This window comes from Pantoea sp. S-LA4 (assembly GCF_054482835.1).
In genome coordinates, this window is record NZ_JBTLRC010000001.1 from 112,909 (window position 1) to 170,579 (window position 57,671).

Genomic DNA, 57,671 nt, shown 5'->3' on the forward strand with positions numbered 1-57,671 from the left:
ATCCCTTTGTTTATTAACCTTTTAGTCTGGTCATCATTTTTACGAATCCCATATGCCGACCCCGCACTGAATAGATTATCGTCGGTCACCTCTGGTCCTTTAAGTTCAAAATCCTGACCTTCCTGCGTTTTTAAAAAACCAAACGTAATTCCTACTGACGGACTCAGCGCGCCGTCGACACGACCTGCATATAAATCCTGGTAGATGGCATCCTGATCAGGATAACTCTTAATGTTAACACCAGCAGGAAGCCAGTATTTGTTGGCATAGGCCTCTTGAATCGATCCCTGTTGGACGGCAATATTTTTCCCCCTCAGCTTATCTGCTTGAGGATAAAGGGAAAGATCTTTCCGGGCTACGAGTTGTGTCGGCACATGGAATACATAATCGCTAAAATCAATGGCTTTCATCCTTTTTAGTGTGACGCCTAATGGGGAAATAACATCAATTTTTTTTGCCAGAAGCGCCGGTATCTGAGCGTCGAACGTATTGACTACGTAGTCACATTTTGCATTGATCGATTTGCAAATGGCATTGGTCACGTCAATATCGAATCCTTCTGGATGCCCTGTTTTTTCGGCACTTTGAAAGGGAGGATAAGTCAAATCAACCCCAACACGTAATGTCAGCCGATCTGCTAAAACTGCTGGTGACAGAGTCAGAAGAACAATAATTCGCAGCCAATTATTTTTACTTAACACGATAATCATTCCTATTAAATTTTAAAATCGCTCTGGATTAAGAGCAGTAGCCTTAGTTCGCCAAACTTATGTCTGAGCATGTGCTACTTCACTGACGACACTGCTCGATGTCCTTCCCTTCATCCGGTTTACCAAGAATTTAATCTACATAAACAATTATAACTTTAAGTGACTATTTCCTTACAAAATGTAAAAAAATTATTTTTTTTCGAGGTACCTGATGACTAAATTACCGTAAAATTATGCCTAAATTTTTGATGGGGTAGTATACTTCCCTGCCTGCAGGAATGATTAAAGAATAAATATTTTTTCCTTTTAATACATATATATAAATAAAATTTTAGAGTGTACTGGTGTGGTCACACTATCGTGTATATACCTAGTGTATATGGTCTTAGCAAGATACATTACGGGCCACGTTTAAGGCAAAAGAGGGGGGCTTTTTTCGAATTCTGAAGTGTTCAGAAAAATCAGCGAATGAGAACGATCATGATAAAGAGTGGTCTCTAAGAAGGATTTGTGGCTTGCGTCACGAAATTTCCTTCAACTCAGAAACACTGGAGTGTTGGCCAATATGAACCCTGCGCTGAAACAACTTCACCCCTACCCGTTTGAAAAACTTCGAGCTTTGCTGGCTGAGGTTCAACCTGATGAAAATCACACGCCTATATCATTGTCGATCGGAGAGCCTAAACATCCGGCCCCTGACCTGGTCAAACAAATGCTTATCGCCAGTATTGATAAGATGTCGGTGTATCCCGCTACCTTGGGTATTCCTGCATTGCGCGAGGCAATCATAAACTGGTGTGAACAGAGGTTTGACGTTCCGACAGGATGGCTTGATGCCAGCCGTCACGTTCTTCCGGTAAACGGGACACGTGAAGCATTGTTTGCTTTTACCCAGGCCGTTGTTGAACCGAATGTCGATGGCCTGGTGGTCAGCCCAAACCCTTTCTATCAGATATATGAAGGTGCTGCCATCCTTGCTGGCGCTGTTCCGCATTACCTGCCATGCCTTGAGAGTAATGGTTTTATTCCTGACTTTGAGGCTGTTTCAGCAGATATCTGGACACGTTGTCAAATTGTCTTTCTGTGTTCCCCCGGCAACCCTACCGGTGCACTTATTCCTCTCGAAACACTGAAATCACTCATTAGCCTTGCGGATAAATACGATTTTATTATTGCAGCTGATGAATGCTACAGCGAATTGTACTTTGACGAACTGACGCCTCCTCCGGGCTTAATGACTGCGTGTGCTGAACTTGGCCGAAGCGATTTTAAGCGCTGTGTTGTTTTCCACAGTCTTTCAAAACGTTCGAACCTTCCGGGTCTTAGGTCTGGATTTGTGGCTGGCGATGCAGAAATTCTCAAAGCATTTTTGCTTTACCGCACATACCACGGCTGCGCGATGCCGGTGCACAGCCAGCTAGCAAGCGCCACTGCCTGGCGGGATGAGACACACGTTCGCGACAACCGTTCTCTTTACCGGGAAAAGTTTGACGCGGTTCTGGAAATTCTGACCCCCGTTCTTAAAGTGAACAAGCCTGACGGAGGCTTTTATCTTTGGGCAAAAGTTCCTGGCGACGATACAGACTTTTGCCGTCAACTCTTTCGCCATGCACACGTTACGGTTATTCCAGGTTCCTATCTCTCGCGGGAGGTTGACGGAATCAATCCGGGCTCAGGCTGGGTTCGAATGGCATTGGTTGCATCTGTTGCAGAATGTGTGGAAGCGGCAATACGTATACGGGATTTTATGTCTATCTATCGTATTTAAGTACTTATAACAAACGTAAACTAGCCAGTGGTATCAAATTTAGATACCACTGGCTATCCTTAATTCTCTCTGGTCAGGTTTCAAGCATATGAAGCTCATATAAAAATTTAAAAAAATCTCATTTTTAACATTTGCGCCTCACTCCGACCAACTTTTGGTCAACATGCCTCTCGGGATTTGTATATTTTCCGTGTTGCTCTAATTCTGTCTGCTCTTTTATAGCTAATACCGGTTGTATTACAAGCCAGGGATGTCCCAGATGGCTTTGCTAAAGGTGCCTGAGGATGAGGCAGAGCCTCCCTGTTAAGTTCTATCTCGTTATGTGGCTCATCATGTAACATTCTTTTTTTATGATGTTGCCTGCCCATGTGTCTGTTTGCACTGAGCCTGCATAACCTCGAGGAGATGATGGCAGAGCGTGGCGTGATGGTTGACCATTTCCTTTCTTTAGCGCTGAGCAGATCCTTACTGAGAACACCGACGTTTTTTTCACAGGCTCATGGCGTCCCTCAGACCCAGAAAATGGACACCATTATGTATCTGTCCACATACCATTGTTTCCTGCCACTATAAATTCGTTATGCATAATACTTTAATGTTTATGCTTTGTGACCGGAACACCCGAACCGGCCAGTCCATAATCAGTAACCAGCTGCCGTGACTTTTTTTCATCAACCACCATCTTACGAGTACACCCCGTTTTGATAGCTTTTCAAGCGCTTCTGCTACTGGCACATTTGTAAATCCGTACAGAGACACGTCGGCAGAACCGGCACCTGGGCGTATAAAATATATGATTAGTACCAGAGCGGTGCAGTCCTGTGAAAGCCCGCCTGCAGGTCAGAGCTGGCATAAGGGAAAAATGACAAAAACAGATTGGTTGATGCGATTCAGACGTTGTCGTTCTATTGATACGCTGGAGACTGTATATGAGCACCTGAAATACAAAGGTGACTCGAAAGAAGAGTTCGCAATTAACTCAGCATATGATCATCGTAAGGCTGAATTGACAATGGGAAAGTTGTTTGATCGCGTTCCGCCACACGTATGGAAATTCGTTAAATGAGAGACTGCATGGAGTAGCAGCAAGATTTTACCGGTAACTGACGGCGCACACACAAATTCTTTGTGTGCGCGCCGTCAGTTGAACAAGCCGCAGGCGCGTTAGCAAAGAAGATCGTTTATCCACATTTGCACAGGCTCGATCCAATAACTTACCAATTTAGATCCTTATAGCTCCTAAAAGATCCCGCTGTCTCTCAGGCCCTGCCACATAAGGCCTGAAGCACTTTTATGATGTGTGGTGGCGGGATAAACATGTGTTCTGACGGGAAAATCGTGTGTGCTGGTGGGCTGGTAATGTGTGCTGTTGGGATGTAGTGTGTGTGCTGTTGGGATATAAGCCATTTTTAATAACAGGAAGATCCTGTGACGCAGAGTTGAGATAACTATATGACAGATAAGTCATTCATTGGCGATGCACTTTATAGTGACATGGTCAGTAAAGAAAAACAGCTCACAGTTAATTCTAACAATACTGTTCAGCCCGTGGCATTGATGCGCCTTGGTGTTTTTGTTCCTAAACCCACGAAATCACAGGGTGAAAACAATATTGTTGATGCTTCGGAATTGTTTTCACAGCTGGAGATTGCCCGGGCTGAAGGTTACGATCATATCAACATTTCAGGTCCGCGACTGGATATGGATAGTGACTTCAAAGTGTGGATAGGAGTTATCTATGCTTTCAGCCGACACGGACTGACATCGAATAAAATTGAACTGAAATTCACTGAGTTTGCTAAAGGGTGTGGTTTTTCTGCTAAACGTATAGACGGCAGGCTGCGCCTTTCGATCCATGAGTCTTTGGGGAAATTACGTAATAAATCAATCTCTTTCAAACGTGGACGTGATGCTAAGGGAAGTTATCAGACAGGGCTTTTGAAAACAGGCTACTTTGATGCTGAAAAAGATATCGTCCAGCTTGAAGCGGATGAAAAACTCTGGGAACTGTTTCAGCTGGATTACAGAGTCCTTCTTCAGCAACATGCAATCAAAGCACTACCTAAGAAGGAAGCGGCTCAGGCTATTTACACTTTCATTGAAAGCCTTCCAGCCAATCCTATTCCGGTAAGCTTTTCACGTTTACGTGAACGTCTCTCTCTTAGCAGTTCTGTAAGCGAACAAAACCGCACAATCAAAAAAGCGCTTGAGCAGTTACAAAAGATAGGTTACCTGGAATTCTCACTGGTTCGTAAAGCGCGGGAAAATTTCGTTATTATTCATAAACGTAACCCAAAACTTAAACCGGCTGACATCTGAATGTGTGCTATCGGGGGCCTTAGACAGCCCTCCACTTCAGAACAGCAATTATTCTATCCCGCCAGCGCACATGCTCAGGCAATGCATTGTTCCGGAAACCTGTCAGGGCACATATTAAGGGCTTTGACTCTTAACAGCAGCCCGTCAGCACACACAATCGGGTATTTTAAGCACATCTGATCCCCTCCAGCACACATTAATCTCCCGCTAACGCACATAATTATGAGTCATTCAGGAAAACCTATCCTGCCAGCACACACTTTCTGAAGTCTCTGAAGCTCAGTTTCCCGCCAGCACACATGATCGTGACTTTCGGACGGGCTTAACCGGCCATGACACATTTTTAGTTTCACTTGAACTCGTATCCCTCCAGCACACATTTCTGTATCCAAAATGAAGAAAATAGCCTGTCAGCCTGCATTTCTTTGCTTCTGCAAAGTAAATGGGCGTCCACCTTATCAGTCAGTTGCTTCATATAGCCCGTTATAGACGGCTTTTAGAGGAACTGCCTGTAAGCAGAACCGCCAGCACATATGTTGAAGTCCTGTGCTTTTTAATACCCGCCAGCACACATTTTCCTTTGGGAAATGACATTCCGCCAGCGCACATTCTCTTTCATGACAACGGTATCCCGCCAGCACACACGATCTATTGCTTAGTTCAAGATGCTTTAGGTTGCAAGTCTCCTATTTCAGACGTGTATTGTCTAAAAGGTTGAGTAAATGAGACTTTTCATCTTTTCTACCGAAATAACCGCACTCAGTTTTAATTAAAATTGTGCCTCCGCCAAACTTATTGAAGCACGCATGAATGACCTTCGAAACTTCTGAAACTATACAGGCATCACCTGCAGAGTAACTGAAAGACATTACTGATTATCGCTGAAGTAGAGGGAATTTCAACCTGAAATAAATTAATAAAATCAAATAAAAACATATACTTGAATGCTTTATGATGTAGGGTAAACCCATCTGAATTTCAGTGCATTTCTTATGCTGAGACTGTGATTCACTCATTAACAGGACATCACTTTTGCCGGTAAAGACAGTGATACTGTGAGCAATATTTTTTTCTCATGTACAAGAAATTCATGTCTTTTCGAAAAATATTGCTCTGACATTTTAGACATGTACAATCAACATAAAAATTGACAACGGAACCGTTAAATGAAAAGTCATTATGGTGGCGTGGACGAGACTGCACGCAGAGCCAGCGCAATGTTGCGCAGTATGAGCGACGATATATCCCTCAGAAGAAATGAGTTTGGTCTGGATCAGTACTACCAGACATTCACACGTAACTCTGTGGCGAACCTGCCTAAACTCAGCCGGCGTGCAGTTGAGCAGGCGATCGATGAAATGGAAGCGCAGGGGCATGTCTTCGGCAGAAAAGACGCCGGTAATACCCGACACTATGCGCTGACCATTAAAGACGTAGTTGATATTTACGCTCACCGCAAAGTGCCTAAATACCGTGATTTGCACGCCGGGGAAGGCCCCTTTGTTATCTTTGTTGTGAATCTAAAGGGCGGCGTGTCGAAAACCGTAAGCACGGTGACGCTTGCACATGGTTTACGTGTTCATCAGGACCTCCTGCAGCACGATCTTCGTGTCCTTGTGGTTGACCTTGATCCCCAGGCCTCCAGCACCATGTTTCTCAGCCAGCAAAACAGCATTGGCTCCATAATGGAGACGGCTGCACAGGCAATGCTTAACGATCTTGGCGCTGAGCAGCTCCGTGAAGACATTATTAAACCCACAATCATTCCTGGTGTGGATGTGATCCCCGCCTCCATAGACGATGGTTTCATTGCCAGTCAGTGGAATGATCTCGTCAGAGAACACCTGCCGGACAAGTTACCCTCAGAAGTTCTGCGCCGCACTATCATTGACCGTGTTGGCGGGGATTATGATTTTATCTTTATTGATACCGGTCCTCACCTTGATGCCTTCATGCTGAATGCTCTCGCGGCAAGCGATTTACTGCTCACACCCACGCCGCCGGCTCAGGTGGATTTTCACTCCACTCTGAAATATCTCACCCGACTGCCTGAAATGATTGAGCAGCTTGAGGAAGAGGGAATTACGCCACGTATAAAAGGGAATATCGGCTTTATGTCGAAAATGACCTCAAAACGTGACCATGAGATGACACATGGTCTGGCCCGCGATGTCTTCACGTCTTACATTCTTGATGCGGCACTGCCACGGCTGGATGGCTTTGAACGTTGTGGAGAGAGCTTTGATACCATCATCAGCGCCGATCCCGGTTCTTATCCGGGCAGTGCTGAGGCGCTGAAAAAGGCAAAACGGGAAGCAGAACGTTTTACTCAGGCTGTATTTAAAAGGATTGAGTTTATCAGGGGTGTGAAATGAAGAAAGAAATGGTGAAACTGGGCCGGCAGCTGGGTAACTCAAGTTTTTCGAAAATGATGAGTGAGTCTGACAGCGAGCGGGTTTTCACCCTGAAGTCTGGCGCTCAGGCCCGTTTTGTTCTGACAAAGTTTCTGCATGATGACATTGAAGCACAGACTTTTGTAGACGCAGCCGTTAATGGCCGAGACCAGGCCTTTCTGACGCGCGAATCGGTCAGTGATATTTCCCGTACCATAAGACTGCAGCAGTTCTTTCCCGCTATTGGCCGGGAGGTAGACGGACGCACAGAGATTCTCGATGGTTCACGCCGTCGGGCCGCCTGTCTTTACAACGGGACCGCCTTTGAAGTGCTGGTGACGCGTGATGCGTTGTCCATCTCTGATGCCAGACAACTGGCCGCTGATATTCAGACTGCCAGAGAACATACGCTGCGTGAACTCGGTAAAAGATTAAAGCTGATGTATCCTGCAGATATGAATCAGTCAGATATTGCCGCCGCAGAAGGACTTTCTGCGGCCAAGGTCACCCGGGCGTTTCAGGCGGCTGCAGTTCCTGAAGAGATCATTGCGGTGTTTCCTTCGGTCAGTGAACTCTCCATCAGTGACTATCAGATTCTGCTTGAGATGACTGAGAGAGCCCGGACGAGAGGCATCAGCACGGAGGAGTTAACCGGCCACGTTCGTGCACGTATCGAAAGTGACGCGCATTACGACAGGGGTGATCCCACCTATAAGGCAAAAATAATCAGTTATTTTCGCGCTGAAAGCGCAGAGCCTAAAAAAGGGTCGGCCGGCAAAAAAGTCGTGACTGAAAAACTGGCTGAATTTGCTGATAAAAAGCAGTTTGCCAGAAAGAAAACGGATTCAGATAAACGGGTGGTTACTTATGAATTCTCGCGCCTTTCTGCAGCCTGTCAGGCTGAACTTGATGCCGCTGTCAGAAGCGTCATTGAGCGTATGGTTGTGAATGAAAAAGACGCATGACTTACTGCCAGTTGCGGGAAATCCAGGAGAGTATTCCCGCAAAAAAAATGCTTTAACCTTATGTTTTTTTTGAATAAAGAAAGAAAATTTCAATCTGAAATTCCCCGAATAGCATTTTCTTTAATTGCTAGCAGGTGACAGGGCCGGTTCTGCTCAAAGCAACAGAGCTATCAAAGCTGGCCGGCCTTAAGCATGATAAAAGAACAGGGGGCCTGGCGTAACAAAACTCATTTTTTTAAAACAGCACTTTTCTGCGAGCCTCGACAGGAATGATTGTGTGGGTGGCTCACCCGTGCTGATTCAACATTTTCCCCATCCTGGATGCTTATTCATTTCCCATACATAACCTGATACGGAACCGGCTGTACGTCACAAAATTCTGTTCCCTGCCTTCAGGCGTGGCATCATGTTTTGAACACTTCACAGACAGCAGGCATATTGATTACTGATATTTCCCGTATCCTCTGCGGTCCTGTTAATGAGGCAGGAGTAAGCCAGGACCTGGATAGCTTTTCCCGGTTGCTGAAATCAATTGCGGTACGACAAATTAGTACCCGACTGGCATATCCTCAGTAAAATTTGGCGCAGTTCGTCGTCGGTGTGCAGTTTTATCAGCGAGCATCCTGGCATCAGAATTGAGTCGTACCGTATGGATGAGACGCAGATTGAGCTGATTACCTGCCAGAATGAGGCGGCGACGCTTCACGCAGATGATGAAGTCATCAAGCTCTTTTATCAGGAACATCACCGGTATGGCTGGCATTCCCTGAACAGGGGAGCTAGTAAAAAACCCGGTCAGTTTACCGACGTATGTATTGTGCCGGGTGCAAAGCACCGGACGCTGCTCGCAGTCCGGCGGTGAAATGAGTTGCCACCTACTACCCGTAACAGACTCTGCGTGGCCTGTTCGCGCGCCCGGGGGCACATCTGGTTTTTACCGGAAAACCTTTTCCGTCAATTCATACAGTAAGCGTTATCAAGGCGAAGATCAGCGGGGCAGCAGCAGCTAGCTGGCCTCATGTGGATCCATGGAGAACCGCACCCCGAGCTGGCGGGTGACGTCCAGCGCAAACACCCGCGTATACCACTCGGTGGACTTTGCGTCCTTATGGCCCATCAGGGTCTGAATGACCTTCTGCGGCACCTGATGCTGCACGAGATGCATCGCAAACGAATCCCTGAATGTCTTGGGCGTCACCGGCCGGATGGAAAACGTCACACCGTCACGCGCCGCCGCCGCCACTGCCTGACTTATCCAGCTGCGCGCCGTGTCCTTACTCTTTATGTCCCAGAGCCGCGCCCCTCTGCAGCCAAGCCTGCCGTCGCAAAAAACTCCGTGAGCCGCTACACAAATCCCGGATCGGTAAGCGGCACCGCGCGCGGCGGGTTGTCACGAATTTCCGCTTCAGTTTCCCGTTCGGCCAGCTTTTCTTCTTTCGTCGGCCGGCCGCGCCGGCGGCTGCGCGCGGCCTCTTCCAGTTTCTGCTGCTTAAGCGTGCGCAGCACCACGAACGGTGACCAAAGCGGCGCGCCGGTCAGCGGGTCGTCCAGCACGAAACCCTGCCAGCAGCAGAATTTCGTTCAGCCGGCCGCCTAAGTTCCAAAGCGCATCGATGAACAGACGCTTGCGGAGATCGGGCACCCTGAACAGCAGGACGGCCACTTAGGGGGTCAGCAGGTAGCGCGACATGTCGGTGCCGTAGGCGACGGCCAGGTTTCGCAGCGCCACGGCGCTTTCGTAGTCAAAGTAGTGCGAGGCATCCAAAATGGTCACATTGTGACCGATAGTGTCGCTGCGTGAATTCTGTGTCAGTTCGCGGGGCAATGTACCCAAACTTTCAATCTCCGTTGCCTGGCGGTATGGAACGTATTTTCTTTAGTCTGTCCAGCGAAAACCACGGGAATAAATCTATCCGGAGGGGATACGATCTGGATCTGTTTTTCGGCTTTTCTCCCGAATACGAAGAATAACCTGATCAGCCTGGAATAAGCAGCGGGGTATTTGCCTCTGATCCAGGCTGCGGCCGCCGTGTAACCCTATGACGGTAAAAGGGAAGAGCGGAAACCGGCCGGGGCAGGGGGCGAACCAGGCACTCTAGGCTGTTTCCCTGGGCAGACCTTGTTATATACATGCTCATGCCTGTGATTACATCCGCGGGGCTGGCCGGTGTGAGAAGGTGCAGAAAACGTCACGTAATATGCTTGGCAAGCACAAGTTGCGAAAAGGAAGCAAAAACCCGGCTGGAGGGACGTACGAAAAGGCCGCTGTTGCTGACAATAAATTATTTTTTCGAACGTTAATAACGGCGATCATGTTAGCATCGGAAAACATTACCGATTCCGGACAATGAAATCTTCCTGGAAAAAGTTAGAATACATCATGCCTGTTTTTTTAAGGGCTGGACGTAACTGAATTTTTTATCTTTCAACCTAGGATTATCTGTGAAGCAACTAAACAAAGCACAGCTGGTTTTTGAATATCTTCCCTCATTGACCTGTCTGGCACTTCTCGCATATCTGGATTTTTACTTAATAAAGGGTTTTTTAAACGGTGAACATCTGGATGAAAAAAATAAATTCCTGTACGCTTTTCTTAATATCACATTATGTATGGTGATATTTTTACCATTTATTAGTCATCTTATAGGCAAGGTTGACAGTAAATCGGTAGATGACTTTCTTAGTTTGCCAGACAGAGATGCAAATATAACCTATTTACATTTTTATGATTTCCTGAGTGGTCTTGCGCTCTCAGCATTTTATATCACAGTGATGATGTTTACTTTCAAAGGTGTCCTGAAGGATTTCGGCTGGTTTATTGCAGCTTTCTACCTTGCAATTATGTTTTTCTTTTCAGTTTTATTAGGTGCGATTTCACTAGTGCGGTTTATATACCCATTCACAAGGTACAATACGATCGCGTACTGGATATGCGCTGTTACGTCATGTGCCGTTATGTTAGCAGTGACTCAGGTTTCAATGAAAATGATAAGTTGATATACTATGACAAGGACATTGCTTTAAAAACACGGGCTCTTGAAGACGTTAAAAATGAAACAGTACTTTTTTCCGCATTGGATTATTACCGGATAATACTTATTATGTAAAGTATTATCAAGGAGTTTTTCAAAAATACAATTTTCTTGAAATGCTTTCTATGATCGATTTATCGACTCCACGGTCTTCGCATAATAATTTAGTATTATTCCAGTAAAGTTATATGAAATACGTTAAAAAATAGCGTGCTCAATATAAATTTAGCACGCAGATTTTTATTTAGCTCAAATAAATTTACTTATGTGCCGCATAATGATTTTATTAACCCGGAAATTGCACCTTGTGCATGACCCTCTTCACATAGAGCGATTGCATCCAGTTCAGCAGCTTTAACAACTGAAAAAAGTTCTCTGTGTAATTCCAATACTTTAGATTCGCACATTATTCTTAAAAATTCCTCATAGGATTTTCCTGAAACTAAATTACTTTGTGATTTTATTTTGTTGATGCTTGTAGGTAAAAATCCTAAACCCTGACGCATAGATTTTAATACTTGCTTAACATCCGATTTAAATTTGACAGATGTTTCAATTCTTTTGTCATCACCAGCATAAAGCAAATGCCTCATGCCATCATCTAATTTACACTCTATAAATGTTTCAGATCTGATGTTTTCGCGTTTAAAATTTCCGCTACAATCCATGAACTCACAATTAATAAATCTCGTGCCTTCGTTTATTTTACAGTTGAATAATCCTCTAAAATGCCTAAAAATACTGTTGCTAACTACGCAATCAGAAAAGTCTATGGCAGGGCAGTCGGACAAAATACACATACCTTCGATACTATTTTTATTATGTAATTTTTCAAGCAACTTCCGGCGTTCTACTGATGATTTTGGATTCCAGTAATCGAATGCTAATAAATGTAATTCATGTACAGCCCTTTGTGTAGTTATGTCAGCACCATTTCTTTTTACACCATTCAATGCTTCTTTCAAGATTTTTTCGAATGACAATTCAGGAAAGTCTTTACCTACTAATCTTGAGCTTAATCTCCCTCTTAAACCGTAACTTTCACTTTTGGGGCCACCTAATAGTGATCTGATAATTCTTATATGTGATTCATCAATATGCCCATTATTTGTAAAGATACCATATAATTTATTTAACATGATGTGCGCAACATATTCCATATGCGAAACCGAAGTAAATCCATCTTCTTCTCGTAGTAAGAAAAATTTTAAATAAGGCTCTCTCCTTGGTGGAAGAGTCGTTCCATTTCTTTGTAAGTAAAACTCAATATAATATTCAAATTCCTCCTCACCCATTCTATTATTCGACTCTATAACAATTTCATTTAGCAAGTCGTAATAGTCATCAATGCTGATATGCAAAGATTGTTTCTCAATTTCTCGCATAAAAGCCCTTGCTAAGCAATAGTCAAATGGGATGTTTATATCCAGTCTTGTTGTTGCTATTTCTTGACTTTCCCAGTTCTCTTTGCTGTCGTTAAAATGAAATTGCCTTACGACATGCAATAAATATGGATTGACTAACTCATCATTGTTTTTTATTTTGTGAGAAAATTCAATTATTCTTTTTTTAACTTGAGGTGTATCATGCATTGTATAATGCTTTAATGTCAGATGCAGAAAAACCCTTAATGTATAATACTTCGGAGTTTTCTATACCAAGATAGCGAGAGGAATATGAATCACGTGACGTAATCAATACGCGACAAGACTCTAAAGATTCATTTAAATCTTGAATGGATGCTAAGAACGGTTCCATCTTAAACTTATCACCTAGGGCAGATTCAATTTCATCAATACCATCAATCATTAATATTATAGAACCACAACTAAGTGATAAAGAGAAGGTTTCATGGGAAATTGGTCTACTTTGTCCAGACCTATTCCTAGTATATTCCATATAAAGTTTTGAAATTGAGTCAATGGTTTCGCCACTAAAATTATTTAATATATCAGTCTTTGTAATTAAAAACATGCGTTTGTCTGTTCTTGCTACATTGTTTATCATATTTGCAAGACTGAGACAGAACGTGGTTTTGCCTATGCCGCCTTGGCCCAATATTATGGATATTGGTTTAACATTGCTTGAGTTTTTATCTGATCCATAAATAAAAGTCCTTGCATACTTGCTCCCTTCGGTGGAACTATCATCTTGTCTATATACTATCTGGTCTACGTAATTTACCGGAGGCGAAATCAATGATGCGGCCGTGTTCTTTTCAACTATACGTTTAAATATAAACTTGCCAATATCTGCAATAAAGAAGTTATTAATGCCAAGATTTGAAGCTAAAGAAATATACTGTTTAATATAATATGGTGTTATCTCATTTTTTGTAGCTATACATACATCTATTCTAGAAAGGCTGGAACCATTTCGAATGACTGCACGTATAATGTCAGGTATGCTATGAGCTTTAGATATATATACTATTACCCACGCACCGCTCATCTCTGGATGTTTATGTATTTGATATGAACTTCTGGAGTTATTAACATGTTGTATTTCAAGTATATTATTATTGAATATCTCTTTAGAAATCAAATCGAAGTTTATGCTTCTCTTAAAATTAACTTCAAATTCGTTGTCAAAATAACCTTCAATATTACTTGATTTTGTTATGAAGCTCTCAAAAAAAATCGTTGCGTTTTCAGCTGCTTTTAATTGATATTCATCTCCTTTATTTACACCATCATCTGATGAGCCTTTAATTACGGTCCATGGGATTTTTTCCGATTCACAGCATACACCTAAAATATATGATTCCATGTCCCCACATATAGCATCAGGGATGAAATTTTTTAGTTCATTTTTAAATTCTTGGCTATTTACTATCTTATCTCCACATGCATAGATAGCATTATGAACCTTAAAAGGAAACTCTGTGTTTAGTGAAAAATTTATAAGTTTTGCATGGATAGAAGCGTCTGATTGTGTCGTTCTCGTTCTATGCTCATTTGTTTTTTCGTTTATTTTAGCTAGCTCATAATCAACGGAGTAACTACAAATGGCAACGTCTTGAATTTTAAAATCATCTTTTAGCCCAAAACAAATTCCGAGCTCTACGACTAATGAAGGTTTTAAATATTTTAGTAATAAAGGTAATTTATGCGATATAGAATCTCTTCCTCTAGAACCCATTTCTGAGAGCCGAGATAAAGAAAATGGTTTGTTACTTAAAAATCCGTGCTCTATGATAATTGAATCGTATTCTTCAGAGTTGGTTACAGTAAATCTTCTTTTTATCGCTTTATATTCATTATCTGTTATGCACAATATAAGCGGTTTTTTGTCTTTTTTTAAATTCATGGACACCTACTTTAAATTAATTTTAGACTATGTTTTATCGTATATTAAATACAGGAGAGATGAATATTATCACCCCTATATTAAAAATCAAAAAAAAAGAAATCCTGAAGCATTTCCCATACGTCCAAGGAGATAACAATGAACTATTGAGGGTTACATCATCTAAATCATGGGTAAAAATACAATAAGATGGTTTATTTAGCTCTCCCTCGATTTTGACAAGCACTTTTTCAGATCGTTTTATCAATAATGAAACTCTCTCATCTAATTTATAAAATATCAAAGAAATCAGCGAGATAGATAAGCCCATTGGAGATGTCAAATATTTATAATCTCCTCCCTGTTGTATACATATACCGCTTGCTGCACCTAGTAATCCAATAATGGCTATGTAAAAATTAAATACTGTCATTCTCTGACTCGTATGAATCTCAAAATACTTCCATGCATTTTCGAATAAAATTTTAGTATCATCATTCATTTTAATAATAATCTTGCGTTAAAGTTTTTAGCTTAAATTTTGCCAGCATCTTCAATAAAGCATCTGAAATGCTTTTAATTTGATAAAAAACGGTCAGTATCATAGCCTTTTAAATTTCTAACAATTTATGTAATATTGCTAAGTCATTAGAAATTAACAAAGCTCTAATATTTATTGGGATACCAACATGATATGCACTTCTACGAAAATTTTTAGTGCTATTCATTTTACTCCACTCCTGAGTAGCTTGGCTTTCAGTGTTCCAGTCCCGCCACTTAACATAAAATTCATTAATGTATCAATTACAGAATACTCCTAGATTAAGTACATTTAAACTGTTTATTTTCATTGGACTAAACTTTTTAGCAATGATGTCCCAGTTTGATATTGAGTTCATATCATGGGGTTTTATATGCTCTTATTCACATAGGCCCTAGTGACGGTAACAAACTAAAGCACTATTCAAACCTTATATAATAATATTTATATAAGGCCAGACAGAGTCTCTGAAACCTTGTATCATGCGGATCGGGGCTGGATCCTGAACTTTACGGCCATTTATATGAAACGGCGCAGTTCTGAACGGTATGTGGCTGAACGACGGTGTTTAAAAAAGAGGCGTCGCTACGTAAAATCTGACGGGCATTACCCTTGCTACTTTCTCAGAATTCACGTAGCGCTGCCTTTCAGCCAAGAGTTGTAAATGGAGCAAACATGAACGATATCTCCGCTTTTACCGGTGTGACTCTTAGCGGCAGCGCCGGTGATGATCTCACTGCTAAACTGGCCGCGTTCGTCCGCCATCGAGAGGCCTTTTCGGCCAACACGTGGCGTCAGCTACTGAGCGTCATGCGGATCTGCTGGCGCTGGTCACAGGAGAATCGTCGGTCCTTTCTGCCTATGTCACCGGATGACATGCAGGACTACCTTTTTCACCTGCAGACCATTGGCCGTTCAACTTCAACCATTTCGGTGCACGCGGCGCTTATGTCGATGTTACACCGTAACGCCGGACTGGTGCCGCCAACAATTGCGTCGGACGTCGTTCGCGCCAGGAAAAAGATAAACCGTATAGCGGTCATGTCGGGTGAGCGTACAGGACAGGCCGTCCCATTCTGCCGGCCGGATCTGAACCGTCTTGATGCTGAATGGGCTCATTCTCCGCGCCTGCAGCAGTTGCGCGACCTCGCGTTTATGCACGTTGCTTACAGCACACTTCTGCGCATGAGCGAGCTTTCCCGTCTGCGGATCAGAGATATCTCTCGTGCAGCAGACGGGCGTATCATTCTGGACGTTGGCTGGACTAAAACCATCCTGCAGTCAGGTGGGATCGTTAAGTCCCTCAGTGCGAAGTCATCCCGCAGGCTGAGCGAGTGGGTCACCGCGGCGGGTCTCGCCAGCGAACCTGACGCTGTTATTTTCTGTCCTGTTCATCGATCTAACCGTATTGGCAGGGTGTCGGAAGTCCCCATGAGCGCGCCCTGCCTGGAAGATATTTATCGTCGTGCCCGTCAGGCTGCGGGTGAGACGAAAGCTCTTGAAACCAACAAAGGGCGCTATGCAAGCTGGAGCGGACATAGCGCCCGCGTCGGCGCCGCACAGGATATGGCCAGAAAAGGAATATCCATTGCTCAGATCATGCAGGAAGGTACCTGGACGCAGACCCAGACTGTCATGCGCTACATTCGTATGGTTGAAGCTCACCGGGGAGCAATGGTCACCCTGATGGAAAACGATGATGATTAGCTGATTAAGCGATCTGCTGCTGAGGTTCAGTACTGTGTTTACCCTGACTGAAATCTGTCTGTGATGCTGAAAAATTACTGTTCTGCGTTGCAGGCTTTAACTGACGATATGATGTATGACATGACGGTGAGCCAATGGCAGTTGATAAGTACGGGTTCATTACCCAGCCTGATTTCAAAGGATTTCAGCCAGCCTTTTCACAGCTGGTTGCGGATGTTGTTCAGACACTGACAACGACATTTCCGGATCTGATTCATAGCGTTTATGTATACGGCAGCATTATCGACGCGACGGCCAATGAAAGGCTGTCTGACCTCGATCTTACTGTGATTTATTATCGCGAACCCGATGCAGATGCCACTGCAAAAATCGATGTTGTTAAGACTACGCTTGAGCAGAATCATCCGGTTGTCAGTAAGATTGACATCGATCCGGGCGTGCTTGAAGAAGTGATGCTACCGGCTAACGGTATTCGATGGGGTTACTGGCTGAAGCATCACTGCGTATGCGTTTACGGTGAAGACCTGCGCGCTCGCTTTGAACCCTTCAGGCCCTCAAGGGACATAGCCGTTGCCGTTAACGGTGATTTTCTCGAGGTACTTAACGGCTACGTTGCTCTGATGAAACCCACTCTGAAACCTGCGCAGCGCCATGTTCTGCAGAGGTCTGCTGCACGTAAGGCCATTCGTTCGACAAACATACTGAGAGAAGATAATGATCAGGATTGGCCGGTTACGCTGAAAGAATTGGGTAAAAAATTTAATGACCGCTATCCGGCTCTGGCCGAGGAGATGGATTATTTGTTGAGCATAAGTCACCGTCCACGCGGCGACATAATGGTGTTCGCCAGCAGGATCACAACTTTTAGCTACTGGCTCAATGCAGAATTTCATACGCGTCAGCGGTAAACATCACTTGAACTACGCTGTTTTTTAGCATCCACCTGCCTGTTTTGCCCCGTAAGTTGCTTGGTCAAGGTCAACGGTATAACTCAGCGGCAAAGGCGTTAGTCGCGTCAGGCATGCTGATCTCACGCAGCCTGATTTCCTTGACCAGCCGGTCCAGCAACGTGAGATGCGCATGCTCCACGCGACCCTTGGCAGAGCTGGTGTTGGCGCAGATGCCGGTGATGTGCAGCTCGTTCATCGCGCGTGTTGATGCGGAACACGCTGGCCTTGTCGCTGTAAAACGCCAGCGGCTTGCCGTGCTGCTCCAGATATCCGCGCGTGGCTTCATAATAGTTGAACGTGGACTCGGAGCGGACGAAATGAAGCTGCATCAGGCGGTTGGTTGCATCATCCATACAAACCAGCAGCGTGCGGGCCGGGCGGCGTTCCTCGAACCAGCGGTGATCGCAGCCGTCGATCTGTATCAGCTCACCAACGCATGCGCGCCGGTAACGAGGTTGCTGAATTTTAGGGGCGCGATGCCTGCGCGGGATCCAGAGGCCTGACTGCATCATCAGCTTACGTACGGTCTCTTTAGACAGCGTCACGCCGTGCAGCTCTGCCAGCTTCTCGCAGGCGAGGGTCGGACCAAAGCCTGAGTAGCGCCCGCAGATAATCTGAACCGCACGTTAAGTTAGGCCTGCAAGCAGCTGATAGTTTCTTGGCTTGCCACGGCGGCGGTCAGCCATACCCAGCGGACCGTCTGTACGATAGCGCTGAAGCAGGCGACGACAGTGCCTGTACGAAATACCGAGACGCTCAGCAGAGCGATGAGTTGTCAGTCGCCAGTCGACGACGTCCTGAGTAACTCTAAGCCGGTTAACTTAGTTCATCGTGAAAAACTCCGTACCAGAACCCGTCATATCAAGATCCTCAGCAGGTAGCCTGAAGCGGCCAGGTAAGCTTAGCCTCCGTATGATACATGCGTGAAATGTAATTTATGTTAAATGGTGGCAGAGATAGCCACATCTCCCAGCTGTATTGACGGTGATTTATGATTCCATCACTCATCTGGCTGTGCGAACTGCGACGAAGAATGATTATGCTTCGATTATTAGAGATCGTACGATGAAGCAGTGTATCCGAAAAAATTAAAAATAATCCGAACGGCTACCTGCAGGCATTGCAGATCTGTTCACCATCAATACAGACGGTTTTCTGCCTGTGGTAACATACAGCGGTTATTTTTCAGAGCCGGGACTGATGAAGAAGAAGAAAAACCGCACACCAACTCCTCACGATGCCACGTTCCGGCAGTTTCTGACTCACCCGGATGTCGCCCGTGATTTCATGGAACTGCACTTGCCCGCAGAGCTGCGTGCTATCTGTGACCTCAGTACGCTAAAGCTGGAATCCGGCTCGTTCGTCGAGGATGACCTGAGGCAGTACTTTAGCGACGTGCTCTACAGTCTGAAAACCACAGCCGGTGAGGGTTATGTTCACGTGCTCATTGAGCACCAGTCTTCACCCGATAAACACATGGCTTTTCGCCTGATGCGTTATGCGGTGGCTGCCATGCAGCGCCACCTTGAGGCGGGCCATAAGAAGTTGCCACTGGTGATACCCGTGCTGTTCTATACGGGTAAACGCAGCCCGTATCCTTACTCCACCCGGTGGCTGAATGAGTTTGATGATCCGGCGCTGGCTGGCAAACTCTACAGCAGCGCTTTCCAGCTGGTTGATGTTACCGTCATTCCTGATGATGAAATCGCCGGCCATCGCAGCATGGCCGCCCTGACCCTGCTGCAGAAACATATTCATCAGCGGGACCTGGCAGAACTGACTGACCGGCTGGCGCCCATTCTGCTGGCCGGCTATCTGTCTTCATCACAGGTGATATCGCTGGTACACTATATTGTACAGGCAGGCGAAACAGCCGACGCCGAAGGCTTTGTACGCGAACTGGCACAGCGTGTGCCGCAACACGGAGACGCACTTATGACCATCGCACAACAGCTCGAACAGAAGGGCATCCAGAAGGGCATCCAGAAGGGTATCCAGTTAGGCAGGCAGGAAGGCCGAAATGAGGGCATGCTGGAAGGCAAGCTGGAAGTTGCCCGTACCATGCTGCAGAACGGTATTGACCGTAATACCGTCATGAAAATGACCGGACTGACTGAAGACGACCTGGCGCAGATCCGCCACTGACTTATTTAGCGGCCTCTCCGGCCGCACTGCTGATCCGCCAGGTACAGCCGCCCAGGGTCTCACTGCTCCATCGTTAGTTCATATTTTTCTGCCGTCAGCACATAAAACCCGGAAGGCCCATCAATAGCCATCTGCCATCCACAGCGGTTAAGAAGCGTTGCCAGCCCCTGCACGCGCCCGGTCAGTCGCGCCATCACCGGTGTGAGCTGCTGGCCGTCATCGTCAAACGCAGCATCCAGGCTGCTCCGGGACAGATAAATTCCGTTTACGCCAGCGTTCAGGACAGCGGCATGTCTTCCCGACCACTCCCGATCGCTGAGCAACCGGTAAGCCCAGTGCATATCCTTCGCGGTTTCCAGGGCATATGTCAGCCGGAACAGGTCATTCTGCTGGGACAGCTCGCCTGTGCAGGAGCGCCAGAGATAGTCGAGCTTGCCGGCAAGCTTTGCGGCAACGCCATATTGGCGCCCCTGTTTTAGCAGCCACTCAATGTCGGGAGCCACCTCACGGGAAAAGCGACGCTGTTTCAGGGCGGTCGCCAGCCAGCGTGTCAGAAAGAGATTTTCCTGAGTAGCGGAACAAACGGTACCGTCCTGACGTGCAAGTGCAAGGGCTGCCAGAGCGCACCAGGCCAGATGACCGGATTTTTGTGTGAGCGTCACTGCAGTCTGTCCTCCTGATAAATCATATTTGCCATTCTAACCGTGCTTATCTACGCAATAAATCATGTACGGTAAATTTACTCAGTGACCGACAAACTAATAAAGATTGTGCTCTGTATGACGTGCAGCAGCATGAAGGCGCCAGAGGATTTCCCGAACAGGGTACACTCGTCAGACGGCGTCGATCATGTCATTTATAAGCTTTACTAATGAGCTAAGTCCCCGAAGGCCTGAAGCAATATTGACTGGCAGGAGTATTAAGCTATGAGCAAACATCGTGGTGGTAAAGGTAATTCCGCCCAAGACGCAGTACGCGCATCTGAGGTCGGCAGAAAAGGCGGGAAGGTCAGCGGCGGTAACTGCAGAAATAAGCCTGACAGAGCAGTTGATACCGGTCTTCAAGGTGGCTTAGTCAGCCGCCGTGGTAAAGCGCAGGAAACCAGTGTTTAAACCCGTCATTCTTGAATAGCAAATAAATCAATTCAGGGATGCGCTGTACGATATTTAGCATGGTGGAATCTCCATTTCTTTTCTTTCGTGATTTCCCGGCATCCTCTGCCGGAACCACATCCTGAACAGCTGTTTCAGATCACTGGCCCACCAAATGGGCTATTGCGTTTGAAATTACCCTATGAGGATGAGCAGAGTCTGCCTGACATCAGCTTCCCCAATGATATCCAGGAGTGCAAAATGCAAAACATTAGAATGCTGTGGTCGCAGAGCAGACAATATGAACAGAGTCTCTGGTCTGCTATGACTAAGAAACGGACGCTGGCTATGAAAAGATGTACGGGGCTGAAGCACTCAGAAATAGCGTGACCGGGGCGTGGAGGTATATTCCTGGCATGTCTGTATTCACCCTGGTGAAAATGCCGCCTTCATACCTGGTTGCTTTCAGATCGCCTGCCTCAGGCTCTGTCAGCGAATACCACAACCGCCCTGCTTCGCGCAAATTAGCTCACGACGTTGTCAGCAACTTCTGTTGATGACTTAGAGGCTCCTGACTATCACCGCTGCTGCTGAAAAGAATCTCAGCTGACGACAACCTCACCCTGGGGAGCAGTCTGTCAGGCTTTAAGACCTAAAGCCTGACATGCGTGGCGCAAAATTAACGACGTACGGCCATAATACCTGCATCCACGTCCCAGATAGCACCGGTCACCCAGGCTGCCTTGTCCGACAGCAGGAACAGGATAGTATTTGCCACATCTTCAGGTTTGCCGACGCGGCCCAGCGGATGGAAATCACTCATCGCTTTCATTGCTTCAGCAATATCTTCTTTTGCCATAAATCCTTCGTAGATTGGCGTCTGCACAATACCCGGAGAAACGGCATTCACACGGATACCCGCGCTGGCCAGTTCAATCGCCAGGTTGCGCGTCAGCGCATGCAGACCGGCTTTTGCCATTGAGTAGGCAGAAGCCGGAGAATCACCCAGCGCAGCCTGCGCGCCAATTGAGCCGACGTTCACAATGGCACCTTCGCGTTTGTCGGCCAGCATGTTCTTCACCACGTCCTGCGTGATAAAGAAAGTGGCGCGGTTCAGCGACAGGTAGCTATCGTAGTCTGCGGCATTGTGCTCGGTAAAACTTTTCGGAATAAAGATACCCGCGGCATTTACCATCAGGCTGATGTCGCGATGATGCGCATTGATTTCCTGACGAATGGCATTCATCCCTTCTTCTGTCATCAGGTTTGCCGTAATGACAGACACCGGGCCGAGCGGGCTCAGTTCTTTCTGAACGGCGTCAGCTTTATCTTTTCTGCTGCCCGTCAGGACCACGCTGCCGCCTGCTTTCAGCACCATACGCGCCGTTTCAAGACCCATACCACTGGTGCCGCCTACGACCAGAAGCTTTTTACCATTAAAAAAATCGCTCATATGTGACTCCGTTATTTACAGGTAGTGTTCGCCGGCACGTAAACGGCCGGCAGGTGTCGGGTAATCAGATGCTGCAGCCGTCGGCGCCACAGGCCTGACCTGCAGTCACGGTCATTTCTTCCTGCTTTTCATCCCAGACCTGTCGCAGGGCACTCAGGAAATTTTCCGATGCCTGAGCGCCGCTTATGGCGTATTTCTGATTCAGCAGAAAAAGAGGCACGCCACTCACACCAATCGATCGGGCAGTGCTCTCATCTTCCGTTACCGAAGCACGAAGCGACGGGTCATTCAGCGCCTCAGCAGCGGCTTCTGCTGCCATGCCTGATTCGGCGGCCAGCTTTATCAGCTCATCGCGATCAAAGAGGGAGCGCCCTTCGGTGGTACCCGCAAGATAGAATCGTTCAGTCATCACCTCCCCCAGTCCGGCCAGTCGTGCAGCAGCCAGCAGGGTCAGCGCATCTTCGGTATCCCCGAAAAGCATGGTGTCAAAGTTGTACCGCAGTCCCTCTGACTTCGCGGCCGTATCGACCTGATTCATCATCAGCTCAGCGTTGCTCTGACCGCCGAGCTTTTTGTAGAGCGCATCGCGGAAAGGCATGGCCGGCATGCCTTCGGCAATCCGGAAGCTGTGCTGGCGGATGACCACGCTGTCGCGGTGTTCAAACGCTGCGAGGCCTTTCTCAAAGCGTTTTTTGGCGATCCAGCACCAGGGACAGACCAGATCGGACCAGATATCTATGGTTATGACGGGCTTAAGGGTTTGCATTGCTTACTCCTGAATTTCTGCTGTTCGTGTGACGACTGAAGACTGCCGGAGTCTTAGCGTTTCTGTTCATCCTGCCAAGCCGGATAGTCGGTGTATCCCTTTTCAGGATTGCCACTGACGCCGTAATAGGTACTGCGATCGCTTTCAGCCAGCGGCCAGTCGTTCTGCATTCTTTCGACAAGGTCAGGGTTTGCGATGTAGGGCACGCCAAATGCCACCAGGTCCAGTTCCTCAGCTTCGAGAGCGGCGCTGGCAATGTCCCGTGTAAAGCCGCCGGCGCCGATAAGCGTGCCGCCAAAAGCCTTACGGAAGAAATTCTTAAAGCCCTTAGGTACAGGTGCATTGATATAAGCCGGCTGGTAGTAAAGGTGAACATAGGCAAGTTCACGTTCTCCAAGCGTCATCGCCAGAACCGCCCACGTCTCTTCCTCCCCCTCATACGGGGCCAGATCATAAATACGCCCGAACGGGGAAAGCCGCACGCCCACCTTCTCGCCGCCAATGGCGGAAGAGACCGCATCAATGGTTTCAATCAGAAAGCGCTGACGGTTTTTAACGGTACCGCCGTAAGCATCGGTGCGGTGGTTCAGCGCGGTGCTGAGGAACTGGTCAAAGATGAAGCCGTTGGCCGCCATAATTTCGACGCCGTCAAAGCCCGCTTCCATTGCCAGTTCTGCTGACTTAACAAAGTCAGCCGTAATACGCCTGATTTCAGCGGTTTCCAGTGCTCTTGGCGTGCTGGGGACGACAGGGCCTGGCTCGCCGGATTCTGTCAGGGCAAATACGGTGGTGTTGGTTGCCGGAATGGTGCCCGATGACACCGGGGCGGCATTACCCTGCCGTAATGAAACATGGGACATGCGGCCGACGTGCCACAGCTGGGCGAAGATACGGCCGCCCTTTGCGTGTACCGCATCGGTCACCGTGCGCCAGCCGGCTACGTGCTCACGGGTATAAATGCCCGGCGTGTAGAGATAGCCGCGTGCCTCTTCTGAAACCGGCAGCCCCTCCGTAATCAGCAGACCTGCGGAGGCCCGCTGCGCGTAGTAACGGGCAACCACCTCTCCGGCAACGTCATTCATGGTACGGGTGCGGGTCATGGGGGCCATTACGACGCGATTTTTCAGCTCTGTTCCAGCCAGGTTAAAGGGGGTGAATAATTTGCTCATAGTGCGCCTCTGACGATATCAATGATGGCTATAGGGGCCGGGCTTCGGTTTTTTGCTCCGGACGTTCCGGCCTGCCGGGTTTATGTTCGGCACTATACCAACCTACTAGTTGATAGGTCAACAGCAATTAATTATACTGCAGCTTACGGCTACACCAATATTTTCAGCATTAAGGTTTCAGATGGGCGGCAGACACAACAGATGCCCGGCCATTGAACAGAAACAGGAGGAGTTAACGTGCGTGAAGTAATAGCTTATAACGAAGATAATTTTCGCGATATTGAACAGTATGAAGGCATTTCTGTCGTGCGCTTTTCGGCGCCATGGTGTCCGCCCTGCCAGAGCAGTGAGCCATTCTTTAGCGCGTTTACCGACGGCCTGGAAGAAAGTATTCAGGTCGGCAAAGTGAATGTCGATCAGGCGCCAGTGCTGACGACTAAGTATGAAATATGGGGGCTTCCTTCGGTACTGATTTTCAGGGAAGGCCAGCTGGTACGCCGGATACCTGGCGTTAAATCACCAGCGTTTTATGCTGCAGCGCTGGAAGAAATAAAAAAAGGGCCTTAAGGCCCTTTTCTGAGGAGGCGGTAATGTTCCTTAACCGCGCAGCTGGCTGACTGCATCAAGGGTACGGGCTGAATAAACAGCAGCGGCGCCCGCATTCAGATTGATGGCAACGCCCAGCGCTTCGGCAATTTCTTCATCCGTCGCGCCGGCCTTGATGGCGGCTTCTGCGTGAAACGCAATGCAGCCGTCGCACCGGGTTGTCACCGCACACGCCAGGGCTATCAGTTCCCGGACCTTTGCACCCAGCAGGTCGGTTTTATTGCCTGCAGCGCCCAAAGTAACCACGCCTTTCATCGTATCCGGCGCCAGCTTGCCCAGTTCACCGAGGCGCTGCATTAATTCCTGACGGTAATTGCTCCAGTCATACATAACGTTATTCCTCAGGGGTAGTGTTTAAGGTAAGAAGGATGTGCCGCAGGCTGGTTTTAAAGACTTCAGACCGGCCAGTCGCTCGGGCCACCACGCTGGCGCCTTCGCAGAGGTTTATTATCAGCATAGCCACATCGGCGGGCTGCATGGCAGAAACAAACTCACCTGCATCTGTGCCACGCTTAACCACGCCAGTCAGCCATGTAATCTGCATATCAAAATACCGGGAGGTCTGTTCAATAATCGCCTCGGGGAGGTTTGCCGTTTCAGCTGAAAGCGCGCAGCATAGCGGCAATAGTGATGCCCGGTAGCTCGCCTCAAATAATGCTACATAAGCGGTAATCTGATCTGCCGCTTTGTGATGTACTGCTTCAATCTGATCAAACTGGTTAACCGTATCACTGACAGCCTGCTTCACGACCTCCTGACCGAGGATTTCTTTCGTCGGGAAGTGGTGATGTATACTTGCTTTCGTGATACCAATCAGCTTAGACAGGTCAGCATAACTGAAAGCTGAATAACCCTTTTCCCGCATCAGGTGTTCGGCCTCATTAACCAGCCGTTCACGCGTCATAATCGTCATTTTTAAACTCTTCAATCTACTAGTTGGTAGATTGTATCCTTCATGCCCATTTATGGCAAGCAGTCGGCGTGTTTCCTCAGCTGTTCTGGCGGCGACAATGCGCAGCGGCTTCCTCTGCACGAAACAGTACTGCGGCAATTTCCCGGGTTGTATCCAGGAGCATCTCACCTTTTCGGTACCGGTCGGTCATGTTTCCCTGCGCATCGTTTGCATTACGCGGTCTTTCAATAAACTTACCGAGAAGTTCGAAGTTGCTGTTCAGCACAGCGGCAAAAGGAATGTGAATTTTATCAATGCCAAAGAAAGCTGAAAATTCATTGCCCGCGTCTTCACGCGTAATCAGGCCAAGAGAAACGTGTGGAGCTGCGCGGGCAACGGCCCTGATGGCTGGCAGGTTTCGGTGACAGTCCGGGCACCACATCTCTGCCACGACCAGAATGTAGTAGCCGCCCTGCAAGGCAGACAAACGTTCAGACAGCGTTTTATCCTCTGCCTGTCCTGCCAGCGCTTCAAAATAACGTAACGCCCCGACATCTTTCTCTGCACCGCCCTGCGTAAAAGGCTCGTAATCCATTGCGTGTGTAAACAGTGCCCTGAAGTTCATCATTTTTCTCCTGTCTTAAGTTATCCGGTTCCCGGTAGCGAAACCGCTGCGCGAGATCCGCTATTTAATTTCCGTCTCAGGCTTAAATAAGTTACTTCAGGCCTGTCCGGACAGCCAAAACGTTAGCATGAATATTACCAATCTACTGGTTGGTAGTGTATGTTTTTCTTTTTGGAGTACCCACTTTGACCAAAAAATTTATCGTACTGAAGGTTATTATTGCCATGATTGCCTTTGCGGCCAACTCCGTCATTTGCCGCGTGGCGCTGCGTGGCAACCACATTGATCCGGTGACCTTTACCGATCTCAGACTGTTAAGCGGTGCTGTCGTTCTGCTGCCTTTTTTCCTGCTCCGGAAGGACGGAAAAGGCTCACTGTCCCTGAAAAATGGGTTCAGTCTCGTGGTATATGCCATGTGTTTTGCGATTGCTTATATTCATCTGGATACCGGTGCCGGTGCATTACTGCTGTTTGGTGTTGTCCAGCTGGCCATGGTTATTTACGGCCTTTTTCACGGAGACAGGCTTTCCCCGGGAAGAGCCGCAGGCCTTCTTATAGCGTCCTGCGGATTACTGATGCTGCTGTTACCCGGTGCCACAGCGCCGATGCCGGGCAGTGCGCTGATCATGGCGCTGGCAGGGCTTGCCTGGGCGACCTATACCCTTGCCGGCAAAAAAATGCCTGAAGCCACAGCGTCTACTGCCGGTAACTTCCTGATTGCCGCGTCCCTGGCGCTTCTTGTTTCTCCTTTTATCAGCAGCGGTATGCATGCTGACGGCACTGGCATTGTTCTGGCCGTAATGGCGGGTGCAGTTGCATCAGCCGGCGCCTACGTTCTCTGGTATTCACTTCTGCCGCATCTGGATGCCGTGACCGCGAGTACGGTTCAGCTGAGCGTACCCTGTCTCGCCATGCTCGGCGGCGTGTTATTTACCGGTGAATCACTGAGCCTGAAAATGGTTCTGTCTGCGGGGGCCGTGCTCAGCGGGATTGGTATAGTAATTGGTTTTTCGCGGTCCGAAAGCAGTGGCAGCAGCCCGGCAAAGTAAAAGATCAGAAAGACTTGATTTACCAACTAGTAGGTTGGTAATCTCAATCCGGGTGCTTTGCATTGCCCGGACTCCCTGCAGCTGGTCTGTCTGACGGTCGTCGGGCCGTGATTGTTATTTCGGATATACCGGATATCTTCATGCAATACGATTTTGACGGGCTTATTGAACGATCGGGAACAGACAGTCTGACCGCCGAGGGCTGGCGTGAATATATGTTCGGCGACTGCCAGGGCGACATACCATCAGAGCCGCCCGGTGGCTTTATTAATCTGTGGGTAGCGGATATGGCGTTTTCCACGCCTCCGGAGGTACTGGAGGCTATCCGTGCGCGGCTCAGCCAGAAAATAATTGGTTATACTAAAGCTTACCACCCCGGGTATCTTCTGAGCTTTGAAAACTGGTGCGAAAGGCACTATGGCTATCGTTTTCCGCGCGAGAGTATTGTGCTGTCACCCGGGGTGATACCCGCGCTGTACCGGCTGGTTCCATTACTGACACGTCAGGATGAAAGTATCCTGATCCTCACACCCTCGTATGCCCCCTTTAAGAAAGCCGGGGAATACAGCGACCGTCGTGTGATCAGCTGCCCGCTGAAAAGCAATAGCGGGTATATGACGGTTGATTTTGATGCGATGCAGAATCTTGTGCAGGATAATACGTTGAGGATAAAAGCGTTTTTCCTGTGTAATCCGCATAATCCCACGGGGCGTGTCTGGCATCCTCATGAGCTTCGCAGGATGACCGAAATCTGTCTGGAAAACGACGTCTGGATCATTTCAGATGAAATTCACTGTGACCTGACGCGCATTGGCATTTCACACACGCCTGCGGCTTCCCTTTTTCCCCACAGTCAGAAAATCATTACCTGCATGTCTTCCAGCAAAACGTTTAACCTTGCAGGTAACCTGCTGGCCAACATCATGATCCCTGATCCTGGCGTCAGGACTGCCTGGCTTCGCCTGCACGATGAATTCGTTTCCCCGCTAAGCCTGGCGGCTAACATTGCGGCCTGGTCGCAGTGTGATGAGTGGCTGCTTCAGGTAAAACGCTATATTGACGGAAATTTTCTTTTCCTGAGTGAGTGGCTGAAAAAACATCTTCCCCGCGTCCGCTACAGCATTCCTGAAGGCACCTATCTTGCCTGGATTGACCTGGCGCCGCTTTCTGCTCAGGACGAACCGAAATTCACTTCCCACTTTTTTGCAGAAAAAGCGGGTGTTCTTGTAGAGGACGGATCCATGTTTGTCGGTAACGGTGATAACCACATACGGCTTAATCTTGCCTGCCCTCGCGCCGTTCTGAGCGAAGGGCTGCTTCGTATATATCTGGCATTAACCGCCTCAACCTGAAACCAGGACAGCAGAGCTGTCCGGAGTACAAAAATGACAAACCGACACTTCGATTATCTCACCATCGGCGGCGGCAGCGGCGGTATCGCCTCGATAAACCGTGCGGCTATCTATGGCCAGAAATGCGCCCTGATTGAAGCGAAAGAACTGGGAGGCACCTGCGTGAACGTGGGTTGCGTACCGAAAAAAATCATGTGGCACGCCGCGCAAATCGCCGAAGCTATCCATCTCTACGGACCGGATTATGGCTTCGACACCACAGTGAATCGCTTCGACTGGGCCACGCTTGTAAAAAACCGCAGCGCCTATATCGACCGTATCCACACTTCGTATAAAAACGTGCTGGGTAAAAACAATGTTGAAGTGATCAAAGGATTCGCCCGTTTCGTTGATGCGCACAGCGTTGAAGTCAACGGTGAGATCATCACGGCGGATCATATTCTGATTGCCACCGGCGGTCGCCCCAGCCATCCGTCGATACCGGGCGCAGAGTACGGCATTGATTCCGACGGTTTCTTTGAGCTGGATGCGCTGCCGAAGCGCACCGCAGTTGTTGGCGCGGGCTATATCGCGGTTGAGCTGGCGGGCGTTGTGAATGCGCTGGGTTCAGAAACTCACCTGTTCGTGCGTAAGCAGGCGCCGCTGCGCAGCTTCGATCCGCTACTCACCGAGACGCTGGTCGAAGTGATGAACAGCGAAGGTCCGGCGTTGCACACCGAATCCATTCCAAAAGCGGTGATTAAAAACAGTGATGGCAGCCTGACGCTGCAGCTGGAAAATGGCAGTGACTGTACCGTGGACTGCCTGGTCTGGGCGATTGGCCGTGAGCCCGCCAACGATCACCTCAACATTGAAGCCGCAGGCGTGGCACTCGACGACAGGGGCTATATCAAAGTCGATAAATTCCAGAACACCAGTGTGTCAGGCATCTATGCCGTGGGCGACAACACCGGTGCGGTTGAACTGACGCCGGTTGCGGTTGCCGCAGGCCGTCGTCTCTCTGAGCGTCTGTTTAACAACAAGCCGGACGAGCATCTGGATTACAGCAATGTGCCGACCGTGGTGTTCAGCCATCCGCCGATTGGCACCGTGGGGCTGACCGAACCGCAGGCGCGCGAACAGTATGGCGACGATCAGGTGAAGGTCTACCAATCGTCGTTCACTGCCATGTACACCGCGGTCACTCAGCATCGTCAGCCGTGCCGTATGAAGCTGGTCTGTATGGGTGCCGATGAGAAGATTGTCGGCATTCACGGTATCGGATTTGGTATGGATGAGATTCTGCAGGGCTTTGCCGTGGCGCTGAAAATGGGTGCCACCAAAAAAGACTTCGATAACACCGTAGCGATCCACCCGACGGCTGCAGAAGAGTTTGTGACGATGCGCTGATTGGCGCGATGCGAGGCGCATAACAGGCGACTCCGGTAGTCTGTTATGCGCCTGAAGCTTCATGCAGAACAGTGCTGAGTAAAACAGATAACTGGCTGCACAGAAAAACCCTGCTCCGGGAGGAACAGGGTCATGAAGCTTCACAGGCAGAACAGATGTGACTTATACGAGACGTGTCTCAATCGGCACCGGGTTAGCCAGCGTGTCATGAATAGGTGATGCCTCAGGAAGCAGGCTGACCAGCTCTTCCAGCTGTTCACGGCTCGCCGTATTACTTTCAAGACGTACGTCTACGCGGATACCTTTAGCCCCTTTACGGGCGTTTTTATCCAGTCCCAGGAAACCTTTCATATCAATATCGAAATAGAGATCCAGCTCGATACTTTCCAGATCTACACCTTTTTCAGCAGCCATCAGGGTCAGAGTAGCGGTATAACACCCGGCCAGCGCCTGCAGAATATATTCGGTGGGGCTCATGCCGGTGTCGGCACCAAGCAGCCCAGGTGGTTCGTCCCCGATATTCGAGAATTTGCCTACGCGGCTACGGTCTTCTTTGCCATTCTGAAATGACGATCCGGTTTCCACACGTACGGCCAGACCGCCGTGTGAACGCGCTTTTACCTGGAATGACATGTTACCAAGGCCAGGCTCTGCGCGAACGGCCTCACGAACGTTACTGATGGCGTCAGCGGAAGCCTGAGGTTTTGCTGAATGCGACATACATACTCCTGTAAACGGTTTGTGGGAGAAAGCCAGAATAGGCCAGCTATCTACTAGTAGGTAGATTAGTCATTTGAAATGCCGTTGTCCAGTTTTAAAAAAGTTATTCATCATACTTTCGATTTAACCGCAGAAGCTGATCTGAACCTGACGGGTCACTCAATGACTGGCGGCGTAATGAGCGGGGGGTGTCAGAAACGCTGATACGTACTGGCAGAATATTTACGGCGGCCTCCCTCCGGCAGAGTGCTGACTATCCTGGAGGCATCTGCTTCTTCATCAGCGCCAGACCGGAGGAGCTTACACCGGAGAGATCAGTCCAACGCAGGCAGGACTATCAGGAATAAAAGTGAGAGCTGCTTAACGTTCCCGGATAACGTCAATTGACGGATGATTTCATAGCGGTATTGTCTGCACTTAACAAACGAGCAAACAAAAGTGATCATATGAGCAAAATTGTTGAGCCATGCAGCATCCCGGCTTAGCTGTTTTGAGTCTGATGATACTTTTGTTCAGCTCTGTCATTTCTCAGAAATTGTTCAGGGGTAGTTCAATGAAGCGGGACCTTGTTGCGGGAATAGACTCATCGACTCAGTCTTGTACCGTTATGCTGCGCAGCCTTGAAAGTGGCGACGTGATTGCTCAGGCCCGTAAGCCGCATCCGCCGACGACGCCCCCCTGCAGTGAGCAGGATCCGCAGGCCTGGTGGGACGCGTTAACTTCGGCTCTGGATGAGCTCAAAGCATGGCAGCCCCGTATTGCAGGGCTTGCTGTCGGAGGGCAGGGTCACGGTCTGGTCATGCTTGATAAAGATGACCGGGCACTGCGTCCAGCCAAGCTCTGGAATGACACTGAGTCTGCTACCCAGGCACACGAGTTGTGCCGGAAAGTTGACCCTGAAGAGTGGGCTCGCCTTACAGGATCGGTGCCCGGACCGGCGATGACCATTTCAAAACTGGCGTGGACCGAACATCACTGCCCCGGCCTGCTTGAAAAGTGCCATCGCATTATGCTGCCGTTTGACTATCTGGTTTATCGCCTCAGCGGCAGTTTTGTGTGTGAGCGTGGCGGTGCATCCGGGACCGGCTACTTCAACCCTTTCACCAATAGCTGGGAGCCTGAGCTCGCTGCTGTGGTAAACAACCGAATTGACTGGCTCTCCCTCTGGCCTGCAATCATTCCCTCGCATCAGCCTGCTGGCGTGGTGAAGCTGATCCCCGGTCTGGAAGACCTTGCTGGTGCCGTTGTAGGCGTAGGAACTGGCGATAATATGTCTGCTGCGCTGGGAATGAACCTGAAATCCGGTGATATCGGCATATCGATCGGCACGAGCGGTACGCTGTACGGCATAACCCCGACGGGAATAGCCGACAGCACCGGGATTATCAACGGCTATGCAGATGCGGCCGATCGCTTCATTCCCATGATTACCACGCTGAATTCCGCGAAGGTAACCGATACATTCCGCACCCTGCTGGGTGTTACCACTGACGAATTCGATGCACTCGCACTGAGTTCACCTGCCGGCGCCAACGGTCTGCAGCTTGTCCCATGGCTGGATGGCGAGCGCACGCCTAACCTTCCCGACGCTACGGGGCACATGCGCGGGTTACGCACCACCACAACCAGAGAAGATATGGCCCGCGCTGCCGTGGAAGGCGTGCTGTGCGGCCTGCTGGCAGGCGGACTGATCCTGAAACAGCATGGCTTCAGTGATGACGGGCACATCGTTGTCACCGGCGGCGGGGCGAAGTCACATGCCTACCGCCAGATCCTTGCTGACCTGACTGGCAAACCGGTCTGGGTTTCTCCGGTGGAAGAAACAGCCGCCGCCGGGGCAGCCATTCAGGCAGCCGCTGCTGTACTGGGATGTACGAATGCTGAAATGGCCGAACGCTGGTGCAGGCCATTTGTGAAAGTCGCCGATCCCTGTGAGGATGCGCGCCATGTTCTGAACGCTTACGTTAACTATGCCAATGCTTTATCAGGAGAGCTGCAATGAGTTCAATGAGCACACCCGCTAAAATTAAACCCCCAAGGCAGCCACTTAAAGTGCCTGCTGAAGCGGGGATCGCCGTGGTTTTTTTACTGGTTATGCTGGGCGGCTTTATCGCCACGCCTAATTTTCTGACCGTATCCAACATGATGGTTTTACTTCTTAACGGCGCGGTCATCGGTTTCCTGTGTCTGGGGCAGTCTTTTGTTCTGCTGACAGGCGGGATTGACCTTTCCTGTGGCTCAATTGTGGCCATGACCTGCGTAGTCGCGGCGCTGCTGATGGAAAAATTTGGCATTCCCTGGCAGCTTGCCGTACCCATGGTTCTGGCGGTGGGGGCCCTGAGCGGTCTGGTTAATGGGCTGATCATCGAACGTACCGGCGTTCCACCTTTCATTGTGACGTTTGCAATGATGGGCGTGGCGGCATCCATTCCGCAGATTATCACCGGAGCCGAGTCGATCCGCGTGACGCAAATCGGTTACAGCCTTATCGGTCAGTCAAAACCCCTGGGTATTCCGTTTCCGGTGATAGCCCTGCTGCTGGCCATTATTATTGGCGTCATCTTCCTGCGGCGGACCATCACCGGTACCCATATTTATGCGGTCGGCGGCAACGCAGATGCCGCGCGCCTGTCAGGGATCAGCATTCCGCGTATAACCCTGCTGGTCTATGCCATCTCCGGTCTCTGCTCGGCATGCGGCGGACTGATTTACGGCTCGCGCCTGATGACTGGATATCCGACGGCGGGCCGTGGTGACGAGCTGTTTTTCTCAATCGCGGGTGCGGTAGTGGGCGGCGTCAGCTTGTTTGGCGGCACCGGCAGCCTTATCGGCGCGATGATCGGGGCAATGCTGATTGCCGCCATATCCAATCTGATGAACGTACTGAACGTCAGCGCTTACTGGCAGCCGCTGGTTATCGGACTGATCATCCTGTTTGGCGTGACGTTCGATACTCTGCGCACGTCCAGAAAAATCGTGATCCCCTGGTTCAAAGTCAGGAAATCACCAAAAACACAACAATAAAGCCTCTTAACCTCTGACCTGTACCTTACCAGGAGATAAACATGAAACTGCGTACGACTCTCACTGCAACAGCTACGATCGTTGCGCTGGCCTGCCTGCTTGCCGGCTGTAACCGGGATGATGCGGAAAGCACCGCAGGCGCTGGCAAAAAAACACTCGGTGTAACGCTTCCGAACCTGACCAACCCCTATTATGTGGCCATGAAAAAAAGCTTTGAGGATAATGCTGCTGCTCAGGGGATGAACGTCAAAATCTCGATTTCTGATAATGACGATGCCAAACAGCTGTCGCAGGTGCAGAACTTCATCGAGCAGAAAGTGGATGCGGTTGCGGTGAACTGCGTTTCGTCCGGGCCATGCGTTTCAATTATCAGTCAGCTCAATCAGGCAAAAATCCCGGCATTTGCTATCAATATCCTCCCTGATACAGCGGGACTCAAACAACAGAACGTCACCCTTGTGCAGGGGGTTCAGACCGATCAGCGGGAAGGCGGCAGGCTCATTGGGCAGCAGCTGCTGAAGGACATCGGTGAAAACAGCCCGGCAACGGTCGGGATAGTGGGAGAACCGACTTCAATAGCCGCAAACGCCCGTGATGAGGGGTTCAAAGCCGCCGTCGCGTCCAATAAAAATATTAAGTTTGTTGCGCTGGTTAACGGAAAGGTGGAAGAAACCACGTCTCTGAAAGTGACCACTGAAATGCTGCAGGGCAGGCCGGAGATTGACGTGGTGTATTCAGACACCGAACCTTCCGCACTGGGTTCACTGGCAGCCATCAGGCAGCTGGGCGTCAGTGACAAAGTGAAATTATATGCTTTTGTAGATAAAGAAGGCGTTAAAGCCGTTCAGGACAACAGCATACTCAAAGCCGGTGCGATTCAGGAACCCGTAAAGCTTGCTCAGATACTGGTTGAAAACGTCCGGAAAAGCCTGGGCGGTGAACAGGTCCCGGCCATGATCAACAATCCACCGCTGCTGGTCACTAAAGACAACGCGGCCTCCGTTATGGGTTCAGCGTACTGAGTAAAAGGCAGACAGTTATGAATTATGTGGCGAAGCAGATAAAAATCGGTTTTTCAGGCGTGCAGGTCCTTCATGGTGTGGATTTCAGCGTAAAACCTGGTGAAATTCACGCCCTTCTCGGCCATAACGGCGCGGGTAAATCAACGCTGCTGAAAATACTGGCTGGCGTCAATATGCCGGATAACGGGGAGCTGATGATTGGTGCTACGCCGGTGCGCCTTGCATCGCCACGTGATGCGCTCAGCCACGGTATTGCCTGCGTCTACCAGGAACTCCGGCTTATTCCCGGTATGAGCGTATGGCAGAACCTTTTCCTCGGGCGTGAGCGCCGCAAGCGCAACGGTTTTACCGATGATGTCAGCATGATTGCACATACTGAGAAAGTGCTGAGTGATTACCACCTGGATTTCAGCGCGACCGATCTTGTCAGGGACCTCTCTCATCCGGACAAGCAGATGCTGGAAGTGGTCTCTAATCTCGATCGTGACGCACGTTTTCTTTTTCTCGATGAACCGACGACCGCGCTGGAGGGTGCGCAGGCAGACGCGCTGCTGCAGGCCGTACAGCGCATTGCGCGCGAGAAACAGATTGGCGTGGTGCTGGTATCGCATAAGCTGGACGAGGTGCTGGGCGTCTGCGATGAGGCTACAGTGATGTGCGGCGGCCGCGTGATTTATAACGAAGGTAAAAAAACGCTGAGCAAGAGCGCCATTATCGACGCAATCGTGGGCGACGCAAATGCTTATCAGGCTCCCTCAAACAGCCGCGGCCTGATCCGGGGGGCACTGGGTAAACCCTGGCTGTCGGTGAGTAACCTGCATACGGATCGCCTTAAAGGTGTGAACCTTGAAGCGTACCGCGGGGAGATTCTTGGAGTCTATGGACTGGCCGGTGCAGGCCGTACGCGCCTGTGCCAGACGCTGTTTGGACTGGAAACCGTCACCGGTGGTGAAATCCGGGTGGGACACAGGGAATATCATCCCTCATCACCTGTAAAGGCCATTTCCCGTGGCATTGCCTACCTGACCGAGGAGCGTAAAAAGGACGGGTTTATTCCCCAGATGTCGAGCTATGCTAACGCGACGCTGCCGGTTCTGAAAAAATTCCGCTCCGGTGGTTTTGTGAGTCACGGCGCGGCGCGGCAGGCTGCCTCAGAACTGCTGGGCAAAATGAATACGCGGGGATCGCTGGATGGACCGATTAAGGCCCTCTCTGGCGGGAATCAGCAAAAGGTACTGCTGGCCCGGGTTATTGCGCAAAACGCGGACCTGGTGTTGCTGGATGAACCAACTAAAGGTGTCGATATTGGTGCGAAAGCGGACATCTACCGCATCATCCATCAGCTGGCGGATAAAGGCTGCTGCGTTATCGTGGTATCGAGCGAGGAAGAGGAACTGCTGGACGTCGCGGACAACATCACGGTATTCCGCCACGGTAAATGTGATGGCGTGATTGTCCCGGCAAAGGAGCTTAAACCTGCAGACCTGCGCAAAGCTGCATGGGAACACGCTGAACCTTAAATCATCCCCTCCGGCACCTGATGCCAGTCAGGCTGCCAGTCAGGCTGCCAGCCTGACTGGCAGTTGTGCTTCCCCACCTGTTCTACCCCTGAATATGCGATCCGCAGTAGGTCGCTGAGCAGACGTCGTTTTCGGCAGCAGAAGGCTATCGATATATATCCCTGTAAATGATAAGTGTGATGGTTGAAATTCACCCGTCTGAACAAATATCAGGCTGTGGAACGCGGTTACGCGGTGTAGCCACGAAGGAGAGTCACATGGCAGACTTTTATATCTCGGGTATACGCAGGGACAGTACAGGGCAGCACATTCAGTACGTTAAAATCATCAAAGCTGGCAAGGGAAATAAAGACGCCTCCATCAACTCGCGACAGTTTGTTGCCGAGCTGATAAAGGCCAGTAAGGCGACGTTTAAGACGATCACGCTTGTTAACGGGCAGTGGGTTTATGGCGCGAATGTTCACGTCATAGACGATATTTACCTTACGACTGATCCGAATAGTACGACACGCGATAATCTCGGCAACCTGCCGGTCTTTTAAAAGTGTGCCATGCACAGAGCGCTTCCGGAGAAGCGCTCTGTGACGTCATTCAAGGTCAGCGTGCCGTGCAGCCATGGTTTTGCTGGTTTCTCCCAGCTGAGCCATCAGCTCAAGCACAATGGCATCGTAAGTTATGAAACAGAGCTGCTCAAATGCAGAGCCCATCGGCTGGGAAAATGGTACCGGATTGTGATCGTTTTCCTTTGTCACTGCACCAGGTAAAACCAGTATGCTGCCGGCCAGTCTGGCAATTGACGAGTCTTTCTTCATGGTCACCAGCGCCACACCGACGCCACTTTCAGCAGCCTTTTGCGCGAGACTTTTAAGGCTGCCGGTTTCGCCACTGCCGGAACCAATAATCAACAGGTCACCCGGACGGGCACGTGGAGACGAAATGTCTCCCACCACGCTCACGGAGAATCCCAGATGCATTAACCGGTTAGCAAACCCCCTGATTGCAACTCCGCTGCGTCCGGCTCCCTGCAAAAAAATGTGTCCCGCACTGCGGATCCGGGCAATCAGCTGCATCGCCTGATCCTCATCAATTTTCTGCGCATTTTGCTCTAATTCACTGAGGATGCTTCGTGTGTATTCCTGTACGCTCATTTTCAGCTCCCGGTCAGGCAATGGTACGGCCGCCATCCATAAGGATGGTCTGTCCCTGGATGTAGGAGTTTGATTTATCAGCGAGAAAAATGGCCAGGTTTGCTACGTCATCAATGGTGCCCAGGCGGCGGACCGGAATTTTTTCCAGCACTGCATCCAGATCGGCCTGCGTCGGATAGTTAACACGCATCATTTCGCCGGTATCAATCAGGCGGGGTGCAATAGCGTTAACGTTAACGCCTCTCGGTCCCAGCTCTTTTGCCAGGCCGCGGATAAGCCCCTCCCCGCCTGCTTTGCTCGCCGGATAGCTCACGCCGCCGCCGGTTCCTGACAGCGCTGAACCGGAAGAAATGTATACAATTGATCCCTGATTGGTGAGAAAATCATCGTAAAAAGCCTTAACGGTATTGAACAAGCCGGTCAGATTGATGGAGAGGGTCTTATTCCACTCCTCAAAAGAGATATCACTGACCCGGTTAGCGAAGGCTACACCTGCATTCAGCACCAGAACGTCGATGCGGCCATACGCTGCAAAAACCTTATTACGCGCATCGACCAGAGCCTTCGGGTCAGATACATCCGTTCTGATGAAAAGTGATTTTACATCGGCGGACGTCAGTTCTTCAGCGGTTCTGATACCGTTGGCTTCATTGTAATCAGCGATGACGGTATGGGCACCACGATCCGCGAACTGTTTTGCAATCCCTTTTCCGATACCGTGCGCACCGCCGGTGATAAACACAACCTTTCCTGCAAAATTACCCATCAGCATTTTCTCCTGAATTTTTACGACCAGGAAGGACGTTCCCAGCCGGATGACCTGAATCACGACTGCTTATGCAATCAACTTTTCTTTGATAAAGGCTTAAATCAGTTCATAGCAGCTTTTAATTCCCGGTAGCTCGATTCCGGGTTCGCATTAAACAGCGCGCCGCCGACGACAATTAAATCCGCACCGGCTTCCCGGACTTTTTTTGCTATTGCAAGGTTAATGCCGCCATCGACTTCAATCAGGATATTCCGGTCGGCGATCATTTCCCGTGTATTCCTGATTTTCTCCAGGCTTTTTTCAATAAAGACCTGGCCTGGCTGTCCCGGATTAATGGTCATGATGAGAATGTAATCGATATCGTCCAGCAGATAGGTCAGTACGTTTTCAGGCGTACCCGGATTAATTACCACCCCGGCTTTACGTCCGGCCTGGCGGATCTTCTGTAAAATAAAATGCACGTGCGGAGTTGATTCATAATGTACGGAAATCATTTCTGCACCGGTACTGATAACGTCATCAATATGTCTTTGCGGATCTGCCAGCATCATATGTACATCAAATTTCATTTTGCTGACCTTTTTCATTGCGGATATCTGGTTCGGACCAAATGCGATATTACTGACATAAGAACCGTCCATTAAATCAACGTGCAGTATGTCGGTATTTTCATTTTCCAGAAACCGGATCTCATCCTGCAGTCGCAGGATATTTGCCCCGAAAATTGACGGTAAAATCTGTGCCATGGTAAGTAAACCTCATTGTTCAAATCAGTGGAATACCGTGCTCAGCCAGTACGTCAGTACTTCCCACGGGCCGGTCAGTACAAAGTCAGTGCCCTGCCCCTGTAAACCCACGCCGGCACCGTGCAGGAACTGCGTTGCGCCTGGCGCCACATAGCCGCCTAAATACATAACAACAATGCTGAACAGTAAGGTGGAGATAACGGCGCGGATGACGTTTCCGTTACTGGCCATCACGGTCATAGTTGTCATATAGATGATCGACATCAGCACACCGATGGGAAAAATCATGATGCCCGGAAATACCAGTGCGCAGAGCATGGTCAGCGGAATGGTGATAACGGTAACGGTAACGGTGGCCGGATCGCCCAGCGCCAGCGCACAGTCCATACCAATGTTCAACTCTGCGTCCTTGCCCATTTGCTTCTGCATAATTTCTTTGGCGCTTTTGCCAATCGGAGACAGACCTTCCATCAGCACGCCCACAACTTTGGGCAGCAGTACCATGACTGCGGCAACACCCATTGCCATGGGCACAATAGTTGTCACGGGCTGACGGGTCAGGATCCCGAGCAGGCACCCGACCATGACGCCAATAATGGCTGGCTCACCAAATACTCCCAGTCGTTTCTGCACGCTTTCCAAGTCGAGGTCGAGTCTGTTCAGGCCAGGAATGACGTCGATAATTTTATTGACCAGCAGCGCAAAAGGTAATGTCCAGCCAATGTGGATCATGGTGGTGCAGGTCGTTCCTTCCAGACCGTAGTATTTCTGCCAGCGGGGAGCTATTAAATCACCGATAAACAGCGCGATGACGCTCAGGGCCACGGCTACGCCAAAACCGATAAAGAAACTGTCAAACACGAAGTAAGCCAGCGCACCAGGAACGAGGAAGTGCATATAGTTCCAGATATCCACGTTAAGCGTTCTGGTTAACTTCAGGCGAACAAGGAGCAGGTTAAGAATGATGCCGACAGGCACAACCAGAGCCGCAAATGGTGCAACCCATGCCGCTGCGCCTACTGCGGGCCATCCAATATCAGCAACGGTAAACCCGCTGCCAATTTTCGAATAATAGGCGATAGCAGGCTGCAGGGAGGTGCTCAGCAGGTTAACAACCAGACCCAGTCCGATAAAGCCGATACCGACGGTAATGCCTGATTTGATGGCCGCTCCGACTTTCATGCGGAAAACCAGGCCTAAAATAAAGATGACAAGTGGCAGGATAGCGGTAGCACCCATACCTGTTATCGTCAGCATTATGCTTTTTAACATTTCCATCCTGACACCCTCTTAATCTGTTATTATTTCCGGGTCAGATCAGTTAGTAATTCACCAAGTTTTTTTCGCAACACGCCTTCATTAATGCCGGTGATAAAACCCGCGACACTCATGTGAGGCTTGCCCATATCACCTTTATAATTATTCGTTGTTAAAACAACGTCGGCATGCTGCAATTCTGAAGGCAGTTCTGACATGCTGCATTTATTTATTTTGTACTGAGAGATTCCGTATTCAGCACAAACAGATTTAACCTCATCAGCAGCAAGTGTTGAGGTGGCGACTCCGCTTCCGCAGGCGACAAGAATAGTAATCATAATTTTGCTCCGGTAAGGTTATTGCATGATTTCTGAAATAAATAATGCTTCAGCTTTTTCAGACGGCAGTTCCAGGAGATTCTGATAGAAACCTTTGTCCTGCAGCTTGCTGAACAGGGATTTCAACAGCTGCAACTGATTAGACGGGTTGGTTACCACTAAATTGATGACAAGTCGTACCGGTAATTTATCATCGCCATCAGCCTGACCGACCTCAACGGGCTCAGGCAGACGAATAATGTAAACAGAAGGTGTGTTGGCATGCGTACTGTCACAGTGCGGGATCGCCACAGAATAACCATCAAGCAAAATACCCGTCGGGTACATGGCTTCACGCTCACGTAGTGCCTCCAGATAGGTATCCTTCACTGTCCCCGCAGCATTCTGCCGTTCATTAATATGCTGCAGCACCTCGTCATAGCTTTTGAAGTCGGCGCCATCGGTGACGCTGATAAGTACTGTATTCATAATTTCTCCCGGTAACCTTTTGATGCTCAAATGAGCATTAAAATATGTACACATGAGCATTTATAGCATGCCGGCGTTTAGCGGTAACAAGCAGAGAGCAAAAGTTATAGGTCGATCACAGTAATAAACAATTGAGCTAAATATAAAATGCTCACATGAGCATATGGCTGAATGCTATATGACCATCTATTTGTCTCAACTTGCTGAATTAAAAGGAAATATATCTGTTACGGCTGTTCTGCTGTTTCGTAAGGTCTCTTTGCGGAAGCGCTTGGAATCCTAGAGGGATAATTGAGCGGGAGTCCTGACAACTGCAGGCGTAATGCGCGGAAATCTGACCGTATGGACTTTTCGCGAAGCTGAGCCACTGTTGCTGCGTCGTGAAATTTCAAAAAGAGGGGCGCCTGCAGCGCCCCGTATTGAAAGAGAAACCAGTTTTTTCCTGACTTATCAGGGACTGACCAGCTTTACCGCTGTATCAAAGTCGGTGATCAGCACATCAAGAAGGCCTGATTTAAGAGAGGCTACGATACCTTCATACTTCTGCTCTCCTCCCGCCACGCCAATCACTGTTTTCGCGCTTCGCAGTTGCTCTGTGGAAATACCGAATCCCAGCCGGCTTATCGGGCTGTCAAGGATCTCCCCTTTGCTGTTGACGAGCGTGATGCAAACATCAGCTGCAATGTCGTCACGGAAAAGTGGTGTCTGCCATTCTTCGGGAAAAATGTCGCACAGGCTGGACGAGCCGGTTTTCCACGCGCCAATACCAGTAATAACGACGTCCAGGCATGAATAATACTGCTGGGTGTCAACCACTGCAGGATCGCTGGCCAGCTTTTCTGCCAGACTTTCATCATCAACCCACATGGGGACATACATAGGATGTGCCTTTCCCTGAGAGATAGCTGCCAGCCGGTGTATCAGGTCTATCGGACCCTGACTGAATTCAATACCCGGATGTACGCCTGAAAGCTGTACAATATCTAAAGCAGGGAGGCTGGTCAGCTGACTCACGGTACTGGACAGAACTCGCCCCCAGGCAATACCCACCTTCATACCCCCGGTCAGGTAATTGCCCAGATAGCTGGCTGTGATACCACCCAGCTTCTCATTTAGTTCTTCCTGGCTGTTCCAGGATTCTGATACAGAAAGCACGACGGCTTTTTGCAGGCCGTATTTCTCGCAGATATTATGGGCCACTTCTTCATCAAGCATCTGCTGTTTGGGAAAAAGGAACTTAACGTATTCCTGTTCGATCGCCTCATCGATCAGGCGCGCGGCCTTGAATCGTGAGATCTCAAGCTCTTCGGCAATTTCTGTTTTGGTCTTCATCTCAACAAAATAACGGCGAACGACCAGAGAATAGATATAGCGGGGGTCATAACCTGACCAGCGGCTATTTTTTATACGTTTAGGCATGGCTAATTCCGTTTTAATCGAAAGGAAATATCACAAAGGTTAACCTGTTGCCCCTGATTTTAATCAAAAGAGTACACTTTTTTATGCTCGTTTGGTATTTACTGGAGTGCTTATCTTACTGCTGTGTGATGGGCAACACGTATACTGTATCTGGTTGGTAAAGCTGGCTGGTATTTTACCTGCGCGTCCGGCTGCCACAGGTACACCTTAGAGACGGTATCCATGATAAAGGTTTGAAAACAGGTTGCCCGAAATGACCTTTCTTGAGTAAAGCAGTACCGCACTGGCAGTATGAATGTAACTAATTAAACAAGCTGTTTTTTTACATGTTTCACAGATTAAGGTTAGAAGTGTTTTGCACAGTGTATGTCCGGCAATCAGATACGGCCCATAGCCCGTTCTGTCACCGCCAGGTTACAGAAATCACAGGCGCTAATTTCGGTAAAACGATTAATGAATATCAGCAAAAAGCCTTCCCGTGAACTTCATAAATCATCTGCTACTCCTGAAGGGGAAAAGTCCAGGTCGTTCATCAGATGGCTTCTTTCATCAGCTTTCCTGAGTTTTCCACAGGCTGCAGGCCCCATTGCATTCTCATTGCTTGCACTCAGTATCACAGGCGATAGCAGAGGCGGGGCAGCGATGATCCTTGCCATGACGATTGCTCAGGTTATTGGCGTGATCCCGTTCACACGCCTGGGGAACCGCTTTAACTCGGTCACTTACTTCCAGCTACTGACGCTTACTCGTTCTGTGGCTTTACTCTGCATAGTACTGGCATCATGGTATAAATTGCCTTTTACGGTATTAGTCATACTTGCCAGCCTGGCCGGACTGGTAAATGGTGCAGCTCAGGGATATTTAAGGGTGATACTAAACCACGTGGTTAACGCAAACCGTTTACCACGTGGGCTGGGTATGGCAGCGACTCTGAATGAGATGGTTTTTGTTCTGGCTCCCGTGGCCGCATCAGGACTGGGAAGCATCTCCCCGGTGTTTTCTCTGCTTGTCATTACCGCTCTGGGTATACTTCCCGCTATTCTCATTCCCCGGCTTAATATCCGGAGCTCACCTTCCGTGGTTAAAACCCAACAAAGAGCACTGACAAGACCGGTTGCTTTGGTGCTTATATGCTCTACTGCAGCTGAGGCAACCGTCGCCGCCGTTGAGATAGGTGCCGTGGCGTTAGCCCTGAGCTTTCGGTATGAGCCATTTTATGCCATTTTTTTCACCGTTCCCTTGTGCCTTGCCTCTGTCATGGGAGGAGTCTGGGTCAGTATCCGCAACCGGATGTCTGCACCCGGCACAGTACTTTTACATCTGTGCCTGATGATGCTAGGGGCTTTGATGGTTACTGTTAATTTCTCCGTCATTACAACCATTGTGGGTGTGATGTGTATTGGCTCTGTCATTGCCCCACTTGGAACACATTTTTCGCTTGTACTTGATGAAATGTCTCCTCCGCATTTGAAAGCCGAGGTCTTCGCCTTACTGCGAACCTCCAATGCCATGGGTGTGATATTTGCGAGTGCCCTTCTGACTGTTACATCGCTGTCATTATCACTGTTAATGATTACGATTTTTATTGGGATAGTCGCTTCAGGAATGGCTGTTGCAGTGCTGGGTAAGAAAAGCGTGATTGAGACTGATTGTGAATAACGCCTCAAACAGTAGGGCTCATTGCTTAATCAAAGACATAGCACATTTAAGATAATTATCAGAAGATTAGTAAGAATATAACCGGCAAATGACTGTCATTTATTAAGCCTACAGAAAAGCATTTATCTGCTTCTGGTACGAAACAGACCAGTGTACTTGAAGGTCCGCTATGAGCGAAAAGCGGACGTTGTCCGCTTTGGTACAGAGTTGAATTTACTTACTTCACTTTGGGCCTGTCAGATAAGTCCTGTATTTAACTGTTTATGTCGTCGGGGCTGGCTACCTGAACCCGGGTTGCGACCAGGCTGGCAGCGAGAATGAAGACCAGGCAAATCAGTGCCTGTATTCTGAGAGTGACGTGATGATCAATCAGCACACCCATGATGACCGGGGAAGCGCCGCTGGCAAGCACAGTACCTGCCTCAACGGCAGATCGCACTTTTGCCAGCTGCGCGGAGCCAAACAGCTGCACCCACAGCGCGGTCGCCAGCGTGGACGCAATGGCTGACGATACGCCGGTCATTATGAGATAAAACGGCGTGACCCACTGACTGCTGCTGAGCCACAGCGCCAGCATGCTAGCGCCCTGCGGCAGCAGAAACCACGGCAACAGACGGCGTGGCGTCATCCGGTCTATCAGCGGACCAAATGATAACAGGGAAACCGCCTGCGTTATCGCGTAGGCAATAAACCACCCTGCAACCCACGACAGTGCCCATCCTTTCTCCTCTGCCAGGCGCGCCTGATGGAAAAAGAAGCCCGTAGTGATGAAAGGTGACGCCAGCACTGCGGGCAGAGCAAGAAGCAGATTCCGGTTCTTCCATACTGACGCTTCGCGAACCTTCTCTGCGCCCCGCTTTCTGAACGTCCGCAGCGGCTTTTCGGCAGCGCGCGGAAGGCAGCTGACAGCCAGCGCAACGCCGGCAATCAGAACCACAGCGTTTATCAGCCAGGCAATGCGCCATCCCGTCAGATAGTTAATCTGCACAGCAGCCAACGGAAACAGCGCCTGCGCCAGTGACAGGCCCAGCGCGATGGCGCCCAGCGCCTTGCCGGCATCAAGCGGAAACTGGCGCGCAGTCGCCGTCAGGGCGGTATGCACCATCAGCCCCTGCCCGCCGAGGCGAAGCAGGTAAAAGCCTGCACAAAGCATCCATGCCGCCTGCGCGCCGGAGACCAGCAGGCACGCCGTTATCAGCAGCAGGGTAACGGCCAGGGTGAAGCGACGGGTGGTGGTGTAATCAATCATCCGGCCTGCCCAGGTCAGCGTGACGGCACTCATCACGGTGCCGGCGGCATAAAGGCCGCCCAGCCCGCCGTCGCTGAGCCCGAATGCCTGACGCAGGTCCTGCCCGTAAAGCGATACGAAATAAGTCTGTCCGAAACTCGACATTGCCATCAGTATCGCGGCAAAAGCCAGATGGCTGCCGTGCTGATACATAAAGCGAAACAGCTGACGCATGGTATTCCCTGAGCGCGGCTGACAAAGGAGCCGCACAAATGAACTGCTCTGGGACTGATGTTCCGGAGGCGCGTTATGAAAAGGGCCCGCGATTGCAGGCCCGTAAAGTTTACCGCAGCATCAGCAGCGGATGACGGCTTTCGGCCAGCATCGCCGTGGTGTGACTGCCGATAAAGAACTGGCGCAGCCGGGAGTGTCCCCAGGCCCCCATCACGATCAGGTCCGTGCCGTTCTCCTCCGCGTAACGACACAGGCCGCGCGAGACGGATTCATCCTGAATCAGCCGGGACTCTGCATCGATGCCGGCTGCCTGCAGGATTTGCTGCGCATCATGCAGTGAAGCATCGTCGCCGTTCACCATCACAACATGGCAGGTCAGACCGCGAAGCAGCGGGCTCACGGTCAGCCGGGTCAGGTTTCGGCGGCTGGCCTCGCTGCCGTCCCAGGCAAAGAGCACCCGGGATGGCGTGCTGAACGTTTCAGGCACGACCAGCACGGGCACTTTCTGCAGGCGGATGACGCTTTCCAGCTGGCTGCCCACCGTATGTTCCGCGCCCCGTCGTCCGAGAACCATCAGCCTGACGTCATCAAGTCCGGCAAGTATTTCATCCAGCGCGCCGTGCATCTGTAGCTGACGCACTTCCGGAACCCCCGCACGGGACAGCCGCTCCGCGCAACCGCTCAGAATGGCTTTACCCTGTGCCATGAGCAGGCGGCTGCGCTCACCCTCCACGCGCACAAGCTCTTCGGTCAGCAGCTCTTTGCTGTCGATGCCAATGCTGCCGCTCAGGTCAGATACGGCCGGATGACCATCTTTTTCCAGCACGTGCAGCAGGGACAGTGGCGCCGGGAGGCCGGCGGCGGCCCACGCCGCGTAGTCACAGACCGGCCCGGTTGACGGCGAACCGTCCACGCAGGCCACAACGGTATTGTTCATAGCTGAATCTCCTGTCGGTTAATGACCGCCCATCAGTTTTTCCGCTTCTTCCGGCTTGTCATGCACGCCGAAGCGGTCAACGAGGGTACGGGTGGCGTCGTTCATGCCCAGTATTTCCACCTCAGCGCCTTCCCGGCGGAACTTAATCACCGCCTTATCAAGCGCGCTCACGGAGGTAATGTCCCAGAAGTGAGCGTGTGTGACGTCAATGACCACGCGCTCTGCCGCTTCCCTGAAGTCAAAGTGGCTCATAAAGCGATCGGCGGAGGCAAAAAAGACCTGGCCGGTCACGGTATAGGTCCGGGTATCGCCCTCCAGTGACGATTTGACCGTCATAAAGCGAGCTACCTTGGTGGCAAAATTCAGCGAGGCAATCAGCACCCCGGTCAGCACGCCGAAGGCCAGATTGTCGGTTGCCACCACCACGACCACGGTTGCCAGCATGACCACGCTGGTTGACAGCGGATGGCGGCGCAGGTCGGTGATGGATCGCCAGGAGAAGGTGCCGATGGAAACCATGATCATGACCGCGACCAGCGCCGCCATCGGGATCTGCGATACCTGGTCACGAAGGAAGATAATCAGGCAGAGCAGCACCAGTCCGGCCGTCAGGGTGGAAAGGCGTCCGCGCCCGCCAGACTTCACGTTAATCACCGACTGACCGATCATGGCGCAGCCCGCCATGCCGCCGATAAATGCCGTGCAGACGTTGGCAATACCCTGCGCCTTGCACTCGCGGTTTTTATCGCTCGGGGTGTCGGTCATGTCGTCCACGATAGTGGCAGTCATCATGGATTCCAGCAGTCCCACCACGGCAAGGCCGGCAGAATAAGGCAGGATAATCAGCAGCGTATCCAGGTTCAGCGGAATGTCCGGAATGAGGAATACCGGCAGGCTGTCAGGCAGTTTGCCCATGTCGCCCACGGTGCGAACGTCCAGGTGCAACCACATGGAAATGGCGGTCAGCACCACGATGCAGATCAGCGGGGAGGGAATGGTTTTATTGAGGTACGGAAAGAGGTAGATGATTGCCAGGCCAGCGGCGGTGAGCGCATAAACGTGCCAGGTCACGTTTGTCAGCTCCGGCAGCTGCGCCATGAATATCAGAATGGCCAGCGCGTTGACGAAGCCTGTCACAACAGAGCGCGACACGTAGCGCATCAGGCTGCCAAGCTTCAGGTAGCTGGCAGCCAGCTGCAGCAGGCCGGTTAACACCGATGCCGCCAGCAGATACTGCAGGCCGTGGTCTTTCACCAGGGTTATCATCAGCAGCGCCATGGCGCCGGTGGCCGATGAAATCATGGCGGGACGTCCGCCAAAGATGGCCATAACCACGGGAATACAGAACGCCGAGTAAAGGCCGACCTGCGGGTCAACTCCGGCAATGATGGAAAACGCGATCGCTTCAGGAATAAGCGCGAGCGCGACGACAATACCGGCGAGCACGTCACCACGGACGTTGCCCAGCCAGTCCTTACGCGTCGAGGACAGCAGCATAGTAATTTCTCAGATTTTGAATACAGTCAGCCCGTAAGGGCAAAAATTTCAGGTACGAATAAGCACATCCGCAGACGGGATGTTTTTGAGTACGCGACTGAAACTACTCAGTGCGACAGGGGAGGGTTACGACTCAGGGTGGCGTAAGACGCATGATTTTTTGAGTTCTCCTTTACGGCAACCGATGCCTTCAGGACTGAATTAAGCCAGCTCATCAGGGGATGAACACAGACCACGAAGCCTGCTCTTGCCAGAACAGGCGCTTAACTATAAACGAAAGAAGAAAGAGATCAATGTTTCACTGTGCAGATCATCGTCAGGTAAGTAATCAGAAAGGCACTCCTGCTAACGTCCGCTTTTGGCACAAAGTGGACATGAATCATGTATAAAATTCGTTAAGAGAGAAGTTGATATTAACCATCTTTCCTACCTCTTATGAGGTAATTGCTAACATCAGTATTTTCTAATTACTCGGTAACAGGTTAGACCTTGTTGCGATTCAACCTAAATATTCTCTTTCTTACACCTGCTATAAAGTTAATGAATAGTTAACCGATAATGATGATTAAGATGCTTTTAATCTGCATTATTTTTGTTCTTGTAAAAATTAATTCAGCAGGATGTAAAAATGAGTAATATTCTTAACAATATTAATCTTACCGCTAAGTTTGCAATTCTGGGCTTGTTTTGCCTTGTTCTTTTTTCAGTTCCTACCGTGCTTTTTGTGTCAGAAGGTAATAAATATATTCAGGACAAGCAGAAAGAAGTAACAGGAGTGCCTGCTGAAAACAAAATCCTTGCCCTGTTGAATCTGATACAGCGCCATCGCGCTGAAACAGCCCTCGCTATTGCGCAAAAAAATCCTGCCACCTCATCGCGTCTAAGTGTTAGAGATGACATTGTTACTATCACCGATGCCATCAAGAAAGAGATGGCGCAGACAGAAGGCAGTGCGGGTTTAATCGAAAAAATCAATGGGGTGCGTGCACAGTGGGACGCGCTGCAGCAGGACATTGATGCTTTGAAACTGGATCAAACGACCAGCCTTGACGCACATGCGCAACTCATCCGCAAACTTCTTAACACAAACCGCGACGTGCTGGATTTTTACGGTTTGTCGCTTGATTCAGATATCAGTACGTACCGCCTGATTACCAGCAATTTCTCATCATTGCCTGAGCTTACCGAAAGTCTGGGTAAAATTCGTGCGTTCGGGACTTCACTGCTTGCCAGGAAAGAAGCTGTTAATGAGGCTGACTCTGTCCGTATGGAATCATTAATCAGCACGGGTGCCTATAATCTGGATATGTTTGCTCAGGACTCAGAGAAGCTTTTTTCGTCTGATACAGGGCTGAAGCAGAAATTCAGTGCCGATGCAGACGCGGCCGTACAGGAAGCCAAAAATGCCCTGAAAACTGCAGGGGCGTTATTTATTAGCCGCAGTATGACGAATCAGAATCCTCAGGACTATGCCGCAATTTTTACCAGCGCGATTAACAGATTCAGCACCTACGCGATTGCGGGCGGTAATGAACTGAATGACATGCTGAACCAGCAGATTACGGACCACCGGAATGCACAGTATGGTTTGCTGAGCGTTCTTCTCTTTATGGTCCTGCTTTCTGTCTTTTTCGCATTGATCATTATCCGTTCTGTTACACGACCTATCGGTGCCGCGTCAAAGCTTGCGCTTGAAGTAGCAGAAGGCGATCTGACAGCATCTTTTTCCGTGACAGGACGCAATGAAACAGCCGGTCTGCTTAAGGCATTACTGCAGATGAGTCAGCGCCTGACGGTGACGGTAGAAAACATTAAATCTAATGCCGTCACCATTGCCACCTCATCTGAGGAGATTGCCCGCGGTAACGGCGATCTTTCTGCGAGGACGGAAGAACAGGCTGCATCACTGGCTGAAACAGCCGCCAGTATGGAACAGCTCTCTTCGATCATCGGCAACAATGCTGAAAACACCCGCCATGCTGCAGAAATGGCCAGCTCGGCTACCAGCGCGGCATTGCGTGGCGGTCAGGCAATGGAATCAGTGCTGGGTTCCATGGAGAAAATCAGCAGCAGTGCAGGGCAGATTAAGGAAATCATTTCTGTCATTGATGGGATTGCGTTTCAGACGAATATTCTCGCGTTAAACGCGGCTGTTGAAGCTGCCCGGGCCGGCGAGCACGGTAAAGGCTTTGCCGTTGTTGCGGCGGAAGTCAGGTCGCTGGCACAGCGCTCGGCTGGCGCGGCGAAAGAAATTAAAGGACTGATCGAAAAGTCTGTGGAGAATGCTGAGCAGGGCATTTCGATGGCCCGGGATGCAGGTGAAAAAGTGAAGGAGAGTATGGATGCGATTGAACAGACAGCACAGCTGGTGAGAGAAATTTCATCTTCTTCAGAAGAGCAAAGTGCAGGCGTATCGCAGATAAATATTGCCGTTACTCAGATGGATCAGGTCACACAGCAGAATGCCGTGCTCGTTGAAGAGTCAGCATCGTCTGCTGATGAACTTGCAAGTCGAGCCGCTAATCTGAGGGACGCTGTTAGCGTGTTCCGCACAAACGCTGGTTAAAATTTCCGTTAAGTGCTTCTTTTATATGTCTGTAAACGGCGTGCTGTCGGCGCATTTCTGAGGTCTGTCATCTCAGTAACAGTATCTCATAAGCCATCCTACGGGATGGCTTAATTCCTTCCTTACGTAACTTTGGCACAAAGCGGACATACGTGCTGCAAGGTCCGCTTTGAGCGAAAAGCGGACGCTGCCTTTAGACGACGATCGATGATGTCGAAGCGATAAGCAATTATTTATCATCATGGCTTTGTTATGAGTCGTTTTCCGAGTCTCGTCTCATAAGATATTCGTCATGAAAAATACCATTAGCGTAAAGCGCAGCAGTATCAGTGGCCCAGTTAGCGAAACCGTACGACCGATAAAGTGCATATGCGGCATGATTCGTTGTGACGACGGAAAGCTTTACAGTCCTCACTGAGCTTGCAGCTTCCAGCGCAGCCTCCATTAGCCCTGATGATAGTCCCGATCCCCTCATCCCGGCATGGACATACATCCCCCAGATAGTAGCGACATGACTCAGCTTTGGTGAGGTATTGAAGCTCAAACCAATCAGGCCCTGTAAGGTGTTGTGAAGGTCGAATCCGCCGAAAACATAATTGGTTCGCAATTTTTCAGCAAAAAATGGTGCTGGCTTCTGGATCCAGTCTTCGTAGGACGCGCCAAAAGCGTCCGGATGAAGGAGCAACGCTTCCAGTCTTACTCTTTTGAAATCTTCTAGATCGCTCTCATTAATGCGACGCACCGTAAATGCTTTCAATTAAGGCTCTCTCTGATCATAATTTTTTCACTTCCACAAACAGATCAACTTAACATGAGTTTTGCACCATGTTTTTATAACTGCCTACAAAGCGGTCTGACATGGAGCAAAGGTGCGCTGTGAGCGAGGAGCGGACGTCAAAATCACGGCGACAGGGTTTTACGACCAAATTAACCATAACAACCCGGCGGCGAAGTGGTTATGTGGATCAATTTCTCAGTCCATCAATCACCGTTTCTGGCAGGTTCATAACTGATTTTACGCTGGCTTTTATCCGTTCGATGATTGCCTGTCGAGGTCCCTTCTGCCATGCCTCACTTCCGTAAAATGCTTCCTGCGATGCCTTCATATGCTCAATGTCATCGAATGCCCGAAGCAGGTAGTACGAATCCTCGTCATGCAGGGAGCAGCCGAATGCAACTACGTCGATACCCGCCTGATGATGCAGAGGAGCACTTATTTCGACCATGACCAGATGAAATTCCTGACCGGTACCTGGCTCCAGGGTGTACTGCAATAACTCGACAATTCTCATAATTCCACTCCATTGGTATGCATCCCCGAATTTACCATAGCATCTGTTGGTTGCATCCACCGCTGGCGGTATTAGCACGTTTCTGCCGCGGGCGAGGTATTTCCGACATCTTTACACGAACAGAACCCTGACAAATACCCATGATGTTTCGGTGCGCTTGCATGGTTATGCACTGTGATCTGCTCTCAGTTGGGTAGTACATGATGATGTTATCAACGTCCGCTTTTGGCATAAAGCAGCCGGTTTAGCCTTCCAGACTGAAGGGGTAATTATTTAGGAGCCTTCTCAACTTTTTTAGACTCACGTCCTACAATCGCTTTATCATCTTTTAACTCATCGGGCCGTAAGTTTAGCAACGCTCAGGTGTGGAAAAGCGTAAAACAAGCAAGATACATAAGGAATGAAGATAAGGGACAGGCATGACTTCATATTCAAACTCTGATGCGGCAAGGGACTTACGCCCGGTTTTAGACAAGGCACCCATTGGCGCTGTGAACGGTGAATGGTTCTTTATTACGGAACAGGCTGGAGTTTCCTCGCAATATGGAGGTTACATGTATGCTGACGGGAGTCACGTTACTGCTGGCGACCAAATTTTTCAGAGGGTCTGCAACGTTGTCGATAAACTCGAAGCATCACAGATACAGTCCTTTAATAAGGTTATTGTTCGCTGGACTAAGTCTAAAATACCGTTCATGCGCGGGCGCGTTACGGTTGACACAATTTTCGATGAGACAATAGTGCCGCGCGGTCCTCTGAGTCCGATGTATGAGGCTGCGGCTATCGTAAGGCGAGCATTCTGGGAAAGGTATGGCGACGTGTCAGATAGTTTTATTGCTGAACGAGATGACGCAAACGTACACAACCAGACGAAGTGGTTCGGGCCCCATCGCCGGGTACTCAGTACCAAAAGCAGCACTAAATTAACGCTGGCTACCGATGGTCTCTCGACGCCCTGGGCCGGCGTTGCAAACCCGGAAAACGGCGTAGAATGCGAACTTTTCATGGAGCTGGATGTTTCAGATAATACCAGTCAGCAGATTGATGACTGGGCTCATTTGTTAATTAGCTTGGGGGATCTCGTTGCCGACGGCTATCAGGTCGCTGCCGATGTTGAAAAATATAGAGCCATACTGTTTTGCTCTCTTACCGACGACTATAAACCAATGACCCGCATCATTCTCAGCCATGATGCTCGTCAGATTGAGGGTTTGCCTTTCGGTTCAGTTCCGCTGATCCGTGTAACGCCGATAGCAGAGTCAGAGATTGAAAATCATGACCAGTCCGATGAATGGGCATCAAACGCAGCAAGGCATGCACTCGCGGAACGGCGGATAGAAGCGTAGATAATTATCATATGGTTATTCACGCCCCTTCAGGGCAGAGTGAGCCGGTCACCTTTCTTAAGGGAGATAAGCAATCTTTGTTCTGCTTTGAGCAAGAAGCGGACACTCGTTCAGAAATCTTTTTCATACTCAATAGCCTCTTTAATCGTAGTGAGTGCCTCGCTTAGCTGTGTCATTGTGACTGAGCCAAGAGCGAGGCGTATAGCATGCGGCACGCTATCTGAGGTACTGAACGGTTCTGCAGTAGAAACGGAGATGCTTTGCTGCATCAACCGATAGACAAGTCTGTCAGCCCTTACCTCCTGAGGAAGCAGTAACCAGATAAAGTAAGAGCTTGAATTACTCACCCATTCACTGTTCACCAGTATTTTTCGGGCCAGCGCCTGACGCTGACTGGCGTCCCGTCTTTTCAGCAACTCAAAGCGCTTTATAGTGCCATTTTTAATCCAGCCGCAGACAATAGAAACCATGAGAGAGGGGGTATTCCAGGTCGTTGCCCTGATGGCCCGTTCCAGGGCGATACGCATGCCAGCGGGGCATACTACGGCACCTACACGCAGGCCTGTGGCAATGCTCTTGGCAAAACCGGTTACGTAAACCGTTCTTTCGGGCGCATAAGTGGCAAGTGGCGGAGGGGGACGGCGGATAAGAAAAGCATAGGCCGCATCTTCTATGATGAGCAGATCGAACGTTCTGGCAATCAGGGCCAGCTCCCTGCGCTGGGCATTATTCATAACCCAGCCAAGCGGGTTATGCAGCGTCGGCATCGTATAAACCGCACGGAGGCGCCTGCGCTGGCAGATATGCCTGAGTGCAGTCAGATCCGGTCCACGGGTACTGGCGGGTATCGCCACAAGTTCAAGGTGGTACAGGCTGGCCAAAGCTTTGAAGCCGGGATAGGTCAGCGCGTCAACAGCCACTACATCGCCGGGTTTCAGCAACCCCATCACGGCAACGCTAAGACCGTGTTGCGCGCCATTGACGATTAAAACATCATCGGCTGAAGTATTCAGGCCGGTGCCATGAAGCCATGTCGCGATTGTCTCTCTGTCGCTTTGTCTGCCCGCATGAGGCTGGTATCGCATCAGAGAAGCCAGATCGCCTGATGTGGTCAGCTGTCGCATTGCGTCGCGTAATCGTTCTGCCTGATCCGGCAGGGAAGGATAGTTGAAGTTCAGATCGAGCACATCTGACGCCACTGCGTGCTGATCTAACCCCAGCCCCGCAGGCAGAGAAATCTCTCTGACGAAAGTCCCTCTTCCAGTTTCTCCGCTCACAAGACCCATGGCTTCCAGCTCAGCGTAAACGCGGGTAGCCGTTGCCAGAGACACATGTTTTTCAGTCGACAGCGCTCTGTGAGTAGGCAGACGTGTACCCGGCAGATACGTGCCGGCTCGGATAGCTGATGCGAACTCATCCACGATGACTTTGTATCGCGCTTTCATAAATTGTATCTATGACAATTATTTGATTGTAATGAATGCTGGAACTTAGCATGGGAGATGTCAACTTTATTAAAAACGTTGTATGAACTGAAAGAGGTCTGGTGTGGCAAAATATATGGTAAGTAAAACCAACTCAGGTCTGAAGTCAGGCTGGTTAAGCGGGCTGACGGGAGTGGTCATTTTCAGTGGTTCTTTGCCCGCAACCCGCATAGCAGTACAGGAAATGGATCCCTTTTTCCTGACTTTTTTACGTGCTTCAGTTGCCGGTGTGCTAGCCATTATGCTGATTCTTTTTTTGAGACAGACACGCCCGCAGTGGAGCCAGCTGATTTCCCTGATTATCGTTGCCCTGGGCGTAGTAGTTGGTTTTCCTCTTCTAACAGCAATGGCGCTGCGACATGTTTCCTCGGCTCACTCCATTGTGATTCTAGGGCTTCTGCCCATGGCAACAGCTATTTTTGGCGTTGTCAGAGGAGGCGAAAGGCCCAGGCTGGCTTTCTGGATATTTTCTGGAACTGGCAGCCTGCTGGTGATGGGATTCGCCTTATTCCAGGGTGGGGCTATATCTGCAACCGGCGATCTGCTAATGCTTGCCTCGGTCGTTGTATGTGGCCTCGGCTATGCCGAAGGCGCGAAGCTTTCGCGTGAGCTGGGGGGATGGCAGGTTATCTGCTGGGCGCTAATTATTGCGCTGCCTGTGATGTTGGTTGCCACCATTGAGACGATACCGGAGGGCATTAGTGATATAAGCCTGCCGGTATGGCTCGCGCTGGGATATGTATCGCTGTTCAGTATGCTGATCGGTTTTATTTTCTGGTACAGGGGGTTGGCCGCTGGGGGCATCGCCGCTGTAGGGCAATTACAGTTGCTGCAGCCATTCTTCGGTCTCGGACTTTCGGCAACGCTGCTTTCTGAAACAGTTAGCCCGGTGATGATTATGATAACGCTGGGTGTGATCCTTTGTGTAATCGGCTCACGCAGATTTGCACATTAAGCCATAGCCACCTCTCCTGTCTTTCGGGGTTCCTTAAAATGTCCGCTTCTGGCACGAAGCGGACATTCAGTTCAGTTAGTTTATACAGACATAAAGTAAACGAGGCTGATGAGCAGTGCGCAGCCAGGCTCTGAATGCCGCCAGGCGGCATGGAGGCGCCAGATGATGTCCGGGCAGAGTACAGTGGTCAGACGGCGCCGTACGCCCGGCGCAGCCGGTTACGGCCTGATATATGGCGCTACCCAACCCCTTCCTGCTAAGCCAGACGGCCTCAAAGCGACGATAACGTTAATCTAATCCCGAAGCCCCGGTGAGCGGGCTGGACGGCGCAGAGCGACGTACAGGGCGTGATTTCCGGGGTCTTGGCTTTACTGTTCACTATGAACAGTAAAGCTTAGAGGATTAGTTACACCATCCATTACAGCCACTCCTGTTCCGGCCCGAAGGGCCGGGGCGGGGGCGGCTTGTCAATGGGCACTCGGAGTTTCAGGACGGCTCGGGTTCTGGCTGATACGGGCTCGGGGTTTCAGGTCTGCTCTGATGCAGTTCTATGAAGTCTTTATGAGTGTTGTAACTATTAGTCTCTGCCATGCCCGCCGAAGGCGGGAGCTACTCCAGATTCTGAGCGGCGCGGACGCCTGCGGCCGCTGCAAGCGAAGGCCTCATTATTTATCCTCTGAACGGTCGGACCGAAAACCTTATTTTCTTTTTGATTATTTTTTTACTGACCGAAGGTCAGGAATGTCTTGCGGGTAACCTCAGACTCACTTGCAGGTAAGGTCAATTTTCCAATTGCGGGTAACTGTGAGTAAAAAAAGACAGCCCCCGAAAAGCTGTATTTATGTCAGTTGCGGGGTCGGAATGGCGCGGCTGCGGGGAGAAAAACAGAGCGTCAGTTACGCGGCACAAACGACTTTACCGCCAGTCAAGGCGGTTAAAATCGTGCGGGAAACGTCAGTGAACGACGTCGGGAGGTGCAGGCTCGTAGCCGAGGCCCAGCTCCAGCTGGTTAAGATGCTGCCACACCAGGCGATCAAAACTGTCTGCGTCGAGATTGATCAGTTCGTGGTTCGGCCGTGTGCGAATGAGCCAGCTGGCCATCGTGCTGCGCCGTTCATCGAGGGGGAGCTTGCCCAGCTTATTGCGCCTTTTCCCCCGCACTGCCTTCTCGCGCCGACTCAGCAGCGTCGCTATACGGGCTTTTTCATACCAGCGCCGACGGGCGGCCCTGACGGAGTCACGCGTACCGGGTTCGAGAATACCTTCCTCTTCAGCCTCGATGCGCTGATTTCGCTGCAGAAGCAGCTTATCCATGTTAACGCCGCACAGCTGCCAGAAACGTTCCGTGAGAATGATATGCCGGGGCATCCAGTACTGTTCAATCGGGTCCCATTCCAGATCAGGCATTTCGATAAGACCAAATCGGGCCAGCTCCGGAAACAGACGCGACAGCCGGCAGGGTTCTGCCCGGGTTTCGGGGATGACATTGCCTTCACTGTCTTTCGGGCTGAGTTCACTGGCCAGCCGGTTAACATTGGCGGTCACAACCCAGGTGGCCATGTCGGCACGCTGAACAAGCAGAGGGAATAATGCATCAATAAGCGCACGCCGTTCCGGACGGAAATGCCGATCGCGACCTGCAGCTTTACGGTACTGCGTGAAGTAAGGATGAAGTGACGGCCGGAAACGCAGCTTCCATTTACCGCTGCTCTTCTCTTTGACGACCAGACGACGCATGGCGTGGCCAAACTCACCCGGAAGCGGGCGATAGTCATCAGGCGCGAACCACCGGGGTTCAGGGCATTTGCAGGTGACATCATGATCGCCGCGGC

Annotated in this window: 53 protein-coding genes and 1 pseudogene (2 of these 54 only partly in view); 24 read left to right on the top strand and 30 right to left on the bottom strand. The window is 49.9% G+C overall.

The window, feature by feature from the left end:
• Positions 1-710: the 5' portion of a transporter substrate-binding domain-containing protein gene (locus tag ACX3P5_RS00650; RefSeq protein ID WP_376712903.1), read on the bottom strand. 82 nt of this gene lie to the left of the window's left edge; the window shows 710 of its 792 coding nt (coding positions 1-710); the start codon lies at positions 708-710; its stop codon lies beyond the left edge, outside the window.
• Between the two features lie 565 nt (positions 711-1,275).
• Between ACX3P5_RS00650 and dapC the strand changes: the two genes are divergently transcribed.
• From dapC to ACX3P5_RS00680, 6 genes are all read left to right on the top strand, one after another.
• Positions 1,276-2,478 (top strand): succinyldiaminopimelate transaminase, encoded by a 1,203-nt coding sequence (gene dapC, locus ACX3P5_RS00655; protein WP_275103437.1) that lies wholly within the window; start codon positions 1,276-1,278, stop codon positions 2,476-2,478.
• A gap of 862 nt (positions 2,479-3,340) precedes the next feature.
• Positions 3,341-3,544, top strand: coding sequence for a hemolysin expression modulator Hha (gene hha / locus ACX3P5_RS00660; protein ID WP_072005118.1), 204 nt, complete (start codon positions 3,341-3,343; stop codon positions 3,542-3,544).
• Between the two features lie 386 nt (positions 3,545-3,930).
• Positions 3,931-4,797, top strand: coding sequence for a RepB family plasmid replication initiator protein (locus ACX3P5_RS00665; protein WP_010260494.1), 867 nt, complete (start codon positions 3,931-3,933; stop codon positions 4,795-4,797).
• A gap of 1,166 nt (positions 4,798-5,963) precedes the next feature.
• Complete coding sequence (locus ACX3P5_RS00670) at positions 5,964-7,172, top strand: AAA family ATPase (RefSeq protein ID WP_029571169.1); 1,209 nt, start codon at positions 5,964-5,966, stop codon at positions 7,170-7,172.
• Positions 7,169-8,155 (top strand): ParB family protein, encoded by a 987-nt coding sequence (locus tag ACX3P5_RS00675; RefSeq protein ID WP_424999264.1) that lies wholly within the window; start codon positions 7,169-7,171, stop codon positions 8,153-8,155. Before ACX3P5_RS00670 ends, ACX3P5_RS00675 begins: the two co-directional genes overlap by 4 nt.
• 649 nt (positions 8,156-8,804) lie before the next feature.
• On the top strand, positions 8,805-9,017 hold the full coding sequence (locus tag ACX3P5_RS00680) for a hypothetical protein (protein ID WP_458968124.1): 213 nt from the start codon (positions 8,805-8,807) through the stop codon (positions 9,015-9,017).
• Between the two features lie 144 nt (positions 9,018-9,161).
• Here ACX3P5_RS00680 and ACX3P5_RS00685 read toward each other — a convergent pair whose 3' ends face one another.
• The 3 genes from ACX3P5_RS00685 to ACX3P5_RS00695 all read right to left on the bottom strand — a co-directional run bounded on the left by ACX3P5_RS00685 (position 9,162) and on the right by ACX3P5_RS00695 (position 9,989).
• Positions 9,162-9,398: a tyrosine-type recombinase/integrase gene (locus ACX3P5_RS00685; RefSeq protein ID WP_424999262.1), complete on the bottom strand. Its 237-nt coding sequence runs from the start codon at positions 9,396-9,398 to the stop codon at positions 9,162-9,164.
• Positions 9,399-9,499: 101 nt separating this feature from the next.
• Positions 9,500-9,709, bottom strand: a complete 210-nt coding sequence (locus ACX3P5_RS00690) for a hypothetical protein (RefSeq protein WP_424999261.1) — start codon at positions 9,707-9,709, stop codon at positions 9,500-9,502.
• A gap of 109 nt (positions 9,710-9,818) precedes the next feature.
• Positions 9,819-9,989 carry a hypothetical protein gene (locus ACX3P5_RS00695; protein ID WP_424999260.1) on the bottom strand — a complete coding sequence of 57 codons (171 nt, stop codon included), beginning with the start codon at positions 9,987-9,989 and terminating at the stop codon, positions 9,819-9,821.
• Positions 9,990-10,597: 608 nt separating this feature from the next.
• Here ACX3P5_RS00695 and ACX3P5_RS00700 point away from each other — a divergent pair.
• Positions 10,598-11,152: a hypothetical protein gene (locus tag ACX3P5_RS00700; protein ID WP_424999259.1), complete on the top strand. Its 555-nt coding sequence runs from the start codon at positions 10,598-10,600 to the stop codon at positions 11,150-11,152.
• Positions 11,153-11,450: 298 nt separating this feature from the next.
• On the opposite strand, the gene ACX3P5_RS00705 is transcribed toward ACX3P5_RS00700, so the two are convergent.
• From ACX3P5_RS00705 to ACX3P5_RS00715, 3 genes are read right to left on the bottom strand one after another with little or no spacing between them, the layout of a single operon-like run.
• The gene (locus ACX3P5_RS00705; RefSeq protein WP_458968125.1) at positions 11,451-12,779 is read right to left on the bottom strand and encodes a hypothetical protein; all 1,329 of its coding nucleotides are present in this window, start codon (positions 12,777-12,779) and stop codon (positions 11,451-11,453) included.
• Entirely contained in the window at positions 12,772-14,496 is a 1,725-nt protein-coding gene (locus ACX3P5_RS00710; RefSeq protein ID WP_458968126.1) for a phosphorylase family protein, read from the bottom strand. Before ACX3P5_RS00710 ends, ACX3P5_RS00705 begins: the two co-directional genes overlap by 8 nt.
• A gap of 34 nt (positions 14,497-14,530) precedes the next feature.
• Positions 14,531-14,977, bottom strand: coding sequence for a hypothetical protein (locus tag ACX3P5_RS00715; RefSeq protein ID WP_458968127.1), 447 nt, complete (start codon positions 14,975-14,977; stop codon positions 14,531-14,533).
• 714 nt (positions 14,978-15,691) lie between these two features.
• Between ACX3P5_RS00715 and ACX3P5_RS00720 the strand changes: the two genes are divergently transcribed.
• The gene (locus ACX3P5_RS00720) at positions 15,692-16,723 is read left to right on the top strand and encodes a tyrosine-type recombinase/integrase (RefSeq protein ID WP_187492288.1); all 1,032 of its coding nucleotides are present in this window, start codon (positions 15,692-15,694) and stop codon (positions 16,721-16,723) included.
• A gap of 134 nt (positions 16,724-16,857) precedes the next feature.
• Positions 16,858-17,631, top strand: coding sequence for a nucleotidyltransferase domain-containing protein (locus ACX3P5_RS00725; RefSeq protein WP_424999256.1), 774 nt, complete (start codon positions 16,858-16,860; stop codon positions 17,629-17,631).
• A gap of 88 nt (positions 17,632-17,719) precedes the next feature.
• Here the strand turns inward: ACX3P5_RS00725 and ACX3P5_RS00730 are convergent.
• Positions 17,720-18,452: pseudogene (locus ACX3P5_RS00730) on the bottom strand (ISNCY family transposase); the annotation flags it as partial.
• 421 nt (positions 18,453-18,873) lie between these two features.
• Here ACX3P5_RS00730 and ACX3P5_RS00735 point away from each other — a divergent pair.
• On the top strand, positions 18,874-19,818 hold the full coding sequence (locus tag ACX3P5_RS00735) for an Rpn family recombination-promoting nuclease/putative transposase (RefSeq protein ID WP_159222874.1): 945 nt from the start codon (positions 18,874-18,876) through the stop codon (positions 19,816-19,818).
• A 59-nt stretch (positions 19,819-19,877) separates the two neighbouring features.
• Here ACX3P5_RS00735 and ACX3P5_RS00740 read toward each other — a convergent pair whose 3' ends face one another.
• Positions 19,878-20,480 (bottom strand): DUF2913 family protein, encoded by a 603-nt coding sequence (locus ACX3P5_RS00740; protein ID WP_159222873.1) that lies wholly within the window; start codon positions 20,478-20,480, stop codon positions 19,878-19,880.
• Between the two features lie 264 nt (positions 20,481-20,744).
• Here ACX3P5_RS00740 and ACX3P5_RS00745 point away from each other — a divergent pair, with 264 nt between their 5' ends.
• Positions 20,745-20,930, top strand: a complete 186-nt coding sequence (locus ACX3P5_RS00745; protein ID WP_275103445.1) for a con-10 family general stress protein — start codon at positions 20,745-20,747, stop codon at positions 20,928-20,930.
• 658 nt (positions 20,931-21,588) lie between these two features.
• Here the strand turns inward: ACX3P5_RS00745 and ACX3P5_RS00750 are convergent.
• The 3 genes from ACX3P5_RS00750 to ACX3P5_RS00760 all read right to left on the bottom strand — a co-directional run bounded on the left by ACX3P5_RS00750 (position 21,589) and on the right by ACX3P5_RS00760 (position 24,297).
• A complete protein-coding gene (locus ACX3P5_RS00750; RefSeq protein ID WP_029571174.1) occupies positions 21,589-22,362 on the bottom strand; it encodes an SDR family NAD(P)-dependent oxidoreductase in 774 nt (257 codons plus the stop codon).
• 64 nt (positions 22,363-22,426) lie between these two features.
• Positions 22,427-23,128: a DsbA family oxidoreductase gene (locus tag ACX3P5_RS00755; RefSeq protein WP_064691134.1), complete on the bottom strand. Its 702-nt coding sequence runs from the start codon at positions 23,126-23,128 to the stop codon at positions 22,427-22,429.
• A 53-nt stretch (positions 23,129-23,181) separates the two neighbouring features.
• Positions 23,182-24,297: an alkene reductase gene (locus ACX3P5_RS00760; RefSeq protein ID WP_275103446.1), complete on the bottom strand. Its 1,116-nt coding sequence runs from the start codon at positions 24,295-24,297 to the stop codon at positions 23,182-23,184.
• 237 nt (positions 24,298-24,534) lie between these two features.
• Between ACX3P5_RS00760 and ACX3P5_RS00765 the strand changes: the two genes are divergently transcribed.
• Positions 24,535-24,864, top strand: a complete 330-nt coding sequence (locus ACX3P5_RS00765; RefSeq protein ID WP_064691136.1) for a thioredoxin family protein — start codon at positions 24,535-24,537, stop codon at positions 24,862-24,864.
• Between the two features lie 30 nt (positions 24,865-24,894).
• On the opposite strand, the gene ACX3P5_RS00770 is transcribed toward ACX3P5_RS00765, so the two are convergent.
• The 3 genes from ACX3P5_RS00770 to ACX3P5_RS00780 form a co-directional block, all read right to left on the bottom strand.
• On the bottom strand, positions 24,895-25,233 hold the full coding sequence (locus ACX3P5_RS00770; protein WP_029571178.1) for a carboxymuconolactone decarboxylase family protein: 339 nt from the start codon (positions 25,231-25,233) through the stop codon (positions 24,895-24,897).
• A gap of 4 nt (positions 25,234-25,237) precedes the next feature.
• On the bottom strand, positions 25,238-25,816 hold the full coding sequence (locus ACX3P5_RS00775; RefSeq protein ID WP_029571179.1) for a TetR/AcrR family transcriptional regulator: 579 nt from the start codon (positions 25,814-25,816) through the stop codon (positions 25,238-25,240).
• A gap of 76 nt (positions 25,817-25,892) precedes the next feature.
• The gene (locus ACX3P5_RS00780; RefSeq protein ID WP_458968128.1) at positions 25,893-26,423 is read right to left on the bottom strand and encodes a thioredoxin family protein; all 531 of its coding nucleotides are present in this window, start codon (positions 26,421-26,423) and stop codon (positions 25,893-25,895) included.
• Between the two features lie 182 nt (positions 26,424-26,605).
• On the opposite strand from ACX3P5_RS00780, the gene ACX3P5_RS00785 reads away from it, so the two are divergent.
• The 3 genes from ACX3P5_RS00785 (at position 26,606) to gorA (ending at position 30,210) form a co-directional block, all read left to right on the top strand.
• The gene (locus tag ACX3P5_RS00785; protein WP_159222870.1) at positions 26,606-27,469 is read left to right on the top strand and encodes a DMT family transporter; all 864 of its coding nucleotides are present in this window, start codon (positions 26,606-26,608) and stop codon (positions 27,467-27,469) included.
• Positions 27,470-27,609: 140 nt separating this feature from the next.
• Complete coding sequence (locus ACX3P5_RS00790; RefSeq protein WP_067437149.1) at positions 27,610-28,821, top strand: MalY/PatB family protein; 1,212 nt, start codon at positions 27,610-27,612, stop codon at positions 28,819-28,821.
• 33 nt (positions 28,822-28,854) lie between these two features.
• The gene (gorA, locus tag ACX3P5_RS00795; protein ID WP_424999313.1) at positions 28,855-30,210 is read left to right on the top strand and encodes a glutathione-disulfide reductase; all 1,356 of its coding nucleotides are present in this window, start codon (positions 28,855-28,857) and stop codon (positions 30,208-30,210) included.
• Between the two features lie 162 nt (positions 30,211-30,372).
• On the opposite strand, the gene ACX3P5_RS00800 is transcribed toward gorA, so the two are convergent.
• On the bottom strand, positions 30,373-30,930 hold the full coding sequence (locus ACX3P5_RS00800; protein ID WP_029571184.1) for an OsmC family protein: 558 nt from the start codon (positions 30,928-30,930) through the stop codon (positions 30,373-30,375).
• A gap of 553 nt (positions 30,931-31,483) precedes the next feature.
• Here ACX3P5_RS00800 and xylB point away from each other — a divergent pair.
• From xylB to ACX3P5_RS00825, 5 genes are all read left to right on the top strand, one after another.
• Entirely contained in the window at positions 31,484-32,932 is a 1,449-nt protein-coding gene (gene xylB / locus ACX3P5_RS00805; protein ID WP_458968129.1) for a xylulokinase, read from the top strand.
• Complete coding sequence (locus ACX3P5_RS00810) at positions 32,929-33,954, top strand: ABC transporter permease (RefSeq protein ID WP_064691141.1); 1,026 nt, start codon at positions 32,929-32,931, stop codon at positions 33,952-33,954. The genes xylB and ACX3P5_RS00810 overlap by 4 nt, the downstream gene beginning before the upstream one ends.
• A gap of 41 nt (positions 33,955-33,995) precedes the next feature.
• Entirely contained in the window at positions 33,996-34,976 is a 981-nt protein-coding gene (locus tag ACX3P5_RS00815) for a substrate-binding domain-containing protein (RefSeq protein ID WP_067437157.1), read from the top strand.
• A 17-nt stretch (positions 34,977-34,993) separates the two neighbouring features.
• A complete protein-coding gene (locus ACX3P5_RS00820) occupies positions 34,994-36,496 on the top strand; it encodes a sugar ABC transporter ATP-binding protein (RefSeq protein ID WP_064691143.1) in 1,503 nt (500 codons plus the stop codon).
• A gap of 257 nt (positions 36,497-36,753) precedes the next feature.
• Entirely contained in the window at positions 36,754-37,038 is a 285-nt protein-coding gene (locus ACX3P5_RS00825) for a DUF3892 domain-containing protein (protein ID WP_064691144.1), read from the top strand.
• 45 nt (positions 37,039-37,083) lie between these two features.
• Here ACX3P5_RS00825 and hxlB read toward each other — a convergent pair whose 3' ends face one another.
• The 7 genes from hxlB to ACX3P5_RS00860 all read right to left on the bottom strand — a co-directional run bounded on the left by hxlB (position 37,084) and on the right by ACX3P5_RS00860 (position 42,641).
• Positions 37,084-37,644, bottom strand: coding sequence for a 6-phospho-3-hexuloisomerase (gene hxlB, locus ACX3P5_RS00830; RefSeq protein WP_029571190.1), 561 nt, complete (start codon positions 37,642-37,644; stop codon positions 37,084-37,086).
• 13 nt (positions 37,645-37,657) lie between these two features.
• Positions 37,658-38,410, bottom strand: a complete 753-nt coding sequence (locus tag ACX3P5_RS00835) for an SDR family NAD(P)-dependent oxidoreductase (protein WP_029571191.1) — start codon at positions 38,408-38,410, stop codon at positions 37,658-37,660.
• Between the two features lie 104 nt (positions 38,411-38,514).
• Positions 38,515-39,159, bottom strand: a complete 645-nt coding sequence (gene rpe, locus ACX3P5_RS00840) for a ribulose-phosphate 3-epimerase (protein ID WP_029571192.1) — start codon at positions 39,157-39,159, stop codon at positions 38,515-38,517.
• A gap of 24 nt (positions 39,160-39,183) precedes the next feature.
• Complete coding sequence (locus ACX3P5_RS00845) at positions 39,184-40,437, bottom strand: PTS transporter subunit IIC (RefSeq protein ID WP_029571193.1); 1,254 nt, start codon at positions 40,435-40,437, stop codon at positions 39,184-39,186.
• 23 nt (positions 40,438-40,460) lie between these two features.
• On the bottom strand, positions 40,461-40,754 hold the full coding sequence (locus tag ACX3P5_RS00850) for a PTS sugar transporter subunit IIB (protein ID WP_029571194.1): 294 nt from the start codon (positions 40,752-40,754) through the stop codon (positions 40,461-40,463).
• Positions 40,755-40,772: 18 nt separating this feature from the next.
• Positions 40,773-41,222: a PTS galactitol transporter subunit IIA gene (gene gatA / locus ACX3P5_RS00855; RefSeq protein ID WP_064691145.1), complete on the bottom strand. Its 450-nt coding sequence runs from the start codon at positions 41,220-41,222 to the stop codon at positions 40,773-40,775.
• A 450-nt stretch (positions 41,223-41,672) separates the two neighbouring features.
• Complete coding sequence (locus tag ACX3P5_RS00860; RefSeq protein ID WP_064691146.1) at positions 41,673-42,641, bottom strand: sugar-binding transcriptional regulator; 969 nt, start codon at positions 42,639-42,641, stop codon at positions 41,673-41,675.
• A 453-nt stretch (positions 42,642-43,094) separates the two neighbouring features.
• Here ACX3P5_RS00860 and ACX3P5_RS00865 point away from each other — a divergent pair, with 453 nt between their 5' ends.
• Positions 43,095-44,300, top strand: a complete 1,206-nt coding sequence (locus ACX3P5_RS00865) for an MFS transporter (protein WP_227024372.1) — start codon at positions 43,095-43,097, stop codon at positions 44,298-44,300.
• A gap of 253 nt (positions 44,301-44,553) precedes the next feature.
• Here the strand turns inward: ACX3P5_RS00865 and ACX3P5_RS00870 are convergent, their stop codons facing one another.
• From ACX3P5_RS00870 to ACX3P5_RS00880, 3 genes are all read right to left on the bottom strand, one after another.
• Complete coding sequence (locus ACX3P5_RS00870) at positions 44,554-45,762, bottom strand: MFS transporter (RefSeq protein ID WP_159222869.1); 1,209 nt, start codon at positions 45,760-45,762, stop codon at positions 44,554-44,556.
• Positions 45,763-45,871: 109 nt separating this feature from the next.
• Positions 45,872-46,699: a universal stress protein gene (locus ACX3P5_RS00875; RefSeq protein ID WP_064691149.1), complete on the bottom strand. Its 828-nt coding sequence runs from the start codon at positions 46,697-46,699 to the stop codon at positions 45,872-45,874.
• Between the two features lie 18 nt (positions 46,700-46,717).
• Positions 46,718-48,196, bottom strand: a complete 1,479-nt coding sequence (locus tag ACX3P5_RS00880; RefSeq protein WP_458968130.1) for a SulP family inorganic anion transporter — start codon at positions 48,194-48,196, stop codon at positions 46,718-46,720.
• Between the two features lie 628 nt (positions 48,197-48,824).
• Between ACX3P5_RS00880 and ACX3P5_RS00885 the strand changes: the two genes are divergently transcribed.
• Positions 48,825-50,762: a methyl-accepting chemotaxis protein gene (locus ACX3P5_RS00885; protein ID WP_109653982.1), complete on the top strand. Its 1,938-nt coding sequence runs from the start codon at positions 48,825-48,827 to the stop codon at positions 50,760-50,762.
• 250 nt (positions 50,763-51,012) lie between these two features.
• Here ACX3P5_RS00885 and ACX3P5_RS00890 read toward each other — a convergent pair whose 3' ends face one another.
• Positions 51,013-51,519: a GNAT family N-acetyltransferase gene (locus ACX3P5_RS00890; protein WP_134162012.1), complete on the bottom strand. Its 507-nt coding sequence runs from the start codon at positions 51,517-51,519 to the stop codon at positions 51,013-51,015.
• A 208-nt stretch (positions 51,520-51,727) separates the two neighbouring features.
• Positions 51,728-52,054, bottom strand: a complete 327-nt coding sequence (locus tag ACX3P5_RS00895) for an NIPSNAP family protein (RefSeq protein WP_034951239.1) — start codon at positions 52,052-52,054, stop codon at positions 51,728-51,730.
• Positions 52,055-52,473: 419 nt separating this feature from the next.
• Here ACX3P5_RS00895 and ACX3P5_RS00900 point away from each other — a divergent pair, with 419 nt between their 5' ends.
• Positions 52,474-53,400, top strand: coding sequence for a hypothetical protein (locus ACX3P5_RS00900; protein ID WP_134162011.1), 927 nt, complete (start codon positions 52,474-52,476; stop codon positions 53,398-53,400).
• Positions 53,401-53,510: 110 nt separating this feature from the next.
• Here ACX3P5_RS00900 and ACX3P5_RS00905 read toward each other — a convergent pair whose 3' ends face one another.
• Complete coding sequence (locus ACX3P5_RS00905; protein ID WP_134162010.1) at positions 53,511-54,845, bottom strand: aminotransferase-like domain-containing protein; 1,335 nt, start codon at positions 54,843-54,845, stop codon at positions 53,511-53,513.
• A gap of 115 nt (positions 54,846-54,960) precedes the next feature.
• On the opposite strand from ACX3P5_RS00905, the gene ACX3P5_RS00910 reads away from it, so the two are divergent.
• Entirely contained in the window at positions 54,961-55,839 is an 879-nt protein-coding gene (locus ACX3P5_RS00910; protein WP_134162033.1) for a DMT family transporter, read from the top strand.
• A 954-nt stretch (positions 55,840-56,793) separates the two neighbouring features.
• Here the strand turns inward: ACX3P5_RS00910 and repA are convergent.
• A protein-coding gene (gene repA / locus ACX3P5_RS00915; protein ID WP_458968131.1) for a plasmid replication initiator RepA crosses the window boundary here: on the bottom strand, positions 56,794-57,671 show its 3' portion. 58 nt of this gene lie beyond the right edge of the window; 878 of the gene's 936 nt are visible here — the last part of the coding sequence; its start codon lies beyond the right edge, outside the window; it ends in the stop codon at positions 56,794-56,796.

What these genes read in the sequence shown, in the direction of transcription:
- dapC (WP_275103437.1), top strand. Translation starts at nt 1,276, where the DNA reads ATGAACCCTGCGCTGAAACAACTTCACCCCTACCCGTTTGAAAAACTT.
- hha (WP_072005118.1), top strand. Translation starts at nt 3,341, where the DNA reads ATGACAAAAACAGATTGGTTGATGCGATTCAGACGTTGTCGTTCTATT.
- ACX3P5_RS00665 (WP_010260494.1), top strand. Translation starts at nt 3,931, where the DNA reads ATGACAGATAAGTCATTCATTGGCGATGCACTTTATAGTGACATGGTC.
- ACX3P5_RS00670 (WP_029571169.1), top strand. Translation starts at nt 5,964, where the DNA reads ATGAAAAGTCATTATGGTGGCGTGGACGAGACTGCACGCAGAGCCAGC.
- ACX3P5_RS00675 (WP_424999264.1), top strand. Translation starts at nt 7,169, where the DNA reads ATGAAGAAAGAAATGGTGAAACTGGGCCGGCAGCTGGGTAACTCAAGT.
- ACX3P5_RS00680 (WP_458968124.1), top strand. Translation starts at nt 8,805, where the DNA reads ATGGATGAGACGCAGATTGAGCTGATTACCTGCCAGAATGAGGCGGCG.
- ACX3P5_RS00705 (WP_458968125.1), bottom strand. Translation starts at nt 12,779, where the DNA reads ATGCATGATACACCTCAAGTTAAAAAAAGAATAATTGAATTTTCTCAC.
- ACX3P5_RS00710 (WP_458968126.1), bottom strand. Translation starts at nt 14,496, where the DNA reads ATGAATTTAAAAAAAGACAAAAAACCGCTTATATTGTGCATAACAGAT.
- ACX3P5_RS00715 (WP_458968127.1), bottom strand. Translation starts at nt 14,977, where the DNA reads ATGAATGATGATACTAAAATTTTATTCGAAAATGCATGGAAGTATTTT.
- ACX3P5_RS00720 (WP_187492288.1), top strand. Translation starts at nt 15,692, where the DNA reads ATGAACGATATCTCCGCTTTTACCGGTGTGACTCTTAGCGGCAGCGCC.
- ACX3P5_RS00725 (WP_424999256.1), top strand. Translation starts at nt 16,858, where the DNA reads ATGGCAGTTGATAAGTACGGGTTCATTACCCAGCCTGATTTCAAAGGA.
- ACX3P5_RS00735 (WP_159222874.1), top strand. Translation starts at nt 18,874, where the DNA reads ATGAAGAAGAAGAAAAACCGCACACCAACTCCTCACGATGCCACGTTC.
- ACX3P5_RS00745 (WP_275103445.1), top strand. Translation starts at nt 20,745, where the DNA reads ATGAGCAAACATCGTGGTGGTAAAGGTAATTCCGCCCAAGACGCAGTA.
- ACX3P5_RS00750 (WP_029571174.1), bottom strand. Translation starts at nt 22,362, where the DNA reads ATGAGCGATTTTTTTAATGGTAAAAAGCTTCTGGTCGTAGGCGGCACC.
- ACX3P5_RS00755 (WP_064691134.1), bottom strand. Translation starts at nt 23,128, where the DNA reads ATGCAAACCCTTAAGCCCGTCATAACCATAGATATCTGGTCCGATCTG.
- ACX3P5_RS00760 (WP_275103446.1), bottom strand. Translation starts at nt 24,297, where the DNA reads ATGAGCAAATTATTCACCCCCTTTAACCTGGCTGGAACAGAGCTGAAA.
- ACX3P5_RS00770 (WP_029571178.1), bottom strand. Translation starts at nt 25,233, where the DNA reads ATGTATGACTGGAGCAATTACCGTCAGGAATTAATGCAGCGCCTCGGT.
- ACX3P5_RS00775 (WP_029571179.1), bottom strand. Translation starts at nt 25,816, where the DNA reads ATGACGATTATGACGCGTGAACGGCTGGTTAATGAGGCCGAACACCTG.
- ACX3P5_RS00780 (WP_458968128.1), bottom strand. Translation starts at nt 26,423, where the DNA reads ATGATGAACTTCAGGGCACTGTTTACACACGCAATGGATTACGAGCCT.
- ACX3P5_RS00790 (WP_067437149.1), top strand. Translation starts at nt 27,610, where the DNA reads ATGCAATACGATTTTGACGGGCTTATTGAACGATCGGGAACAGACAGT.
- gorA (WP_424999313.1), top strand. Translation starts at nt 28,855, where the DNA reads ATGACAAACCGACACTTCGATTATCTCACCATCGGCGGCGGCAGCGGC.
- ACX3P5_RS00800 (WP_029571184.1), bottom strand. Translation starts at nt 30,930, where the DNA reads ATGTCGCATTCAGCAAAACCTCAGGCTTCCGCTGACGCCATCAGTAAC.
- xylB (WP_458968129.1), top strand. Translation starts at nt 31,484, where the DNA reads ATGAAGCGGGACCTTGTTGCGGGAATAGACTCATCGACTCAGTCTTGT.
- ACX3P5_RS00810 (WP_064691141.1), top strand. Translation starts at nt 32,929, where the DNA reads ATGAGTTCAATGAGCACACCCGCTAAAATTAAACCCCCAAGGCAGCCA.
- ACX3P5_RS00815 (WP_067437157.1), top strand. Translation starts at nt 33,996, where the DNA reads ATGAAACTGCGTACGACTCTCACTGCAACAGCTACGATCGTTGCGCTG.
- ACX3P5_RS00820 (WP_064691143.1), top strand. Translation starts at nt 34,994, where the DNA reads ATGAATTATGTGGCGAAGCAGATAAAAATCGGTTTTTCAGGCGTGCAG.
- ACX3P5_RS00825 (WP_064691144.1), top strand. Translation starts at nt 36,754, where the DNA reads ATGGCAGACTTTTATATCTCGGGTATACGCAGGGACAGTACAGGGCAG.
- hxlB (WP_029571190.1), bottom strand. Translation starts at nt 37,644, where the DNA reads ATGAGCGTACAGGAATACACACGAAGCATCCTCAGTGAATTAGAGCAA.
- ACX3P5_RS00835 (WP_029571191.1), bottom strand. Translation starts at nt 38,410, where the DNA reads ATGGGTAATTTTGCAGGAAAGGTTGTGTTTATCACCGGCGGTGCGCAC.
- rpe (WP_029571192.1), bottom strand. Translation starts at nt 39,159, where the DNA reads ATGGCACAGATTTTACCGTCAATTTTCGGGGCAAATATCCTGCGACTG.
- ACX3P5_RS00845 (WP_029571193.1), bottom strand. Translation starts at nt 40,437, where the DNA reads ATGGAAATGTTAAAAAGCATAATGCTGACGATAACAGGTATGGGTGCT.
- ACX3P5_RS00850 (WP_029571194.1), bottom strand. Translation starts at nt 40,754, where the DNA reads ATGATTACTATTCTTGTCGCCTGCGGAAGCGGAGTCGCCACCTCAACA.
- gatA (WP_064691145.1), bottom strand. Translation starts at nt 41,222, where the DNA reads ATGAATACAGTACTTATCAGCGTCACCGATGGCGCCGACTTCAAAAGC.
- ACX3P5_RS00860 (WP_064691146.1), bottom strand. Translation starts at nt 42,641, where the DNA reads ATGCCTAAACGTATAAAAAATAGCCGCTGGTCAGGTTATGACCCCCGC.
- ACX3P5_RS00865 (WP_227024372.1), top strand. Translation starts at nt 43,095, where the DNA reads ATGAATATCAGCAAAAAGCCTTCCCGTGAACTTCATAAATCATCTGCT.
- ACX3P5_RS00870 (WP_159222869.1), bottom strand. Translation starts at nt 45,762, where the DNA reads ATGCGTCAGCTGTTTCGCTTTATGTATCAGCACGGCAGCCATCTGGCT.
- ACX3P5_RS00875 (WP_064691149.1), bottom strand. Translation starts at nt 46,699, where the DNA reads ATGAACAATACCGTTGTGGCCTGCGTGGACGGTTCGCCGTCAACCGGG.
- ACX3P5_RS00880 (WP_458968130.1), bottom strand. Translation starts at nt 48,196, where the DNA reads ATGCTGCTGTCCTCGACGCGTAAGGACTGGCTGGGCAACGTCCGTGGT.
- ACX3P5_RS00885 (WP_109653982.1), top strand. Translation starts at nt 48,825, where the DNA reads ATGAGTAATATTCTTAACAATATTAATCTTACCGCTAAGTTTGCAATT.
- ACX3P5_RS00895 (WP_034951239.1), bottom strand. Translation starts at nt 52,054, where the DNA reads ATGAGAATTGTCGAGTTATTGCAGTACACCCTGGAGCCAGGTACCGGT.
- ACX3P5_RS00900 (WP_134162011.1), top strand. Translation starts at nt 52,474, where the DNA reads ATGACTTCATATTCAAACTCTGATGCGGCAAGGGACTTACGCCCGGTT.
- ACX3P5_RS00905 (WP_134162010.1), bottom strand. Translation starts at nt 54,845, where the DNA reads ATGAAAGCGCGATACAAAGTCATCGTGGATGAGTTCGCATCAGCTATC.
- ACX3P5_RS00910 (WP_134162033.1), top strand. Translation starts at nt 54,961, where the DNA reads ATGGTAAGTAAAACCAACTCAGGTCTGAAGTCAGGCTGGTTAAGCGGG.